Origin of the sequence: Myxococcus sp. AB025B (assembly GCF_006518215.1) — a bacterium.
In the GTDB taxonomy this organism is placed as follows: Bacteria; Myxococcota; Myxococcia; order Myxococcales; family Myxococcaceae; genus Myxococcus; species Myxococcus fulvus.
Map to the genome: position 1 here is coordinate 1 of NZ_SRLW01000046.1, position 43,510 is coordinate 43,510.

Genomic DNA, 43,510 nt, shown 5'->3' on the forward strand with positions numbered 1-43,510 from the left:
GGCCGGGGCACTCCATCCGCTGCGAGCTGACGCGCCGTCCGTACACGCGCGGCACGCTCGGCATGGCCCTGTCCGGCAAGGACACGGGCGGCAGCCAGTTCTTCTTCACGCACGCGCCCCAGCCGCACCTGGATGGCCGCTACACGGCCTTCGGCGAGGTGGCCTCGGGGATGGACGTGGTGGACGCGCTGCTGGAGGGCGACGTCATCCGCGAGGTCACCGCGGTGACGCTGTCGCCCTGACGGCCGTCGCTCAGGCGCCGCTCGCGCGGGCGAGCGGTGCGGGGACACCGAGCGGGTGGCTGCGCCAGCGCTGGTTCTCCTCCTCCTCGAGCTGCTCCACCTGGTGGCGGATGCGCTGCCACTCCGTCTCCGGGATGCGCAGGAACGCATCCGCCAGGTTCGGGTCGAACTGGGTGCCCGCGCAGCGGCGGATCTCATCCCGCGCCACGCTCATGGGCCGCCCCTTGCGGTAGGGCCGGTCGGAGGTGATGGCGTCCACCGTGTCGGCGATGCAGAAGATGCGCGCGCCGATGCTGATGTCCTCGCGGGACAGCCCCTGGGGATAGCCCTTGCCGTCCCAGCGCTCCTGGTGCTGCAGGACGATGAGCGCCGCCTCGTGCAGGTAGGGCATCTTCGCCATCATCCGGTAGCCGAACTCCGGGTGCTTGCGCATCTCCACCCATTCGTCCGGCGTCAGCGGCCCGGGCTTGAGCAGGATGGAGTCGCGCACGCCAATCTTGCCGATGTCGTGCAGCAGCGCGCCCTGCTCCACCACGTCCAGCGCGGCGCCCACCAGCCCCACCTCCTCCGCCAGCCGGCGCGAGTACAGCGCCACCCGACGCGAGTGCCACTGCGTCTCCGTGTCGCGGTAGTCCAGCGCGCTGATGAGCCCGTCCAACAGGCCCGTGGTGCGCTCCACCACCCGACGCTCCAGGTCCTGGTTGATGGCCACCAGCTCCGCGTTCTTCTCCGCCACCTCGCGCGTCAGCCGCTCGTTGGCCTCCACCAGCCGGTAGTGCTCCACGGCCTGGCGCACGCTGCTCGTCAGCTCGCTGAGCGACCACGGCTTGCCGAGCAGCCGGAACACCTCGCCCCGGTTGACCGCCTCGGACGCGACGCGGAAGTCCGCCGCCGCCGTGAGCATCAGCCGCACCGCCTTCGGGTTCTTCTCCCTCAGGGCGCCCAACAGCTCGATGCCGTTGAGGTACGGCATCATGAAGTCCGTCAGCACCACGCAGAAGCCCACCTCGCGCGCGGCGAGCGCGGGGTCGCTGTGCGTGACGACGTCATAGCCTTCCGTCTGGAGGATCCGGGAGAGCGCGGCGAGGATGAGCACGTCGTCATCCACCACGAGGATGCGGTCCATGTTGGAGGGTCTCCGGGGGATTTTGGGCCTGTCTTTCTTTATACAGCCTTGTCGCGCACCCAAACAGGGCCCCCCCGACGGTTTTGCGCGCGCAAGCCCCGGAAATCCTTGAAGGTTCTCGCATTGCGCAAGATGCGCGGAACCAAGTGATGCTTGCCTGCCCGCCAAGGTGTGATTTATGGTGCGCGGCAAGGCTGCGTTTCAACGCTAACCCCTTGGAATCCTGGAGCAATCTCCGATGGCTAGAGCCCCAGCAGGGCCGGTGCCGGTGGTCGTGATGGGGCTGGGATTCATCGGGCAGGAGATTGCCAAGGCATCCCTGTCCAGCCCGGAAGTGGAATTGATTGGGGCCGTGGATACCCATCCCTCCCTGGTCGGTCGCCCCCTGGGTGACGTGCTGGGAGGTCCCGCCCCCCGGGTGAAGGTGGTGGACTCGCTGGAGAAGGCGGTGGGCCGGCGCAAGGGCGTGGTGCTGCTGCACGCCACGGGTTCACGGCTGCCGCAGGTGATGGAGCAACTGCTCGCGGCCATCAAGCTCGGCCTGCCGGTGGTCAGCACGTGCGAGGAGCTGGCCTTCCCCTATCTCAACCACCCGGAGCTGGCGGACAGGCTGGACCAGGCCGCGCAGCGCGCCGAGGTGGCGGTGCTGGGCGCGGGCGTCAACCCGGGCTTCGTCCTGGACCGGCTGGTGGCCACGGCCGGTCAGGTGTGTGGGCCCGTCAGGCGCGCCACCGTCACGCGGGTGGTGGACGCACGCACCCGGCGTGAGGCCCTGCAGCGCAAGGTGGGCGCGGGGCTGACCGAGGAGGAGTTCTTCGAGTTGGTGGATGGTGAGCAACTCGGCCACGTGGGGCTGGTGGAGTCGGCGGCACTCGCGGCATTGGGGCTGGGGTTGGATTGTGATGACTACGAGGAAGAGGTAGCCCCCGTCTTCGCCGAGGAGGACATCTCGGGCGGAGCGTTCGCGGTGAAGAAGGGACGGGTGGCGGGCATGTTCCAGTCGGTGGTCGGGTTGGAGGACGGGCAGGAGCGGGTGCGGCTGGAGCTGACCATCGCCGTGGGGGCAGAGGACCCGAAGGACCGCATCGAAATCGATGCGGACCCTCGATTGGTGCTGGAAATCCCGGGGGGAGTGGCGGGCGACCGGGCCACCGCGAACGCGCTGGTGAATGCCGCGCCACGCTTGACGGCCGCCGAAGCTGGGCTCCTCACGGTGCTCGAGCTTCCGGCCGGACGCTAGTCAGGAGAGGGATAATGCTGGACAAGAATGCGATCGGCCGTGCCTCGCCGCCGACGCTCAACGAAGTGGAGAAGGGTGCCATCCGCCGCTTCGCGGAGGCCATCGGCGACTACAACCCCATCTACTACGACGAGGAGTACTCTCGGGCCTCCGGTTACCCCACCATCATCGCGCCGCCCACCTTCCCCGCGTCCTTCCATTCGGCCGCGGACCTGCGGGAGCTGTTGGGGGTGGGCATCAAGAGCCTGCTCCACGCGGAGCAGGGCTTCGAGTACGAGCGCCCCATCTTCGCCGGAGACCGCATCTACGTCTCCACGCGCGTGGCGGACGTCTCCGAGCGCCAGGGCCCGTCGGGGAAGATGGACATCGCGGTCATCGAGGACGAAGGCCGCGACGAGGAAGGCAACCTGGTGTTCCGAGCCCGCCGGACGCTCGTGGTCCGCGCCACCAAGGAGACCCCGTGATGCCCGCGCGCAAGCTCTACTTCGAGTCCATCCGCGTCGGGGACGAGCTGCCCGCCCTGGCCAAGGCCCCCGTCGACCGCGTCCAGCTGTCCCGGTACGCGGGCGCCTCGGGGGACTACAACCCGGTCCACGTCGATGAGATCTACGCCAAGAGCGTGGGCATGCCGAGCGTCTACGCCCCCGGCATGCTGGTCATGGGCATGCTCGGCCAGCTCATCAGCGACTGGGCCCGCGGCGGCCAGATGCGCCGCTACAACGTGCGCTTCAACAAGATGGTCTGGCCGGGCGACACCGTCGTCTGCAAGGGCCGGGTGAGCAACCGCCACGGCACCGGCGGCCGCTACTACGTCGAAATCGACCTGTGGGCGGAGAACCAGCGCGGTGAGCTGGTGATGAAGGGCGGCGCGCACATCCAGCTCTTCTATTCGCTCGAGGACGAGAACCGTCAGCGCTCGGGTCAGAGCCCCATCGTCATCGAGGTGCCCCGCGAGAGCCTCGCGGCCCCCGTGCCCCCCCCCAGCAGCACCGGCGGGGTGAGCGAGGCGTCGGGCGCCTCCGACAACGACGAAGGGGACGACGAGGACTCGGACGAGCGTCCGGCCGGCGCCTCCTCCAAGAAGACGGCGCCCCGGGAGAAGCCCGCCGCCAAGACGGCGACGCTTCCCTCGGCCAAGAAGGTCAAGAAGTAGCGCTTTGCAGTCCTGCGGTGGGGGGCAGACGGGTTGCCCCTCAACGCAGGGTGTCATTCAGGGTTGACTCAAAAATCAGTCGCCGCCACACTTCCTGTGTCTCAATTTCGCGCCGCTGACCCGAGGCCCTCCCTGGAGGGTGGGCAGCGAGCCGTCACGCAGGAGTGGCCATGTCCGCCGGCATCAACACCTACAAGACCGACCTCCGAGAGATCTTCTTCACGTTGTTCGAGCAGTTCGGCTTCGGCCAGGTGGCCGGTCAGGCGCCGTACGACGCCTGGGGCCCGGACGAGGCGAAGGCGGTGCTGACGGAGACGTACCGCTTCGCGCGCGAGGTGCTCGGGCCCCTCAACTCCGTGGGAGACCGCGAGGGCTGTCGGGTGGAGAACGGCTCGGTCTACACGCCCACGGGCTTCAAGGACGCGTGGAAGAAGCTCTACGAGCAGGGCTTCAAGACCGTGGCCGTCAGCCCCGAGCACGGCGGCCAGGGCGCGCCGATGATGCTGCAGGTGACGGTGGAGGAGCTGCTGTCGGGCGCCAACACGGCCTTCAACATGTACCCGGGCCTGTCCTTCGGCGCGGCCGAGGTCATCGCGGAGTGCGGCACGAAGGAGCAGCAGCACCTGTTCGTGGAGCGCATGCTCAACGGCACGTGGGGCGGCACCATGTGCCTCACCGAGCCGCACGCCGGCTCCGACGTGGGCGCGGCCAAGTCCACCGCGCGCCGAAACGGTGACGGCACGTACAGCATCAAGGGGACGAAGATCTTCATCTCCGGCGGCGACCACGACATGGCGGAGAACGTCATCCACCTGGTCCTCGCGCGCATCGACGGCGCGGCGCCCGGCACCAAGGGCCTGTCGCTGTTCATCGTCCCCAAGCTGCGCATCGGCAAGGACGGCAGCTCGGGTGCGTCCAACGACGTGTCGGTGGGCTCCATCGAGCACAAGATGGGCATCAACGGCTCGGCGACCTGTGTGCTGAACTTCGGTGAGAACGACGGCTGTCTGGGCGAGCTGGTCGGCACCGTCGAGCACGTCGGCATGAGCCAGATGTTCAAGATGATGAACGGCGCGCGCATCGCCGTGGGCATCCAGGGCGTCGCGCTGGCGAGCGCCGCCTACTACAACGCGGTGGACTACGCGAAGGACCGCAAGCAGGGCTCGCACTTCACCAAGTGGAAGGACCCCACCGCGGCGCGCGCGGCCATCATCGAGCACCCGGACGTCCGCCGCATGCTGCTGGACATCAAGGCCCACGTGGAGGGCATCCGCGCGCTCATCATCAAGCTGGCGCACCACCTGGACAAGGCGCGGCAGCTGGCGGGCAAGGACGACGAGGCGGCCACCTACCACAAGGGCCAGGTGGAGCTGCTCACCCCGCTGGTGAAGTCCTACGGCTCCGACCAGTCCTTCCGCCTGTGCTCGCAGGCCATCCAGGTGTACGGCGGCGCTGGCTACATCCAGGACTACCCGGTGGAGCAGTACACGCGCGACTCGAAGATCTTCTCCATCTACGAGGGCACCAACCACATCCAGGCCATGGACCTGGTGGGCCGCAAGCTGGGGCAGGCCGGCGGCGCGCACTTCCAGCAGTTCATGGGTGACGTGGGCGCCTTCGTCGAGGCCAACCGCGAGCACGCCGTGTACGGCGAGGCCGTGAAGCTCCTGGCGAGCGCCCAGGAGGCGCTGATGTCCAGCGCGATGATGGTGTTCGGCTGGTCGCAGGACGGCGGCAAGTTCCCGCTGATTCCGCTGTCCGCCAACCGCTTCCTCAACATGATGTCCGAGGTGGCCGTGGGCTGGCTGCTCCTGGACGCGGCGCTCATCGCGGAGAAGGCCAAGGCGGAGCTGTCCGCGGACCACCCGGACCGCGCCTTCTACGACGGCAAGAAGTACAGCGCGCTGTTCTACGCGCGCAACGTGCTGCCCAACGTGGAGCAGGCCGCGCGCCTCATCGCCCTCGAGGACACGTCCCCGATGGAGATCACCGACGCCGCGTTCGCGTCCGTCTGAGCGGAGGGCCTTCGTTCCCGAAGTCGAGGCGCCCCGGGTGACTGGGGCGCCCGCCTGAAACACCCGAGGCCACCCTGGGGAGCCCAAGCTTCCCCGCGGTGGCCGCGAGGCTTTTCCGAGGCGGTGTCCCGCCGGACGGAGCGTCAGTCTCCCTCGCGCACGCCGATGGCGAGCTGACCCAGGCCGGCCTTCTTCGCCAGCTCCATCACCTGGACGACGGTGCCGTGGGGCACGCCCTCGTCGGCCTGGACGATGACGACGGTGTCCGGGTCCTTCACCTTGGCCTCGTCGAAGGACTTCTGCAGCTCCTCCTGGGTGACGACGTTGCCGGCGAGCACGAAGCGGCCGTCGGCGAGCACCGCCACCGACAGGTCCGTCGTCTTCGCGGTGACGTCGGCCGCGCCGCCCTTGGGCAGGTTCACCTTGAGGCCCGCCTTGGCGCCGCCTCCCGGGCCCTGCTGGACGATGACCGAGCTGGTCACCATGAAGATGATGAGCAGCACGAGGAAGATGTCGGTGAGCGGGGTGATGTTGATCTCCGCGAAGACGCCTTCCTCGCCGTCGTCGGACCCCGGTGTCTTGCCCATGGCCATGGTGCGTTCCTTCCGGGCGTCAGGCCGGCTGCGAGTCGGCGCGGGAAGCGGCCGGGGTGTCGGGGCGGGGCGCGGGCTCCGGAGGAGGCCCCCCCGCGGCGCGCTCCTTGAGCAGCTCCGCGAACTCGTCGCCCATCAGCCGCAGCTCCACCAGCACGCGCGACAGCCGGGCCTGGAAGTAGTTGTAGAAGACCATGGCCTGCACGGCGACGAGGATGCCGACGGCGGTGGCCACGAGCGCCTCCGAGATGCCCGTCATCACCGCGGCGCTGCCTCCGGTGCCGCCCGCCTCCACGTCCAGGCCCAGGTCCTTGAACGAGCGCATGATGCCCGCCACGGTGCCGAACAGGCCCACGAAGGGCGTGATGGAACCGATGGTGGCGAGGATCCACAGGTTGCGCCGCAGCTTGAGGCCCACCTGCGCGCGCTCGCGCTCCACGGCGGCCTCCACGCCCGCGCCGCCCGAGCCCCGGCTGCGCTCCCAGCGGTCGAAGCCCGCGAGGAAGATGTCGGCGGCCACGGAGTCGGAGCGCTCGGCGGCGGTGCGGGCCGCGGCCACGTCGCCGCGAAGCAGGTGCTTGCTGACCGCCTCGCCCAGCAGGCGCGAGCGCTCGCTCACCCCCCAGAGGGCGATGATGCGCTCCACGGCCACGACGAGCGCGGCGACGGAGGCCAACAGCAGCAGGGCCAGGGTGACTCCGCCCAGGCGGAGGTAATGCAGGATGTCGTTCAGGCTCATTGGTGGGTGACCCGGCAGGGCGCCATGGCCCAGACTAGGACATATGAACCGCGCAGCCGTCGCAATCTTCCTGGGAGTGCTCTGTTCGGGTTGCCCCAAGCGCATCGAGTTCGGTCCCGAGGGCCAGCTCACCGACGCCGAGGTCGTCTACGAGCGCGTCCGGGCGAACCAGGAGAACGTCGTGACGCTCGAGGGGGACGCGAAGCTGCGCGTCGAGTCCCCGCAGCAGAGCGGCACCATCGGCATGTTCCTCGCCGTCACCCGGCCGGCCTTCCTGCACCTGGAGACGTTCGACTTCTTCAACCGGCCCCTCGCCTCCCTGGTGGGGGACGGCTCGCGCTTCGGCCTGTACCAGGCCCAGACGCATACCTGGTACCAGGGGCCGGCGAGCCCGGAGAACGTCTCGCGCTTCCTCCCCGTCGTCCTGCCGGGCGAGGAGCTGGTGGCCATCCTCCTGGGCCAGGTGCCCCTCATCCCACCCGAGCGCAAGACGCTGGAGCTGGACACGAAGGAGGGCGTCTACGTCCTCACGCTCCACCGGGGGGCGGCCACCCAGGTGCTACAGGTTCACCCCAAGTACTTGCGCGTGGTGCGCAGCCAGGTGCGGGGCGTGCCGGGGTACGACCTGGCGTTCGACGACTTCCTGGAGCGTGGCGGGCTCATCTTCCCGGGCAAGGTGGCGCTCGACGCAAGGCAGGCGCAGACGAAGCTGGAGGTGCGCTACCAGCAGATCAAGCTCAACGCCCGCCCGGACCTGACGCTCTACGAGCTGACCCCGCCGGAGGGGGCCAAGGTCGTCGAGGTGGATGACTCCGGGCGTGAGCAGCCCGTCGGTCCCCCCGAGTCGCCGGCACCCCCGGCGCCGGGTTCCTGACCGGCCAGGCACGGAAGAAGAAGCGCGACGGCTGGACTCGGGTAGAGTGGCCCCCACGACATGGCACAGATCAAGCTTGGAGAATTGCTGATCAAGGCGAATGTGCTCCAGGAGAGCCAGCTCAAGGCCGCGCTCGCCGAACAGGCGAAGTGGGGCGGCAAGCTCGGTGAAATCCTGGTGCGGATGAGCCTCGTCTCCGAGGACATCCTGGTGCGGGCGCTGTCCAAGCAGCTCGGCATGCCGGCGGTCAACCTGGACGCGGTGCAGGTGGTCGCGCCGCACGTGAAGGCGAAGATTCCGGCGCAGACGGCGCGCGACTTCTCCGTGCTGCCGCTGCAGCTTCGCGACGAGGGCAAGACGCTGGTGGTGGCGATGTCGGATCCGCTCAACGTGCGGATGCTCGACGAGCTGCGCGCCGTGACGAAGTGCCGCATCATCCCCAACGTCGCCGGCCGCACCTCCATCGCCCGGGCGTTTGCTCGCATGTACGAGCAGAACATGGAGCTGGAGGACGCGGACACCAACTTCAAGGTGGTGGACGCCCAGGGCCGCACGGTGGTGAAGAACCTCAAGGACCTGGACCCGGCGGCGGCCGCTGTCGCCTCCGCTCCGGCGCCCAAGCCCGCTCCCGCCGCGCGCCCGGCACCGCCGGTCGCGGAGGCCCCTCGCGCGTCCTCGGGAGGCGGCAGTCCGGCGGACCTCCTGCGCAGCGTGGAGGAGGTGCAGCGCAAGGAGGTGGCGGCCCTGAAGGCCATGGTGGAGCTGCTCATCGAGAAGAACGTCTTCTCCCGCGATGAGTACCTCGCGAAGGTCAAGCGGTAGCTCTGCCTTATGCGCAAGAAGATTGGCGAGCTGCTCGTCGAGTCGGGCGTGGTGACGGCGGAGCAGGTGAGGGTGGCGCTCGGGCAGAAGGGCGCTCCGGGGAGCATGCGGCTGGGCGAGGTGCTGGTGGCGCAGGGGGCGTGCGCGCCCATCCATGTGGCCCGGGCGCTGGCCGTGCAGCACGGGCTGCCCTTCATCGAGCTGCCGGATGAGATCGCGCCAGCGGTGTCGTCACTGGTGTCGTTGGACTTCCAGGCCGAGCACCGGGTGCTCCTCTTCCGGATGGAGGTGGAGGGCCGCAGCGAGCGCGTCCACGTCGCCGTGGAGGACCCGGGGGATTTGACGTTGGTGGATGAGCTGCGCTTCCAGCTCCGCAAGCAGGTGCGGGTCTTCGTCGTCGCGTCGGACGACCTGGACACCGCGCTGGCCCGGGCGCGGGGAGAGCCGCTGGACATCGTCGAGGCGGAGCCGCTGTACGAGGAGGAGGGCGCAGGTCCTCTCCCCGTGGCCGCGGGAACGCCACTGGAGTGGGAGATGCCGGAGACGCCGAAGCCCCCCGCAGCGAGACCGCCCCCCGCCGCCGCTCCCGCGGCCCGTCGTCCCGGGACGCCGCCGCCTCCGCCCGCCGAGGCCCTGGGCGGCGCCGGGGGCGACTCGCTGGATGACCTGCTCGGCGTGAAGCCTCCGCCGCCCCGGCCTCCGCCGCCTCCCGTGCTCGAGGCCGACGACGGCAAGCCGCGCGTCCCGGTGGTGATGTTCGGTGGCGCGGCGAAGGGCTCGCAGCCCGCGCTGGCGCTCACGCCCACGCCGGACTTCTCCGACGACGACCTGGCCATCCTGGATGACCTGGAGCGCATGTCGCGGGGCGACGAGGCGGTGCTGGACACGGAGAAGGTGAAGCCCGCGCGCATGGTGGCCAGCCTCATCCGCCTGCTCATCCGCAAGGGGCTCATCCAGGAGGTGGAGTTCCTGGAGGAGCTGGCGAAGAAGTGACCTCCGTCGCGTCGCCCTCGGCGGAGGGGCCCCTGCTGGACGTCCGGGGCCTCACCGTGGAGCTGTCGCGGGAGGAAGGTCCGGTGCGCGCGGTGGACGGTGTGTCCTTCGCGCTGCCTCCCGGCGGCACGCTGGGCGTGGTGGGGGAGAGCGGCTGCGGCAAGAGCCTCACCGCGCTGTCCGTGCTGCGACTCGCGCCCCAGCCGCCCGTGCGGGTGGCGGGCGGCGAGGTGCTCTTCGAGGGGCGCGACCTGCTGACGCTCCCGGAGGAGGAGCTGCGGCGCGTGCGGGGACGCCACGTGGCCATGGTGTTCCAGGAGCCGATGACGTCGCTCAACCCCGTCTTCACGGTGGGCGAGCAGATTTCGGAGGGCGTGAGGCTGCACCTGGGCGCCTCGCGCTCCCAGGCCCGCGAGCGCGCGGTGGAGATGTTGCGACAGGTGGGCATCCCCGCGCCCGGCGAGCGCGTGGATGCGTGGCCCCATCAGCTCTCCGGCGGCATGCGGCAGCGGGTGATGATTGCGATGGCGCTGGCGTGCGACCCGTCGCTGCTCATCGCGGACGAGCCCACCACCGCGCTGGACGTCACCATCCAGGCCCAGATTCTCGACCTGCTCAAGCGCCTGCAGGCCGAGCGCGGCATGGCGGTGATGCTCATCACCCACGACCTGGGCGTCGTCGCGGAGAGCTGCGACACGGTGGTGGTGATGTACGCGGGGAAGGTGGTGGAGCACGCGCCGGTGCGCGAGCTGTTCGCCCATCCGGCCCATCCGTACACGGCGGGGTTGTTGCGCTCGCTGCCCGCGCTGGGCGGCGACATCGACGCGAATGCTCGCGCTCCCAGGCGGAGACTGAGGGCCATCCCCGGCATGGTGCCCGCGCTGGGGCGACTGCCCTCCGGCTGCGCCTTCCGCGAGCGGTGTGAGCGGGCCACCGAGGAGTGCGCGCGCGTGATGCCGGTGCTCGAGCTCAAGCGCGGCTCGCAGCGCGCGGCGTGCCATCATCCGGTGCCCGCGCCATGAGTTCCGTCGAGCCACTCCTCCAGGCGAGGGATGTCCAGGTGCACTTCCCCGTGCGCGCGGGCGTGTTCCAGCGCGTGCGCGGCGCGGTGAAGGCGGTGGATGGCATCAGCCTGGACGTCTTCAGGGGCGAGACGCTGGGCCTGGTGGGGGAGAGCGGCTGTGGGAAGAGCACGCTGGGGCGCGCGCTGTTGCGACTGGTGGAGCCCACCGCGGGCTCCATCCGCTTCGACGGGCAGGAGCTCACCGGACTGTCCCAGCGGCGGTTGAGGCCGCTGCGTCGCCGGATGCAGCTCGTCTTCCAGGACCCGTATGCCTCGCTCAATCCGCGCATGACGGTGCGCGAGCTGTTGGGTGAGCCCTTCGACATCCACGGCCTGGCGCGTGGTCCGGGAGAGAAGGAGCGCGAGGTGCTCGCGCTGCTCGACGCGATGGGCCTGCCCCGCGAGGCGCTGGGGCGGCTGCCCCACGAGTTCTCCGGTGGGCAGCGACAGCGGCTGGGCATCGCCCGGGCCATCGCGCTGCGCCCGGACCTGGTGGTGGCCGACGAGCCCATCAGCGCGCTGGATGTCTCCATCCAGGCGCAAATCGTGAATCTGCTGGTGGACCTGCAGCGCGAGCGCGGGCTCACCTATGTGTTCATCGCGCACGACCTGAACATCGTCGAGCACGTGTCCACGCGCGTGGCGGTGATGTACCTGGGGCGCGTCGTCGAGCTGGCCCCTTCGGACCTGCTGTATCGCCGACCGCGCCACCCCTACACGCAGGCGCTGCTCGCGGCGGTGCCGGTGCCGGACCCGTCGCGGACCCGGACGCGGCTGTTGGTACCGGGCGAGCCGCCCTCTCCGCTCGCGCCGCCTCCCGGCTGCACGTTCCATCCGAGATGTCCCCACGCCATCGAGCGCTGTCGACGCGAGTCGCCTCCGCTGTATCCCCTGGACTCGGGGCACTTCGCCGCGTGTTTCCTGGCGGAGGACGCGTCCCAGCGGGCTGTCCCCACTCCACCTCCCGGAGGAACCGACGGTGTTCTGGCTCAGTCACCATCACCCGGATGAGTACAACCGCACGTACCTCTTCGGCGGGTTGAGGCTCTGCGCCCGCTGCCTGGGGACCTACCCGGTGATGCTGGCCGGGCTGGTGGCGCTGTTCGTGGCGCGCGCGCCGCTGAGCTGGTCCTGGGATGTGCCCGCCGTGCTGCTGCTCACGCTGCCCGCGCTGGTGGACTGGGCGGTGGGCCGCTTCCGGCCCGCGGCGGGCTCCAACGCGGTGCGCACCGCGACGGGGGTCCTGCTGGGCCTGGCGCTCGCACGCTCGCTGCACGTCCACCTCCAGCGTCCCCTGCCTGGCGTGCTCCTGGCCCAGGCGGCGCTGGTGACAGGGGTCGCGCTGCCTGTCATTCTGGCCACTTACCGGAGACCACGACCGGATTAGACCCTCGCGCGCCGTCGTCCGTTATGACGGCACGGGTTGAGGGTGGGCCGGAAGTGAGCGTGGCTCCACGAGCGATGGGGGAGAGTTGGGACCGGAGACCTCAGACGAGCGCCTGATGCTCGCCTTCCAGGCGGGGGACGCTCGTGCGTTCGAGGCGTTGGTGCGAAGGCATCGGACACCGGTGTTCAACTTCATCCTGCGCTTCGTCGGGCAACGCGCGCGGGCGGAGGACGTGCTGCAGGAGACGTGGCTGAAGGTCGTACGCAGCGCCGGCGAGTATCAGGCGAAGGCCCGATTCACCACCTGGGTCTACACCATCGCGAGGAACCTCTGTGTGGACAGCGCGCGCAAAGAAAGCTACCGCCAGGCCGCGTCCCTGGAGTCGCCGGTGAATGGTGCGGACGGCGACGACGGCCGGGCGCTCGCGGACGCGCTGCCGGACGGTGGCGCCAGCCCCGAGCGCGGCGCGCACAACGCGCGGCTGCGGCCCCTGTTGGAGCGCGCCCTGGCGGCGCTGCCGGAAGAACAGCGCGAGGTGTTCATCCTGCGTGAGTACAGCGGCATCCCGTTCAAGGACATCGCCGACGTGACGGGCGTCTCGGAGAACACGGTGAAGAGCCGGATGCGCTACGCGCTGGACGGCCTGCGTCGCCGGTTGGCCGAGCTGGGCGTGGATGGCGACCTCGTCGAGGATGGAAGGACGGTGGTGGGATGAAGCCGCAGAACCTCCATGCTCATGAGGACCGGCTGCTCGACTTCGCCTACGGCGAGCTCTCCACGACGGAGGCCCAGGCGGTGGAGTCCCATCTGCAGGGCTGCGTGCGCTGCACCCAGGCCCTGGACGACATCCGTGGCGTGCGCGTCACCATGTCGCAGCTCTCCGAGGAGCCCGCGCCGGACGCGGGCCTGGAGTCGCTGCTGGCGTACGCGCAGCAGTCCGCGCGCCGGGCCGCGGCGGGCCCCGAGCCCAAGCCGTCCCGGTGGCGTCGCTGGTTCTTGCCCGTCGTGGGGCTCGCGTCGGTGGGCACGCTGGGCATCGTCTCGTTCATGGCCGTCTCGCCCGACTTGACCCGCCCCGACCTGAGGCAGGTGGAGACCCAGGCGATGAAGAAGGCGGAGCCCACCTCCGTGGACGCCCCGCCGCCGCCCACCGCGGGCATGGCCCCGGCTCCGGCCGCCGCCGCCGCCGCCGCGTACGCGGACTCGGCGCCGGTCGTCGACGGCGAGCTGGCGGAGGACCGGCTCATGCAGGAGACCCGGCCGCGCGACGAGTTCGGCGAGCGGAAGAACCAGGTGGCCCACCGCGCCGAGGACTGGGACCAGAACGGCAGCGGGGGTGGAATCGGCTCGGTGAGCCCTCGCGAGGCTTCCAGGTCCAAGTCGAAGGGCGCCCCTTCGTTGCCCACGGCCTCGCTCCCCGTCACATCGAAGCCCGCGCCGAAGGCCTTGGAGAAGCGCGCCCCCTTGCGCGACGAGTTGGAGGCGCCGCAGGGGAAGGTGGCGCGCCGGGAGCCGCTCCGGCTCGGGGGGGCGAGCACGGCGAAGAAGGAGTCCCGCGCGGACATGGACGACACGTCGTCAGCGGGCGTCGCTTGGGAAGAGGCCGAGGGCGCCCCGGCGATGGAGTCCGCCGCGGAGCCGCTTCCCCAGGCCATCGTCGCCCCGCCGCCGCCCGCGCCGCCCCAGGATGATTCCGCCATCGAACGTTCGCTCGCCTCCAGGGCGGCTCCAGCGCCGACGAAGCCGCGGGAGGAGGCCCCGGTGATGCGGCCCACGAGCCCCAAGGCCACCTCGGCGGCCCCCGAGGCCGCGAAGGAGGACAAGGCCCGGGGCCCCTCCGTCCGTGAGCTGTCCCTCAAGGCCGAAGCCGCGTTCCGGGAAGGGGACCGGGCCCGGGAGGCGGGTCTCTTGAACCTCGCCCTGAACGCCGGGGCCTCCGGGACGGAGCGCATGGGGCTGCTCAACCGGCTGTGCGATGCCGAGCTCGCCCTGGGACGCCGACGTGAGGGGTTGGCCGCGTGTCGTCAGGTGATCCAGGAATCTCCGGGTTCCAGCGCCGCGCAGGCGGCCCGGCGACGCCTGAGCCGCGAGGCCGACTCGGCCGAAACCCCGGCCGGGCCAGCCCAACCCGCGCCGTAAGCCCGCGCGATTTTTCAATAAATGGGAGGCCGAAACCGTCCGGCGGTGTCCATTTGACCGATGCGTCCCGGAGGCGCTGATCGAGATAATGGCGCCATGGGAATGGAACAGGAAGAGCGGCCGCGAAAGGCGTCGGGCCGTCAATCCGGGCAGGCGGCGGTCGAAGCGGCGATGATCATGCCGCTCGCGGTCTTCATGACGTTGGGCATCATCCAGCTGACGCTGATTCAGCACGCGAAGCTGATGACCGAGTACGCCGCCTACCAGGCCGCGCGCGCCGGCGTCGTGTGGAACGGCAACAACGAGCGCATGCATGACGCGGCCATCGTCGCGCTGCTGCCGACGTTGGGGCGCACCGACGACATCGGCAACCTGGCGAAGACCTTCGCCATCCATCAAATCTACGACTCCGCGATGCGCACGCTGAACTTCGGCGGCGGCGTGGTGCCTCGCACGGTGAACGGCTCGAACCTGTTCGGCCTCATCCGCGTGGACACCATCAACCCGGCGTACTTCACGCCCATCGACACCATCTGGAAGCTGCGCAGCGGCTACAACTGGCAGGAGCTGGACTTCGACGGCGCGGACAGCTTCCCGGAGGTCCCCTCGCTGGAGAGCAACATCCGCAAGTTCTTCAACCTGCCGGAGCCGGACAGCTCCGAGCTCGTCTACCGGAAGGCCACGCGGCTCACCATCCGCCTGCGCTACTTCTACGAGATGAAGGTCCCGTTCGCGAACTGGATCATCTTCACGTCCTGGTACGCGTCCAACGCCCAGGTGGCCCTGCGCGGCGCCATCGACCGCGCGACGCTCGCGCCCCGGGCCAACATGATGTCCGACGGCGGCAACCTCACGCCGCTGGCCGCGATGGCCAAGGGCATCGACCACGAGCAGGGCTACAACTCGCTGTACCCCGCCGAGATGTGGGTGCTCTGGGGGCTCGCCACCGGCAGCATCCCGTTCGTCTCCAGTCTCGTCGGCAAGCGCTACTTCATGCCGCTGACGGCCACCTACACCATGCGCATGCAGTCCAACTTCCACCGGAAGTGGATCATGCACCTCAACCCCGACTGGGGCCTGTAAGAGGACGCACGCACCATGTTCACTCGAATCCTCCGACAGAGCTTCCAGCGCCAGGAGGGCCAGGCCCTCATCCTGGCCGCCTTGATGGTGCTGGTGATGTCCATCGCCGTGCTGACCACGGTGAACATCGGCCACACCGTGCACGAGCGCGTGCGCCTGCAGAACACCGCGGACGCCGCCGCCTACTCGATGGCCGCCATGGAGGCGCGCGCGTTCAACTTCTACGCGTACGCCAACCGCACGCAGGTGTCGCACTACGTGTCGGCCATGATGTGGCACTCGCTCATCTCGGTCATCTACTCGGCCGAGGCGTTCTTCACGGACCTGTTCGGGTTCATGAAGACGCTCAACCCGTGCGCCGGCAAACGCAAGAAGCTGTGGATCGTCTTGTGTCCCATCATCGAAGTGATTCCGTACGTGGGACAGGTCATCAAGGCCGTGAACAAGATCATGACCTTGTACAAGACGGTCTTCCTGCAGCCGTTCCAGCGCATCCTCAAGGCCGCCAACCCCGACAAGTGGTTGGGCAAGTTCCTGATTCCAGCGCATCGGGTGCTCAACGGCGCCATGTATTTCATGTCCCAGGCGGTGATGATGTCCGCGTCGACACACGTGACGCAGACGACGCAGGGCGTGCTGGACGCGAACGACACCAAGCTCAACTCGCTGGCCAGCCAGCTGGCGACGGGCATCTACAGCCAGTGTCTCTTCAGCCAGGCGCACAACTCGCACGCGGGCGGCAAGCCCCTGAACCCGGGCACGTGGAAGAACCCGTTCGGCGCGCTGGACGTGACGAAGTACAAGGCCAACGACGACATCGCCCGCGCCAAGCGCTCCATGGGCGGCATCACCAACGCCACGCGCTACGCGTGTGACCACGAGGGTGGCATCTGCCCCGAGCGCTTCACCACCTCGCGCGAGCTGGGTGACATCCTCCCGCTGCCGGACGCGCTCGGCTTCCTGCGCGACATGCTCAACAACGGCGTGAACGCTCCGGGCCTGATGGAGTTCAAGAAGATGGGGCAGACGCGCATGCTGTCCGCGACGTTCCCCACCGCGAAGAGCATCATGGATTCGCGCAACTACATCCGCGACTGGAACGACAACCTGAGCCCGTGGGGCATGACGGCGCAGGGTGACAACATGGGCGCGGACGACCTGTACTGGCTCAAGCTGGGCCCCGCCGAGGTCGACGTGGGCGTGGGCAAGGCGGACAACCCGCTGTCCTGCAACAACAAGGACCCGTACACGCGCTGCTTCGGTGACAACCGCAAGGGCCTCAACGACAAGGGCGGCATCAAGCTGCCGTACCGTCACACCATGAAGCCCAGCGTGTGGGCGCTCAACGACAAGGACACCGGCAGCGTCAAGGGCGGCGTCCACTGGCGCATCCACTACCCCCAGAACAGCGAGGGGTGGCGCAACCACCGCGCGCCCCGCGGCGCCGAGCGCGAGGTGGGCATCCACCGCGAGAAGGTCTGCGTCCTCCAGCTCGTCGTCTGCTGGTTCAAGGTGGACGTGTACACGGCCAACGTGCGTCCGGCCCAGGACGGCAACCACCCCTGGGGTGGCGTGACGCCGTTCATGCACTTCGAGCCCGGTCAGTACTCGGGAAGCACCTGCAACCCGATGGCGAACGCGGCGAACAACGCCATCGCCGAGCGCAAGTTCGACTTCAACCAGCCGTCGGCCTGGGTGGCGCTGAACAAGTCGCCCGAGGACGTGGTGAACAAGGAGAACGCGGACGGCACGGGCTCCAACGCGCCCGCGCTCCTCAACGACGACGGCAAGGTGAAGTTCTCCTTCACCGCGGACTCGGAGGGGCTGGAGATGCTCAACAACCGCAAGAAGTTCCTCAGCCTCACCGAGGGCCTCAACGTCATCTCGCGCGGTCAGAGCTACTACCACCGCCCGGGCAACTGGACCGAGCAGCCCAACTTCTTCAACCCGTACTGGCGTCCGCGCCTGGCGTCGGTGTACCAGGGGCGCAACCAGCTCCCGGTCGTCGGCAGCATGCTGGACGCGCTGCCCGGCGCGCTCCAGGGCTTCGCCCCGAAGGTCATGACGCACTGAGGACCGCGATGAGAGCCCCCATGTCCCGCAAGAGTTTCCGGCGCGGTGCCGCCACGGTCGAGTTCGCGCTCTCCGTGCCGCTCCTCGTCATGATTCTGATGTTCAGCATGTACCTGACGGAGTTGGTCCGGGCGAAGCTGAAGCTCCAGGAGATGGCGCGCTACGCCGTCTGGGAGATGACCAGCTACTCCCTCTCCGACTTCGCCAAGGGCAACCACGACAACGCCTTCGAGGACGCACGTCAGGAGGCGCACACCGAGCTGGTCGAGCGCTACAAGGACATGGACTCGGTGGAGCCCAACGGCACGGTGGGCACGTTCATCGCTCGCTACGGCAACGTGCAGGGCACCATCACCAACAAGGAGATTCCCTTCCTCGAGTCCGGGATGCTGGGCGGTCCCGGCAGCACGGGGGAGGGTGGCGGGCTGGGCGCCGGGGTGATTGGCATGCTCAACTCGGGCGCCGGCTCCATCCTCAACATGTGGGGCTTCAACAACAAGGGATGGGTCGAGTCCGAAGTCACGATGAACTTCGACAACGTCATCATCCCGCGCAGCTACCTGGACGAGTCGGGGCAGGGCGGCTTCTTCAAGTCGGACACCTTCGGCGGGCAGGACCTGGCGAGCATCCCCATGCGCTCGCGCTACTCGATGTATGCCAACGGCTGGAACATGCCGGACGGCGGCGACGCGGTGGTGCGAGACAGGCGAGCGGGCAACCACCGCTCGGGCAGCGACCCGCACGGCATGCACGTGCAGGTGGGGCGGATGAAGTTCCTGGGCCTGACGCAGGCGCTGGATGGCAGCGTTGGCAGCGTGCTCAGCTTCCTGGGGAGCTTCCTGCCGAACTTCTTCGGCACCTATGTCGTCGCCCGCAACTACGGTATCGATCCCCAGCAGAAGGGGAACTGCAACGGCCTGACGGGGTACGACAGCTCGGCGAGCAGCGGTCTGCACGCGATGCGCGACCTGCTGGACAACGACCGGCCGGACTGCTTCGACACGGCGCCGTTCCGCGATGAGATGACGTACGGGGACAGCAACTACATCAAGCTGTTCATGGCCCGCGGTCCGCACTTCATGGGCTGCAAGAAGGCCATGGCCGACGACCCGTCGGACCCGGACGCCAACCAAGAGGCGACGAAGAAGGATGAGCAGGACAACAAGATTCGCTGCGAGTAGGGCCGCGGCCCTCGGGCTGGTGCTCGGCTGTGCGTTGGGGGCCTTCGGGCCGGCGCGCGCGGCCGAGCAGCAGGTGCCCGTGTATCCGGGCACCGTCCACACCCGCATCGGCAACGACCTGGTCATCGGCGGGGAGTACTACCGCCTGGCCTACTTCACCACGACCGACCCCATGAAGAAGGTGGTGGCCTACTTCGCGCAGAAGTGGCGCGACGAGGGCTACCCCACCGTGGTGGAGGGCGACATGGAGGAGGAGGCCGTCGTCTCCGCGCTCTTCACGCGCGAGGGCCTGCAGCGCGGGGTGGTGCTGCGCATGCACGCGGGCAAGACGGTGGGCTTCACGGCGCTGCGCGATTTGTGGTCGCGTCCGCCGAAGACGCCGCCGCAGGGCCTGGTCAAGCTGGAGGGCACGCTCTACAGCCAGGACCTGGCGACGCGCGACGACCCGGGTGGCTCGCAGAACCGCACGTCCCTGGTGACCGGGGACCTCAACGACGTGCAGCGCCGCGTGGACGCGGAGCTGGAGCGCCAGGGGTTCTCGCCGGTGCGCAGCACGGTGACGAAGCTGGGCGGTGGCACGCAGGTGACGATGGAGCACGCGCGCAAGGGCGAGCAGGTGATGACGACCATCTCCGAGGTGGACGAGGGCATGTCGACCGTCCTCCAGACCTGGGTGGGCTCGGACCGTCCGGACGCGGTGCCCAACGACGACGCGGTCCGCAAGAGCCGCGAGGCCTACGAGCAGGAGCAGAAGGCCAAGACGAAGGGGACGGGCAAATGAGGGCGACGTGGGCCGTCCTGGCGGTGGTGTTGATGGCGGCGTCGGCGCGCGCGGAGGAGAGCCCCGCGGCGCGCGAGGTGATGAACCACCTGACGCGCGGCGCGCGCAACACGCGCGTGGGGGATTGGGTGACGTACCGCTTCGACGGCGGCGCGGGCGGCCAGCGCATCTACTACTGGCGCATGGCGGTGGTGGGGGAGGAGAAGGACAAGCAGGGCCGGGACGCGGTGTGGGTGGAGATGGAGGCGGGCACGCACCCGGCCATGAAGTCGCCCCTGATGCAGATGCGCATGCTGGTGGCGCGCGAGGGCGAGCAGATCCAGTACGACGCCATCTCCCGGCTCTATGTGGGCGGCCCCACGGACCGCCCGCAGGAGTACTCGCAGGAGGCCCTGGACCACGTCATGAAGAAGATGGGGCAGGAGGCCAAGGACGACAAGCTGCCGCACCCGGACGAGGACAAGGAGCCGCTGCCCGCGGGGCTCAAGCCCGTGCTACGCTCCAGCAAGGAGATGCGGGTGATGACGCTGGCGGGGACGGTGTCGGCCGTGCAGATCGAACTGGTCGTGAAGAAGACCGTCGTCAAGCGGATGTGGATTTCCCGCGAGATTCCGTTGATGCAACTGGCGAAGATGGAGATTCCAGGCATCGCCCATTCGATGGAGGTGGCGGAGTACGGTATCGACGCCAAGCCGCGAATGGTGCTGCCGCCTCCGTCCGCCCCCAAGGTCCGCCTGGAGTACGCGGACCGTGTGTTCCCCAACCTGCCCGACATGGACGCGCCGCAGGACGCGGCCCCGGAGGAAGCCTCCCCATGAGCATCCCCAAGACGCAGCGCCGGCGCGCCTCCCAGCGCGGCCAGGCCATGGTCGAATACTCCATCCTCAACTGGGTCCTCGTCGTCGCGCTCATCATCGGCGGGTCGGTCAAGGTCCGGTGGACGGATGACGTGCAGTCGAACGTCATCGACCTGTTCATGCGCTCGTACCAGATCTACTACGACTCGTTTTACTTCGTGCTGAACCTGCCGTTCCCGTGACGGACCGGAGCACGGTGGGGGCGCCGTCCCCCTTGGGACTGAGGCTGGTGCACGCCGCCGCCTTCCTCGCGATGGCGGGGGGCGTGCTGTACGTCTCCGTCCCCGAATGGCGGCACGTCGTCGGCGTCCTCGGACACGCGTTCCATGTCGGCCCGCTGCCGCGCTGGACGCTGCTCGGGGGCTCCGTGGTGGCGGTGCTCGCGGTGCTGCGGCTGGTCTGGGCGCTGGTGCGCGGGCACTCCGCGCCGCTCTGGGCGTCGGGCGCGGTGCTGGTGGCCGTGGTGGGCGCGGTGGCGGCGGGCGACGGGCGGCCCCTGCGCGAGGCTCGCGCCGAGGAGACCGCCAACCTGTCCATCCTCCGCGTGGGGCGCCGGGTCCATCTGACGATGGTGCAGGAGCTCCAGGCGCACGGAGAGGTCCCCACGGAGCGTGGGGACTGGAGCGCGGCCCTCGAGGTGGCGGGGCCCGTGAACGACCGCGTGCGCACGCGCGAGCTGAGCGCCGTGCCCATGCGGCTGGAGTGGCTGGAGTCGGATGACGACCGTCCCGCCACGCTCGTGCCGGGCGCGCTGTGGGTCCACGTCACGCCGGACGGAGTGGGCTTCAGCGTGCGCATGGTCGGCCTGCGGGAGGGCGAGCCCGCGATGCTGCTGGATGAGCGGGGGCGGGAATTGATTCTGCGCGGCCTCTACAATCCGGACCTTCCGCCCATGCAGCAGCCCTCGGCGTCGCCCCTCGAATCGCCGCATCCTTCGCACACTGCTGGACACTGACGCGTTCCTTGCGCGTCGGTGTTGCCGAGGACCCGGGACTCGGCGAGTCTCGGGATACCTCATGACGCAGTGGCTCGTGGCCGGAGGAGTCGCCTGCGCACAACGACGAGGACAAGGAGCGCGACATGGCGCATGCGGCCTGGAAGTGGATGGTCGTCGCGGTGGGGGTCGGGGCAGGGGTGCTGGCGTGCAGTGATGACGACGACGGGGGCGATGGTGGCGGCAGGGATGGCGGCTTCACCTTCGACGCGGGCGTGAACCTGGTGCGGCCCGGCTTCGGCGAGGACCCGGGCCGGCCGGTGGGCAAGCCGTTCGTCTTCCCTCCGGGCGTGGAGCTCGCGGGGGTGCCGTATGGCGCCAGCGACGCCACGAAGGACTGCGGCAACGGCGTGGCGCCCATTGGAACGGGGCCCGCGGTGCTGGTCTGCGTGCCGCTGCGCAACACCACGGGTAGCCCCGTCGAGCTGACGTTCGAGCCGGGACTGGTGGTGCTCAACACGGCGCCCAGTCGCATCCAGAACGGCATGCTCATCGGCCGTGAGCCCATCACGGTTCCCCCCACGGGCATGGGCCCCGGCGGCGTCGACGCGGGCACGGATGGCGGCAGCGAGGAAGAGGTCTTCCTGGTCCCGCTCCACATGTACTGCCTCAACGAGGCGCGTGGCCCCTCCGAGGAGGGGGGCACCTTCGAGCTGGGCCCCGTGTCCACGGACCCCGACATCGTGAGGCTGCTGCAGCTGCTGGAGAACAAGGTCATCGCCAACGAGGATGACGCCGACGTGGTCCAGGATGCGATCTACAGCATCACCGAATACAACGGGTTGACCGCCGAGGACCTCGACGCCATCAACGGCCTCAGGAACCGCTGACGCAACCCAGCGATTCGACAGGGTTGGCGCGGGATTCTGTGCTGTCGCGGGAGGTGGTTTTGACACCTGCTGTATCGCACGGCTAACATCCCGCGCCGTCGGCGCCGATGTGCGCCTTTCTGGAATTCAACACCCCTCGAACGCCTTCGCCGCCGAACGGCGCCCCCCCGTTTTGGAGGTTCCTGAACCATGCTGAAGGGCAAGACTCCGCTCGTCGTCGCGCTCGTGCTCGGCCTTCTGGCCGGCGTCATCGCGTACTCCGCCATCAAGAAGAAGGAGGCGGATGTCCGCCGCGGTTGGAACCTGGTCCCCGTCGTCGTGGCGGCTCAGGATGTCCCCGAGGGTACGGTCATCACCTTCGAGATGATCTCCCAGCGCTCGGTCCCCGAGCAGTTCGTCACCTCGTCGGTGGTCCGCCCGGACTCGGCGTCGTACGTGGTGAACCAGAAGGTGCTGGTGGCCCTGCAGGCGGGTGATCCGCTGCTGTGGAGCCAGTTCGAGACGACCAAGGCCGCCGAGCGGCTGTCCTCGAAGGTCCAGAAGAAGATGCGCGCGATGACCATCGAGGCGAAGAACACCACCTCCGTCGGTGGCTGGATCCGCCCGAACGACCACGTGGACATCATCGGCACGTTCCGCGACCCGCAGACGGACGAGAACGTCGGCGTGACGCTGCTGCAGAACATCATCGTGGTGGCCACCGGCAAGATCACCGGCACCACCAACGTGAACCTCATCCCGGAAGGCCAGCGCGACTACAACAACGTGTCGCTGATGGTGCTGCCGGAAGAGGCGGAGATCCTCGTGCTGGCGGCGGAGCTCGGCGCGCTGACGCTGTCCCTGCGCAACGAGGACGACGTGGACCTCATCGAGGAGCGCGGCCGCGCGACCATCAGCACGCTCCTGTCGGGTGAGCGCACCCGCGTGCTGGAGGCCAAGCGCCGGGAGATCATCCAGATCATCAAGGGCAGTGGCGACAAGGCCGCGGCCGCGGGCGCCCAGTAGTCGGCGCCACGGCGCCCTCGTCCTCAGGGAAGCACGCCCATGCTCGCAGGAATCGTCCTCCTCCTCGTCACCGGCTCGGTCTTCTTCTTCAGCCTGGTGATCTTCAGCGTCCTCTCGAAGGCGTACGAGCAGTACCAGGAGCGCTACGTCGCCAAGTCGATGAACGACTTGAGCGACATGTTCCTGTTCATCGACGCGCGGCAGATGTTGGTCCTCAACATCGCCAGCATGTGCTTGCTGGGCATCCTCACCTACATCATCTTCAACCCCATCCTGGCGGTCATCGCCACGGTCTTCGGCTTCTTCCTGCCGATGATCATGGTCAAGCACTACCGCAAGCGGCGCATCAAGAAGTTCAACGTCCAGCTGGTGGACGCGCTGCAGGCGATGGCGAACGCGTTCAAGGCCGGCCTCACCTTCCCGCAGGCCATCGAGCACGTGGCGCGCGAGGCGATGCCTCCGCTGTCGCAGGAGTTCGGCCTGTTCGTGAAGGAAGTGAAGCTGGGCGTGCCGCTGGAAGAGGCGCTCATCAACATGGGCCGCCGGGTGGGCAGCGACGACCTGGAGCTGGTGGTGGTGTCCACCAACATCGCGCGCCAGCTGGGCGGCAACATGGCGGAGATGTTCGAGACCATCTCCACGGTGATTCGCGAGCGCTTCCGCCTGGAAGGCAAGATCGACGCGCTCACCTCGCAGGGCAAGCTGCAGGGGTGGATCGTCGCCGCCATGCCGGGCGTGCTCGGCATGGTGCTCAACTACATGCGGCCGGACCTGATGGAGCCCATGATGAACCACTACTTCGGGTGGATCCTCGTGGTGCTGATCGCCATCATGGAAGTGATGGGCATCCTCATCATCCGGCGCATCGTCAACATCGACATTTGAGGGGTGCCCGGTGGATATCCTGACGCAAGTGTTGGTCGGAAGCTCGGCGCTGCTCTTCGCAGGCGCGGTGGGCTTCCTCGGAATCGGTCTGTACCAGGTGCTCCTGGAGCGCTTCCTGTCGGAGGTGCGCGACGAGTCCCAGGGCGGCATGAAGGGCTTCGGCTCGGTGGCCATCCGCCGGCTGGGCGCCATGAACCGCCGGTTCATCTGGCCCAGCTACGAGGCGAAGTCGCGCCGCAACCTCATCAAGGCCGGTGAGCCCCAGGGCTACAAGCCCGAGGACATGATGGCGCTGCAGGAAGTCAGCGCCGTCGTCGGCCTGTTGATGGGCCTGTTCATGCTCAACGGCCTGGGCCAGAACCTGGTCTGGTCGCTGCTGTTCCTGCTGTTCGGCATGTACTACCCGCTCCTGTGGCTGAACGACCAGGTGAAGAAGCGCCACCTGCTCATCAGCCGCGCGCTGCCCTACAACCTGGACCTGCTGACGCTGTCCGTGGAGGCCGGTCTGGACTTCACCGCGGCGCTGGCGAAGGTGGTGGAGAAGGGCAAGGCGGGCCCGCTGCGCGAGGAGCTGCAGCTGGTGCTCAAGCAGCTGAAGATGGGCAAGACGCGTGAAGAGGCCCTCAAGAGCATGATTGTGCGCGTGGACCTGCCGTCGCTGACGACGTTCGTCACGGCGCTCATCCAGGCGGACAAGATGGGTACGAGCCTGGGCAAGGTGCTGCGCATCCAGTCCACGCAGATGCGCATCGACCGCACGCAGCGCGCGGAGAAGCTGGCCGGCGAGGCGCCGGTGAAGATGCTCTTCCCGCTCATCGCCTGCATCTTCCCGACCGTGTTCATGGTCCTCTTCGGACCCATCGTGTTCCAGTTCTTCTTCGGTGAGCTCGCGTAGGGGGAAGTCCTCTGCCGATTCTCCTCTCCATCACGAAGGGGCTCCAGGAAGGACGCGAGCTCGTCTTCGAGCAGGCCGAGGTCAAGATCGGCCGCACCTCGGAGAACGACGTGGTGTTGCATGACCACGGCGTCTCCCGGCAGCACGCTCGCATCGTCCTGCGTGACGGGCAGTACTACGCCGAGGACAACGGCAGCTCCAACGGCACGGCGCTCAACGGCAACCTGCTGAAGGGCGAGCAGCTGCTGCGCGACGGGGACCGCATCGGCGTGGGGCCGGTGGAGTTCACGTTCCTGTGGGTGCCGCCGGATGGGGACGTGGACGCCACGCGGCCCATCCGCCGCGCGCCCCCGCAGCCCTCGGTGGTGCTGGAGCAGCCGGACCAGGAGTACCTGCCCACCGGGGAGCTCCCCGCCGTCGCTCCCGTGGCGCCGTCCGCGTCGAACCCGCCCAGCGGCAAGCGCCCGCTCGTGGCCCCCGCGGCGCCGCTCCCCATCCTGCCGTCGCTCGCGTCCCTGTCCGAGCCGGCGCCGACCGCCACGAAGCGTCCGTCCGTGCCGCCGGTGCCCCCGGTGTTGGTGCCCCCTCCCGCGCCACCGCAGGAGGACCGCACCGAGCTGAACCTGGCGCCGGTGGTGATGGTGCCGGTCCTCACCTCGCGGCCCCTGCCGCCCCCCGTGCTCCCACGCGAGGAGCACACCGAGGTCCTCCCTCCCGCTGGCGCCGGTCTCGCCGCGGCCATGGCCCCGGAGCTCCCCATGGAGGAGCGGACCGAGGTGCAGCTCACCCTCTCGCCCGCCCTGCTGGGCGTGCCCCTGGCGCCGCCGGTGGAGGAGCGCACCGACGTGCTCCTGGCCTCGGTGCCATCGCCCATCGCCACCGCCATGCCTCCGGGGTTGCTGGAGGAGTCCATCCCGGAGGAGCGCACGGAGCTGGCGCTGCCCACGCTCGCGGCGGTGGGGCTCCTGGAGGGCCCCGCGGACGAGGACTCCACCCGGCCCATCGTCCGGCCCGCGAAGCCCGTCGCCGCGCTCGCCCCTGGCGTGGAGGACGCGCCGACGCTCGCGCCCCCTCCCGTCGTCGCCAGGAGCGCGCCCGCTCCCGGGGCCACCGCCGCGGACCGTGCGCGCGAGCGACGGGAGCTGTCGCGGAGCCGGGGAGGGCAGCTGGTGCTCGGGTGGCGCGGGCTGTCCCTGCCCCGCAAGCTGCTGACAGGCGCGGTGCTGCTCCTGGTGCTGGGGGGCGTGTCGGTGGGGCTCGCCGCCGTGTTCCTTCCCGGAGGGGTGGGCCTGGGCGGCGCTCGCGTGGAGCCCTCGAGCCTGGGCCTGGAGGCCGTGACGGACTCGTTCGGGCTGGGGGAGGGTGTGCGCTGGGAGCACCCGGACCAGAAGTCCTTCGAGTTCCAGTTCGTCGCGCCCACCCGCGCGGTGGCCCTGCTGCACTACCAGGCCAGCGGCGTGTCCAAGGAGGAGGTCGCCCTGGTGCTCAACGGGGTGAACCTGGGCTGGGTGCCACCGGATACCACCACCACCGCCGAGCGGGAGCTGGAGCACATCCTCCCCGCCAGCGCCCTCAAGCGCGGCGTCGTCAACACCTTCGCCTTCGATAACGTCCGCAATCCCCCGGGCAACGAGACGTGGCGGGTGTGGAACCTGCGGCTGGAAATCATCCCCGTGCCGGAATTGCCGCCCGAGCAGCTTTTGGAGCAGGCGCGCGAATATGCCTCCACGGGCCGGCGTTTCTTCGACTCGAAGGGGGTGGGGGCGGAGAACCTGTTCCGGGCCTGGCAGCAGTTCCGCTTCGCCTGGATTACCCTGGAGGCCCTGGACACGCGGCCGGAGCTGTACGAGGACGTCCGGTATCAGCTGTCCCAGGTCTCCTCCGAGCTGGACCACCAATGTGCCCAGCTCATGCTCGAATTCCAACGCAGTGTGCAGTTCCGCAGCGCGAAGAAGGCCCGGGCGGCTTTGCAGGAAGTCAGCAGGCGCTTCCCTACGACAGAGCATCGCTGCCACAATCTGGCCAAGGAAAAGGCGTTCGAGCACGAGCTGTAGCTCTCGTGCTCTTTTCAGGAAGTCGGTGATTGGTCATGTCGAACGGTTCCCCTCCTGCTCGTCGCAGGCCTCCTTCCGGGACGCCCTCGGGCGGGACCGGAGCTCGCCCCGCCACCCGCAGGTCGTCTCCGGCCGCTGCTCGGCCCGCGCCCGTGGCGGCGTCGCCCCGGCTCGTCTGCATCGCGGGACCCAAGGCGGGTGAGGAGTTCTCCCTGGAGGACGGCGAGTACGTCATCGGCCGCGCCACGGACAACCCCATCTGCATCCCGGACACCTCCGTGTCGCGCAAGCACGTCATGGTGCGCAAGGCGGGCGGTGGCTGGACGGTGAGTGATCTGGGGTCCGGCAACGGCACGCTCGTCAACGGCGAGGCCATTGGCGACGAGACGCCCCTGGCCACCGGGGACATCATCACCCTGGGCGACACGGAGCTGCGCTTCGAGGACGTCGCCAACTCCACCATGATGGTGGCCGCGCCGCCGTCGCGCAGCCGTCCCTCGAGCGCCGCGGCGGGCCGAGGCGGAGTCCCCCCGCGTCCGCCTCCGCGCGTGGAGGGTGGCCGGGTGCGCAGCGCGCGCTCGTCGGCCATGGCGCCTCCGGACCCGGAGGTCCTGGCGAAGAAGAAGAAGATGATGCTCATCGGCGGCGGCGTGGTGGTGCTGCTGCTCGGTGGCCTCGTGGTCGCGCGCGTGCAGGTGGCGAAGCAGAACGAGCAGCTGCTCCTGGAGAAGGGCCAGCAGGAGGCCGTCCGCAAGGAGCTGAGCACCGTCTTCCAGGACGCGAAGAACCTGGTGCGCGAGGGCAAGTGGGTGGAGGCCAAGGCCAAGCTCGAGGAGCTGGCCGCCGCGGCGCCCGACTACCCCGGCGTGAAGGACTACCTCGACCACGCCCAGCGCGAGATTCCCATCCAGGAGCGGCTGACGGAGGCGCGCGCCGCCATCATCAAGAACGAGCTGGGCAACGCCGCCGCCGCGCTCGCGAAGGCCGGCGAGAGCCAGTTCCTCTACGAGCAGGTGAACGCCACCAAGCGCGAGCTGAAGGACCTGGCCGACAAGCGCTCCGTGGAGGCGCGCAAGGCGCTGGACACCAACCAGCTGGACCAGGCCAAGTTCATCACCGACGACGTGCTCAAGGCGTACCCGGACCACCGCGACGCCAAGCTCATCAACGAGCAGGCGGTGCAGGCCATCGCCGTGCGTGACGCGCCCAGGCCCGTCATCGTCGGACCCGCGCCCAAGCCGTGGGAGCCCGCGGTGCAGCGCTTCGTCGACGGCGACATGTCCGGCGCGGTGGCCATCCTCAACGCCTGCATGTCGAAGGCACCGCAGTGCAAGAAGCTGCTCGGGCAGATGTCGGAGTTCAGCAACCTGTACAAGCGGCTGGAGGACCTGGACGCCAAGGGCCTGACGAAGCTGATGGCGCTGGACAAGGACATCACCGACGGGCGCACGAGCAAGATGGCGCGCAACGCGGGCACCCGCGCGGCGACCATCTTCTACAAGAGCGCCACGGGCGCGAAGGCCGCCGGCCAGTGGGCGCGCGCCATGGAGTACGCGCGCCGCGCGCTGCAGGCGGACCCGGGCCACGCGGGCGCGTCCAACATCATCAGCGAGCTGAAGGCGAAGGCGAAGGAGCTGTACTTCCTGGCCTACGCGATGAAGGACGGCAACCCCGAGGACGCGCTGCCGAAGTTCAAGGACGTGGTGGCGATGACGCCCCCGGACGACGAGTACCACGACAAGGCGAAGACCTGGGTCGAGAAGCTCTCGCGATGAAGAAGCGCAAGGGCGCGGGCGGCGAGCTTCCGCCGTCCGCCGCGTCGGGATTCCAGGGGGACTTGTTCGGGACGCTGACGCCAGTGGAGCCCACTGGCGCCGCCGTACCCAAGGTAGGGGCGCTGCCGCGCAAGGCGCCGCCGCCTCCTCCTGTGGACGCGGATGGCACCGGGCTGTTGGGGCCGCTGGAGGGCGCTCCCTCGGCGCCTCCGAAGCCCGAGCGCTCGGTGCTCTCCGTGGGGGAGCTCACGCGGCAGCTCAAGCAGACGATTGAGTCCCGCTTCGCGCGCGTCATCGTGCGCGGTGAGGTGACGGGCTTTCGCGGGGCGAACGCGCGGGGCCACTGGTACTTCTCGCTGAAGGACACCGTCGCCTCCATCGACGCGAAGGTCTGGGCGTCGATGGCGGGGAGGATGCGCTTCGCGCTGCGCGACGGCATGGAGGTGCTGGCCGAGGGCAGCGTCGACCTGTACGAGCCGCAGGGCCGCTACAGCCTCATCGTCACGCGGCTGGAGCCGGTGGGCGAGGGCGCGCTGGCGCTGGCCTTCGAGCAGCTCAAGGCGCGGCTCGCGGCGGAGGGCCTCATCGGCGACCGCCGCGTGCGGGCGCCCCGGCCGTTGCCCTTCCTTCCCCGGCGCATCGGCGTGGTGACGAGCCGCACGGGCGCCGCGCTCCAGGACTTCCTGCGCGTGCTCCACTCGCGCAACCCCCGGCTGAGCGTGCTGCTCGCGGACGCGCGCGTGCAGGGCGAGGGCTCCGCGGCCGAGGTGGCGCGGGCGATTGCTCGGCTCTCCCGCTCCGACGTGGACGTCATCGTGGTGACGCGCGGCGGAGGTTCGGTGGAGGACCTCTGGACGTTCAACGAGGAGGAGGTGGCGCGCGCCATCTTCGCCTCGCCCGTGCCGGTGGTGTCCGCCATCGGTCACGAAATCGACTTCACCATCGCCGACTTCGTGGCGGACTGGCGCGCGGCCACGCCCAGCGCGGCGGCGGAGCGGCTGGCGCCGGTGCTGGCGGACCTGGAGCTGTCGCTCGCGACGCAGGCCGGGCGGCTGCGGCGGGCCACGGAGCGCCGGGTGCTGGAGCTGCGCGAGCGTCAGGGACAGCTCGCCTCGCGCCTGGAGGACCCGCGGCGGGCCCTCAACCACCAGCGGCTGCACCTGTCCGAGCAGGTGGAGGCGATGATGCGGGTGCTGCGGCCCGCGGTGCGCGAGCGGCGGGACTTGCTGCGCGCGCTGACGGAGCGGCTGCAGCGCGCGCGCCCGCAGGCCCGGCTGGGCGAGCAGCGCGCGCACCTGTTGAAGCTGGCCATGCGGCTGGCGGAGGCGGCGCGCGCGGGCGTGGCGACGCGGCAGGCCTCGCTGTCCGCGGCGCGGCTGGGGCTGGAGCGGGCCTCGCCGGTGGCGCTCGTGGCGAAGGAGCGCGCCCGTCTGGCCGCGCACCAGGCACGGCTGCGAGCGCTGCAGCAGGGGACGCTGGCGGACGCGCAGCGGCGTTTCCAGCGTCTGGAGGGACGACTGGACGCGATGAGCCCGTTGAAGGTGATGTCGCGCGGCTATTCGGTGGTGTTCCGTCAGCGCGACGGGGGTGTGGTGCGCTCCGTCGCGGATGTCGAGGTGGGAGAGAAGCTGGGCATCAAGCTCGCGGCGAATGGGGCGAGGACACTCGGCGGGTGTGAAGAAGTCGAAGCCACCGTGACATCGGTAAAAGGGCCGGTGGACTGCTAACGGGCCACCCTCTAGAGTCCCGCGCCCCGAACGGGGAGGTGGAAGGCTGTGGCGAAGGCGGACAAGGCGTCCAAGGCGGACAAGGCAGGTGAGGCCGAGGTTCCCGGTCAGTACGGGGACGTCGTGAGCCGTCTCGAGGAGACGGTGGGCCGGCTGGAGAGCGGCAACCTGTCGCTGGAGGATTCGCTCAAGGCGTTCGAGGAGGGCATCCGGCTGGTACGTCGGGGTGAGAAGCTGCTCACCGAGGCGGAGCAGCGAATCGAGCAGCTCCTCCAGGACGAGGACGGCAACGACGTGGTGGCTCCGCTGTCGGTCGCGGCCCGACCTCCGGCGCAGGCGGCGGCCCCCCGGGCGCCCGCACCGCGACCTCCACCCGAGGATGACGTCCCGTTCTAGGTCGTGCGGGACGCGCGCTCGGGCATGTCGAAGCCGAAGATCACCATCGTCGACGATGACCGCGACACGCGGGAGCTGCTCGCGGCGGCCCTGGAGGACGAGGGCTTCGAGGTGACGCTGGCGGCCAACGGGCTGCGGCTCATCGCGTCGCTGCAGCTGCACCGGCCGCAGGCCATCCTCCTGGACGTGAACATGTCCTGGATCGACGGCTTCGAGCTGTGCAAGGCGGTGAAGAAGAACGAGCACTTCCGGGACATCCCCATCATCTTCATCAGCGGGCGTGGGGACTCGGAGGACAAGAAGCGCGGTCGCGAGGTCGGCGCCGCGGACTATTTCGTCAAGCCGCTGGATACGGACAAACTCGTCCGACGCATCCGTGAGCTGGTGACCCCGGCCGCGCCCTAGCGCTCATCCAGCAGAGGAGTACCGATTCATGGCTCAGTTCGACCTGGATGCCTTCCTGCGGACCCAGCAGGCGCGGGTGGAGTCGCTGTTGCTCGAGCGCGCGGACCGGCTCGCCTCCTCGGGGGCTCCCCCCCGGTTGGTGGAGTCCATGCGCTACTCGCTGCTCGCGGGCGGCAAGCGGCTGCGGCCCGTGCTCTGCCTCACCTTCGCGGACACCGTGGCGCAAGCCTCGCTCGTGTCTGCGCTGGCGGCGGACGCGGCGTGCTCGCTGGAGTTCGTGCACACGTACTCGCTGGTGCATGACGACCTGCCGGCCATGGACGACGACGACTTCCGTCGCGGCCGGCCGACGAACCACAAGGTCTACGGCGAGGCGATGGCCATCCTCGCGGGCGACAGCCTGCTGACGGATGCCTTCGGACTGCTCGCCGACGGGCCGGAGCCCGTGCGGGGCGCGCTGTGCCGCGAGCTGGCGGTGGCGTCGGGCGCCGCGGGCATGGTGGGCGGCCAGGTGCTGGACACCGCCGAGGACCGACCCGCGAACCTGGACTACCTGGTGCGCATGCACCGGCTCAAGACGGGCGCGCTCATCCGCGCGGCGTGCCGCATGGGCGTGCTCGCGGGTGGAGGCGACGCGGAGGCGCTCGTGCGCGCGCAGATGTACGGCGACGCGGTGGGCCTGGCGTTCCAGATCGCCGACGACGTGCTGGACGTGACGTCGACGCGGGAGCAACTGGGCAAGCCCGTGGGCGCGGACGCCGATGCGGGACGCTTCACCTTCCCGGCCGTGGTGGGCCTGGAGGAGTCGCGCCGTCTGGCCGACGAGCAGGTGCGGCTGGCGGTGGAGGCAGTGCGTCCGCTCGAGGGTGAGGATGGCCCCCTGGCGGCGCTCGCGCGGTATGTGGTGGAGCGGAAGTTTTGACGGCGGAGGTCCTGAGCCGCATCGCCTCGCCGACGGACCTGCGGGCGCTTCCCGAAGCGGAGCTGCCCCAGCTGTGCACGGAGCTCCGGGAGGAGATCATCTCCATCTGCGGCCGCGTGGGCGGCCACCTGGGCGCCTCGCTGGGCGCGGTGGAGCTCATCGTCGCGCTGCACCGGGTCTTCCACTCGCCCACGGACGCGATCCTCTTCGACGTGGGGCACCAGACGTACGCGCACAAGCTGCTCACGGGCCGGCGCGAGCAGATGCACACGCTGCGGCAGGCCGGCGGCGTGGCGCCCTTCCTGGACCCGCGCGAGAGCCCGCATGACGCGCTGCTCGCGGGACACTCCTGCACCGCGGTGTCGGCGGCGCTGGGGGTGCTCGAGGGGCGGAGGATGCTGGGGCACCGGGGCCATGTGGTGGCGGTGCTCGGGGATGGCGGGCTCACCGGCGGCTTGACGTTCGAGGGGCTCAACAACGCGGGAGGCAGCCACCTGCCGCTCGTGGTGGTGCTCAACGACAACCAGATGTCCATCAGCGCGAACGTGGGCGCCGTTCCCTCGCTCTTGCGCACGCGCGGCGCGCGGGACTTCTTCCAGGGACTGGGCTTCACGTACCTGGGCCCCGTGGATGGGCACGACCTGAGTGCGCTGACCCACGCGCTGCGCGAGGCGCGCGCGTCCATGCGCCCCGTGGTGGTGCACGCGCTGACGCTCAAGGGGAAGGGATTTCCTCCGGCCGAGGCGGATGCCCAGACGCGTGGGCACGCGATGGGGCCCTACGAGTGGCGCGACGGCAAGCTGGTGCGCTCGCGCGGAGGGCATCGCACGTACAGCGAGGCCTTGGCCTCGGCGCTGGAGGACGCGATGGCGCGTGACTCCCGCGTCGTCGCCGTGACGCCCGCGATGCTGGAAGGCTCGGCGCTCAACGCGCTCAAGGCCCGCTTCCCGGACCGCGTGCACGACGTGGGCATCGCCGAGCAGCACGCGGTGACGTTCTGCGCGGGGCTCGCCGCCGCAGGCGCGCGTCCCGTGTGCTGCATCTACTCCACGTTCCTCCAGCGCGCGTACGACCAGATCATCCACGATGTGTGTCTGCCGGGCCTGTCCGTCGTCTTCGCGGTGGACCGCGCGGGGCTCGTCGGCGCCGATGGGGCCACGCACCAGGGCACCTACGACGTGTCCTCACTGCGCCCGCTGCCCGGGCTCCGGCTGTGGTCCCCCGTGGTGGGCGAGGACTTCGCGCCCATGCTGCGGACCGCGCTCGCCTCGCCGCTGCCCTCCGTGCTCCGCTTCCCTCGCGGCACGCTGCCTGCGCTGCCTCCCGAGGTGCACGTGGGCGAGGCGCCGGTCCAGGGCGCCCGGTGGCTCGTGCGCGCGAAGCAGCCGGAGCTGACGCTGGTGACGCTGGGGCCGTTGGCGCTCCCCGCGCTCGAGGCGGCGCGACACGAGCCGCGATGGAACGTGCTCGACGCGCGGGAGCTGTCGCCGCTGGACGAGGACGCGCTCCTGGAGGCCGCGCGTCAGGGGCCGCTGGTGGTGGCGGAGGAGGGCACGGTGCGCGGTGGGCTGGGGAGCGCGGTGTTGGAGCTGCTCGCCGAGAAGGGCGTGTCCCAGCGCGTGCGGCTCGTGGGCATGCCGGACGTATTCGTCCCCCATGGCGATGCGCGGGTGCAGCGCGCGGAGCTGGGGCTGGACGCGGAGGGCTTGCGACGCGCGGGCCGGGCGCTCCTGGAGGGCACATGACGATGAAGCCTCGCAAGGAGCGGGTGGACGTGCTGGTGGTGGAGCGGGGGCTGGCGGAGTCGCGTACCAAGGCCCAGGCGCTCATCCTCGCGGGCCAGGTCGTCGTGGATGACCAGCGCGTGGACAAGCCCGGCTCCCTCATCCCCGTGGAGGCGGAGCTGCGCCTCAAGGGTGAGGTGCTCCCGTACGTCTCGCGCGGTGGGCTCAAGCTCAAGGGCGCCATCGACCACTTCGGCCTGGATGTTCGCGGCAAGGTGGGCGCGGACATCGGCGCGAGCACGGGCGGCTTCACCGACTGCCTGCTCCAGCATGGCGCGGTGCGGGTGCACGCCATCGACGTGGGCTATGGCCAGCTCCACGAGAAGCTCCGCAAGGACCCGCGCGTGCGCTCCCGTGAGCGCGTCAACGCGCGCTACCTGACGGAGGAGGACCTGCCGGAGAAGGTCGGCGTCGTCGTCATCGACGTGAGCTTCATCTCGCTCACCCAGGTGCTTCCCTCGGTGCTGCCCTTCCTGGAGCCGGGCGGTGTCCTGGCCGCGCTGGTGAAGCCCCAGTTCGAGGTGGGCCCGGACCGCGTCGGCAAGGGAGGCGTGGTGCGGGACGCCGCCGCGCGGCAGGACGCCATCGACACCGTGACGGCCTTCGTGCGCGAGCAGGGGCTGACCGTGCGCGGCGTCATGGATTCGCCGGTGCCAGGGCCGGCGGGCAACGTGGAGGCGCTGCTCGTCGCCGAGCGGCCCTGACGCGGCACGGAGGGAAGGGCGGCGGAGGGCTCGCCCTTCCCGGTGGCCTTCGGCTACGGCCGGGCGCTGCGGTACTGCGACGACGTCTGCAACTCGAGCAGCTTCTGGTTGGTGCGCATCCAGAGCCGGCCGCTGTCGTCGAAGGCCGCGCCCATGGACACGGAGACCTGGTAGCGGAAGAGCTCACGGCCCTCGGCCGAGCTCCCCAGCGTCTGGTCCACACCCACCAGCTCCACGGGAAGCGTGGCCGTCGAACCCTGGGCCGCGGGGGCGTTCAGGAAGAACAGGTCCGAGGTCGGGTTCGCCGGCAGCAGGTACTTCACGTGGAGCGCGCCGTTGGCGTCCACCGAGCGCAGCTCCCGGTTGCGGATGGTGCCGGTGTTCGAGTCCAGGAGCCATACGCGCTGCGTGGTCGCCGCGGCCACCCGGCTGCCGTTGGCGTAGGTGGCAATCTGCTGCACCTTTCCGGTGAGCACACCCGTGGCCCACTTCGACGCGTTGCCCTCGCAGCCCGGCAGGTTCGCGACACAGGCGAGGACCTGCGACTTGTCCTCGGGCAGCGCGAAGCCCAGGTAGAGGATGCTGCCGTCGCTGCTGAACTGCCCCACCGGGCGCGGCGTGGCGGTGTTGGACGTGAAGAGCTGCCGGATGATGTGCGTGGCCTGCAGCGTCCCGCCGGCCGAGTCCGTGCCTCCGTCCAGCTCCTCGACGATGATGTCCGCGCGGTTCTCGCTGTACTCGATGTGGCTGGCGAAGAGCACGCGGCCATCCCCGCGGATCAGCAACTGGCCGACAGGAGTACCCACGGAGATCTCCCGCTGGTACTCCCAGCGCGTGACGCCGATCTTCAGGCCGTCCTGGGTGTCGTGGGTGATGCGGTAGATGAGGCCCTGGACGGAGCGGATCAACGCGTCGCCGTTGGGGAAGACGACCAGGTCGTTGACCTCCAGGTCCACCGGCGTGCGCGCCGTCATCTTGAAGTCGCGGTCGATGGCGAACGCGCCGTACCCGGGCGTGTAGACCCAGCGCTTGCCGCTCTGCGCGTTGCGGGGCGTGATGACGGTGGACGCGTTGCAGAGCGTCGGGGCCTGCAGCGTCCCGGCGGCGCCACCCGAGGCGTTGTGCCGGTACATGGTCTCGATGCCGCCCGTGGTCGTCTTGGCGCAGCTCAGGAACGTCGCCGTGGAGCCCGAGCCGTCGATGGCCAGCGGCATGGCGTAGACCTGCAGGCCCTGCGGATCGTCGTTGGCGCGGGAGACCGGGAAGAACGTGGCCGGCTGGGGCAGTGACGTGTTCTTGCGGCCGTCGTCGCACACCACCTCGGCGGTGAGCGACAGGCTCGCGGCGAGCCCCACCAGCGGGTTGGCGTACGGGATGTCCGACGCCAGCAGCTCGAAGTTGGTGGTGCCACCGCCCGACGGGAACGCCTTGAGGAAGGTGGTCCGGTCGTAGAGGTTGAGCGTGTTGACCTTCTCGCAGCCGGCGATGGTCGCGATGAGCTTGAGGCTGGTGCCCGCGACGTTCCCCTGGGGAACCGTCAGGGCCACCTGCGGCGGATCCGGCGTGGGCGGTGGCGGGTCGTCGCCACAGGCGATGGCCAGACTGGAGACGAGTACGAGGGCGGTGCGCCATGCACGCCGAGTCACGGGAGGGTGGAGCATGGCACCGCACTCTACCTCGCTCGCACCATTCCCGGCATCCTCCCCCATCCGCAAAACGGCCCGGCCCCCAGGCCCCGAAGATTGCGGCCCTGCCGAGCCCCATGACGTGATAGCCCGGCGATTCCCGTGGGTGGGACCTCGTGTCCTCCACCCCTCCAGGGCACACGGGAACGGGTGGGAGCTTGCGATGACGGGTGGTTGGCTGCTCGAAGGGACGGAGTCCGGCCGGACGAGTGGCGCCAGGTCATGGTGGGCGTGGGAAGGATTCCCACCGCGCGGTGTTGGCGCGCGCCCGTTCCGCCCCCGGAGTGGGGGACATGGGGTGGAAGTGCTCCAGGGACCCGGGTGTGGGAAGCCACGATGGGCGTGGCACCGGGTCGTCTCCACTCACAGTCCCGGTCGCCGCCGGATGTGCGCCGCTCTGGCCCACGGACGTGAACGGCGGCAAGATTCGGAAACCGAACCATGAACCCTTCCGCATTCAACGGGTTTTTGCAGCCTCCCCAGTGGCGCCCGAGCAGGGCCGCCGCGGCGCGAGGTTCACTGTGAGAGTCGAGATGCAGGCGGATCAGCGGGGACGCGTGCTGGTGGTGGCCGGGAAGGAGTCCGGCGACGCCTTGATGGAGCGGCTGACCGCCAGCGGCTACCACTGCGCGGCGGCCGAGAAGGACACCGGGCTGGCGGAGCTGGCGGACTCGCTGCAACCCGAGGTCGTGCTGCTGTCGGTGACGGCCAAGCGCGCCGCGGAGCTGCTCGAGTCCCTGCGTCGGGTGGAGCGGCTGCAGCGGTTGCCCGTGGTGGTGGACCTGGGCAAGTCCCGGTCGGCGGAGGCCTTCAAGCGCCTGGCGGTGGATGACTGGATTCGCGGCGCGGACGAGGTGGTGCCCCGGCTGGAGGCCGCGCTCAGGGCGGGACGGCTGAAGGACCGCGAGGAGCGCGTCCGGCTGCGCATGGGGATGCTGCTGGAGATCACCCAGGCGGCGACCAGCTCGCTGGAGCTGGAGGAGATCCTCCGCATCGCGGTGGACAAGGTGGGGCGCGTCACCGGGACGGACCGCTGCTCGGTGGTGCTGGTGGAGGGCAGCCACGCGCGCACGGGCAAGGTGGTGGCGACGCAGGAGGACCCCAGCCTCGTGCAGCTCGACATCGAGGTGGCGCGCTATCCGGAGCTGCGCCGCGCGCTGGAGACGCGCGAGCCGGTGCTCATCGAGGAGGCGCAGCGGGATCCGCTCATGGCGGAGGTGCGCACGTCCATCGTGCCCCTGGGCGTGAAGTCCATCCTGGTGCAGCCGCTCATCTGCCAGGACGACCTGCTGGGCGCGCTGTTCCTGCGCGTGTCGCGCATGGACGCGTCCTTCGGCCGCGACGAGCAGGAGTTCACCCAGGCCGTGGCCGGCGTGCTGGCCAACTCCATCCGCAACGCGCGGCTGCACACCGCGGTGAAGAAGAAGCGCGAGGACCTGGAGCTGGCGTACGTCGAGCGCTACCACGAGCTGCTCGAGGCGAACCGCCGGCTCAAGGAGCTCAACCGCCTCAAGGATGAGATCATCGCGGTGGTGAGCCACGACCTGCGCGCGCCGCTCCAGGTGCTGCTGGGCCATGGCCGCCTGCTGCTGGAAGGGCCGCTGGAGTCGCAGCAGAAGCAGTCCGCGGAGGCGATGATCCGCCAGGGCAAGAAGATCCTCGGCCTGGTCGAGTCGCTGCTGGAGAAGGGCAAGGGCGAGGCGGCGCGGCTGTCCATCGAGCCCCGTGTGCTGGACGTCGCGCAGCTGTGCCGTGACGCGGTCAACGAGCTGGAGATATTGGCGGCCGAGCGGGGCGTGTCCCTGCGCGCGGACTGCCCCGACAGCCTGATGCTCATCGGCGACGAGGTGAAGCTGCACGAGGTGCTGCAGAACCTCATCACCAACGCCATCCACCACGCGCGCGACGCGGGCGAGGTCGTCGTGTCCACGCGGCGGCTGGGCCGTCCGGACGGTGACGCGGCGAAGGTGTGCGTGCAGGACGACGGCGTGGGCATCCCCCAGGACGAGCTGCACCTGGTGTTCGACCGGTACCGTCACGGCGGCAAGGGGACGGGGCTGGGGCTCGCCATCTGCAAGGAGTTCGTGGAGCTGCACGGCGGCGAGATCTGGGCGGAGAGCCCGCCGGAGCACGGGTGCCTCTTCGTCTTCACGCTGCCGCTCGCGCAGGAGGCGCCGCGCAACCCCCGCCCCGTGGTCGCCACGTCGTCGGTGACGGAGCAGCCGCGCGTGCTGGTGGTGGAGGACGAGCCCGAGATCGCCGCGGTGCTGTCGGAGGTGCTGCGCTCGAAGTACCGCGTGGAGGTGGCGCGCGACGGCGCGGAGGGCCTGGCCCGGGCACGCGCGCAGCGGCCGGACCTGGTGGTCATGGACGTGTTCCTGCCCAAGCTGGACGGCCTGGACGCGGCCATGGCGCTCAAGTCGTCGTCCGACACGGCGCACATCCCCGTCATCCTGCTGTCCGCGCACCAGGGCGTCGCGGAGAAGGTCCGCTCGCTCAACCTGGGCGCGGTGGACTACATGAGCAAGCCGTTCAACGCGGTGGAGCTGCTCAACCGCACGGACCGCGCGCTCAAGCTGCGCCAGGGCGAGCGCGAGCAGCAGGAGCGGGAGCGCTCCCAGCCCTCGCTCCAGCGCCGCACCGGGAGCGACCCCGCCACGGGGCTGCATGACCGGCGCGGGCTGCTGCTCCGGCTGGAGCAGGAGCTGGCCCGCAGCCGGCGCTACCACCGGGCCCTGAGCCTGGCGGTGCTGCGGCCCGACCGGCCCGTGGAGCCCGTCCCGAACAACATCGCGGACGTGATGCGCAAGCGGGTGCGCCACCCGGATGCCATCTCCCACCTGGGCGCGGGTGTCTTCGTCGTCGTCCTGCCCGAGTGCAACGCGGAGGCCGCTCGCGCCGTCATCAGCCGCCTGATGCCCGACGTGGAGAAGGCGACGGACACCGAGTACCGCTCGGCGGTGGCGGACGTGAGTCAGGACAGCGACCCGGTGGAGAAGCTGCTCGAGAAGCTGGGCGCGCCGCCTCCCGAGGAGGCCTGAGACCCTGCAAGGCGGCTGGGGCCGCGCTAGACTTCCACCTCGCGTGAGCCCCTCCCGCCTCCTCGTTGCCGTCCTGCTCGTCGCCTTGTCCGGGCCCCAGGCCCTGGCGGCGGCGCCCGCGTCGCGGCGTCCCCGCGTCGACCGGGAGGCCATGCGGGAGGCGATGGACGCGGCGGCCACGGACGACGGGGCCTTCTCCTCGTCCGCCAGCTACACCCAGTACCTGCGGGCCCGGTTGCTCCACCACGCCGGAGACCACCGGGGCGCGGTGGATGCGCTGCGGCTGGCGCTGGCCACGGATGACGGCCACCCGCTGCTGCTCACCCGGCTGGCGGAGGAGTACGCCCGGCTGGGAGACCTGGACAAGGCGGAGCGGGAGCTGCGCCGCGCGGTGGAGCGCTCCTCGGCGTACTACCCGGCGCATGTGCTCCTGGGCCGCGTGCTCATGGAGTCGGGCCGCTTCACCCGCGCGCGCCTGCACCTGCGCCGCGCCGTGGCCCTCAAGCCGCGCGAGCCCGAGGCGTACCTGGTCCTCGCCCAGCTCTACCTGGAGTCCGGCTCCCCGGCGGAGGCCGTGAAGGTGGTGGAGTCCCTGTCCCGCGCGCTGCCGGGAGAGGCCTCCGGTTACCGGCGGCTGGGGCTGGCCCTGGCCGAGCGCGGCGACACGGCCCGCGCCGAGCGGCTGCTCGCCGAGGCGGCCACGAGGGACCCCGGGGACGTGGAGGTGCTGGGCACGCTGGCGAAGCTGTACGAGGAGACGGGGCGTCCTGGCAAGGCCGAGGAGACGCTGGCGAAGGCGCTGGAGCGCGAGCCGGACAGCCAGGAGGTGCTCCTGGCCGCGGGACGCTCGGCGCTCAAGGCGGGCTCTCCGGTGCGGGCACGGGCGTACTTCGACCGGCTCCTGTCGCTGTCGGGTGAGCCGGAGACGGCGGTGCGGGTGGCCTTCAGCTACCTGTCCGAGCGCGAGCCGGACGCCGCCGTGCAGGTGCTGGAGGCCGCTCGGAGCGCCAGCGAGGGCGAGCCCCGGCTGGCCTACTACGTCGGCCTGGTGCACGAGCGCCTGCGGCGCTTCCCCGAGGCGGCCAAGGCCTTCGCCTCCGTGCCGGAGGGCTCGGACATCTACCCCGACGCGCGGGTGCGCCTGGCGAAGTGCCTGTCGCTGTCGGGCCAGCACCCGCGTGCCCTGGCGCTCCTGCGGGCCGCGCTCCAGGACTCGCCCGATGACCTGGAGGTCCGCGCGCAGTACGCCCGGGCGCTGGAGCGGGGCGGCACCCCCGCGCGCGCCGAGTCCGTGCTGAAGGAAGGGCTGTCCCGGCAGCAGTCCGCGGCGCTCTACGACGCGCTGGCCGCCACGCTGCAGCGACAGGGGCGGGGGGCGGAGGCGCTGGTGCTGCTGCGCGAGGCGCTGGCGCGGATGCCGAAGGACCCGGCCCTCCAGTACGTGATGGGCGCGGCCTTCGAGCGGCAGGGGGACATGGCGGGCGCGCAGGCGCGCATGCGCGCGGTGCTGGAGGTGGAGCCGGACCACGCGCCCGCGCTCAACTTCCTGGGCTACCTGCTGGCGCAGAGCGGACGTCACCTGGACGAGGCCGAGCGGCTGGTGCTGCGCGCGCTGGAGCTGCGTCCCGACAACGGCGCGTTCCTGGACTCGCTGGGGTGGGTCTACTTCCGCCGCGGGGACTACCCTCGCGCGGTGGAGGTGCTGGAGCGGGCCTCCACGCTGGCGCCGGACGAGCCCGTCATCCTCGAGCACCTGGGGGATGCCTATCAGCGCGCCGCCCGGGGACCGGAGGCGGCGGGGGCGTGGCGCCGGGCGCTGGAGGTGTTGTCGCTGGACCCCGAGTCCGCCGAGCCCCCGGGCCAGCGCGAGGCCCTGGAGCGCAAGCTCAAGGCGCTATCCACGGGTGCGGCGGGCCGCTAAGTTGCTGGGCCTATGGCTCGCCATGACGAGGGCTACTTCACCGGCCGGGATGGGACGCGGCTCTTCTGGAGGACGCACCTGCCGGACGCGGAGCCGCGAGCGCACGTCGCGGTGGTGCACGGCTACGGAGACCACTTCGGCCGCTACCAGTACGTGACGGACGCGCTGGTGGCGGACGGCTTCGCGGTGCACGGCTTCGACTACCGCGGCCACGGGCGCGCGGAGGGACGCCGCGCCTACGCGGAGAAGTGGCCGCACTACGTGGACGACCTGGAGGTGTTCTGGGAGCGCGTGCGCGCGGCGGCCGGCGGCGCGAAGACGTTCGCCCTGGCCCACAGCCACGGCGGGCTGATGGCCGCGCACTGGGTGGGCGCCCGCAAGGTGGAGGGCCTCTCCGGGCTGGTGCTGTCGGGCCCGTACTTCAAGCTGGCGATCACCCCGCCCGCCGTGAAGGTGATGGCCGCGAAGGCGGCGGGAGCGCTGGTGCCCTGGCTGGGCATCGCCTCCGGGCTCAAGGTGGAGGACCTGACCCGGGACACGGAGGTCCAGCGCGCCACCCGGGAGGATCCGCTCTACCTGTCCATCGCCACGCCGCGCTGGTTCATCGAATCCACCAAGGCGCAGGCGGAGGCGATGTTGCTCGCCCCGAAGATTCAAGTCCCGCTGTTCGTGCTGTGCGGCGCGGAGGACGGGGTGGCGGCGCCCGCGGCGGCGCGGGTGTTCTTCGAGACGGCGGGCTCGGCGGACAAGAAGTTCAAGGAGTACCCCGGCATGAAGCACGAGCCGCTCAACGAGGTGGGGCGCGCCGAGGTGTTCCGGGATATCTCCGGCTGGATCTCCGCGCATCTCTGACATAATCAAGGCGCTCGGCTCCTCGGGAGGAGCGGGCTCTGGGTGAGGTCACCGCATGGCAACGGGTGAAACGGGCATCATCGGCAAGGGCATCGTCATCAAGGGGAACCTCACGGGTGGTGGGGACCTTGTCATCGAGGGGCGGGTGGAGGGGCAGATTGCCCTGAAGAACCACCTCACCATCGAGAGCACCGGGAAGGTGCAGGCGGACATCCGGGCCGAGGAGTTGACCATCAACGGCGAGGCGAGCGGCAACATCGACGCCTCGACCCGCGTGGCCATCAACGCCTCGGCGAAGGTGGCTGGCGACATCAAGGCGCCGCGCGTCGTCATCGAGGATGGCGCCGTGTTCAACGGCTCCATCGAGATGGACGTCCGGCTGCCGGACGACATCTGAAGCTCACGCCGCGGGCGGACGCGGCACACACCTTTCGAGAGGGCGGACAACACTCATGGCGAATACGGTCATTGGTTCGAGCATCGTCATCGACGGAGAGATTTCCGGAGACGAGGACCTGGTCATCCAGGGCACCGTGAAGGGGAAGATCTCCCTCAAGGAGAGCCTCTACGTGGAGGGCAGCGGCGTCGTCGAGGCGGACATCGAGACGCAGAACGTGGAGATCGCCGGCCGGGTGACGGGCAACATCGTCGCCAGCGACAAGGTCGAGCTGAAGACGGACTGCCGCGTGGTGGGCGACATCAAGGCGCCGCGCATCCTCATCGCCGATGGTGCCTCCTTCAAGGGCAACGTCGACATGGACATGAAGGAGCGCTGATTCGTGGCCACCCCGAAGGAGTTGAGCGGTAGCACCGCCGTCAACAACACCGTGGTGGGGCCTTCCATCCTCATCAGCGGCCGGTTGACGGGCGACGAGGACCTCACCGTCCGGGGCCGCGTGGAGGGAGAGCTGACGCTCAGCCGCACCCTCATCGTGGAGCCTTCGGGTGTGGTGAAGGCGAACGTGGCGGTGAAGAACGCCATCGTCAGCGGCGTGGTGGTGGGCAACATCAACGCCACGGAGAGCGTGGAGCTGACCCGCGAGGGCCGCATGGTGGGCGACATCCACGCCCCGCGCGTCATCATCGTGGACGGCGCCAGCTTCCGCGGCCGCGTGGACATGGGTGACGTGGAGCCCGGCCGCCTGCCTTCGGAGCGCCCCGTGGTGGCCCGTCCCACGGCCGTGACGCGGCCGACGACGGCGACCCCCGTGCGCACCACGACGACGCCCGCCCGCCCGCCGACGCCTCCCGCGCGTCCGCCGGCGCCCCCGGCC

General features: G+C 70.0%; 42 protein-coding genes. 38 read left to right on the plus strand and 4 right to left on the minus strand.

Features of this window, described 5'->3' with window-relative positions:
- Positions 1–242 (plus strand): peptidylprolyl isomerase (locus tag FL311_RS10180; RefSeq protein ID WP_194869144.1); only part of this gene is annotated, 242 nt, incomplete at its 5' end.
- Positions 243–252: 10 nt separating this feature from the next.
- Here the strand turns inward: FL311_RS10180 and FL311_RS10185 are convergent.
- Positions 253–1,368 (minus strand): HD domain-containing phosphohydrolase, encoded by a 1,116-nt coding sequence (locus tag FL311_RS10185; protein ID WP_141324741.1) that lies wholly within the window; start codon positions 1,366–1,368, stop codon positions 253–255.
- A 238-nt stretch (positions 1,369–1,606) separates the two neighbouring features.
- On the opposite strand from FL311_RS10185, the gene FL311_RS10190 reads away from it, so the two are divergent.
- From FL311_RS10190 to FL311_RS10205, 4 genes are all read left to right on the plus strand, one after another.
- Positions 1,607–2,608 carry a dihydrodipicolinate reductase gene (locus FL311_RS10190; protein WP_141324742.1) on the plus strand — a complete coding sequence of 334 codons (1,002 nt, stop codon included), beginning with the start codon at positions 1,607–1,609 and terminating at the stop codon, positions 2,606–2,608.
- Positions 2,609–2,622: 14 nt separating this feature from the next.
- The gene (locus tag FL311_RS10195) at positions 2,623–3,072 is read left to right on the plus strand and encodes a MaoC family dehydratase N-terminal domain-containing protein (protein WP_046714763.1); all 450 of its coding nucleotides are present in this window, start codon (positions 2,623–2,625) and stop codon (positions 3,070–3,072) included.
- Entirely contained in the window at positions 3,072–3,761 is a 690-nt protein-coding gene (locus tag FL311_RS10200; RefSeq protein ID WP_141324743.1) for a MaoC family dehydratase, read from the plus strand. Before FL311_RS10195 ends, FL311_RS10200 begins: the two co-directional genes overlap by 1 nt.
- Before the next feature lie 170 nt (positions 3,762–3,931).
- A complete protein-coding gene (locus FL311_RS10205) occupies positions 3,932–5,776 on the plus strand; it encodes an acyl-CoA dehydrogenase (RefSeq protein WP_141324744.1) in 1,845 nt (614 codons plus the stop codon).
- Between the two features lie 143 nt (positions 5,777–5,919).
- Here the strand turns inward: FL311_RS10205 and FL311_RS10210 are convergent, their stop codons facing one another.
- Positions 5,920–6,369: a biopolymer transporter ExbD gene (locus FL311_RS10210; RefSeq protein WP_141324745.1), complete on the minus strand. Its 450-nt coding sequence runs from the start codon at positions 6,367–6,369 to the stop codon at positions 5,920–5,922.
- A gap of 19 nt (positions 6,370–6,388) precedes the next feature.
- Positions 6,389–7,108 carry a MotA/TolQ/ExbB proton channel family protein gene (locus FL311_RS10215; RefSeq protein WP_141324746.1) on the minus strand — a complete coding sequence of 240 codons (720 nt, stop codon included), beginning with the start codon at positions 7,106–7,108 and terminating at the stop codon, positions 6,389–6,391.
- Positions 7,109–7,151: 43 nt separating this feature from the next.
- Here FL311_RS10215 and FL311_RS10220 point away from each other — a divergent pair, with 43 nt between their 5' ends.
- The 27 genes from FL311_RS10220 to FL311_RS10350 all read left to right on the plus strand — a co-directional run bounded on the left by FL311_RS10220 (position 7,152) and on the right by FL311_RS10350 (position 34,737).
- A complete protein-coding gene (locus FL311_RS10220) occupies positions 7,152–7,982 on the plus strand; it encodes a DUF4292 domain-containing protein (RefSeq protein WP_141324747.1) in 831 nt (276 codons plus the stop codon).
- Between the two features lie 60 nt (positions 7,983–8,042).
- Complete coding sequence (locus tag FL311_RS10225) at positions 8,043–8,804, plus strand: general secretion pathway protein GspE (RefSeq protein WP_141324748.1); 762 nt, start codon at positions 8,043–8,045, stop codon at positions 8,802–8,804.
- A 9-nt stretch (positions 8,805–8,813) separates the two neighbouring features.
- Positions 8,814–9,797: a general secretion pathway protein GspE gene (locus FL311_RS10230; protein ID WP_141324749.1), complete on the plus strand. Its 984-nt coding sequence runs from the start codon at positions 8,814–8,816 to the stop codon at positions 9,795–9,797.
- The gene (locus FL311_RS10235) at positions 9,794–10,819 is read left to right on the plus strand and encodes an ABC transporter ATP-binding protein (protein ID WP_141324750.1); all 1,026 of its coding nucleotides are present in this window, start codon (positions 9,794–9,796) and stop codon (positions 10,817–10,819) included. The genes FL311_RS10230 and FL311_RS10235 overlap by 4 nt, the downstream gene beginning before the upstream one ends.
- On the plus strand, positions 10,816–11,871 hold the full coding sequence (locus FL311_RS10240; protein ID WP_141324751.1) for an ABC transporter ATP-binding protein: 1,056 nt from the start codon (positions 10,816–10,818) through the stop codon (positions 11,869–11,871). Before FL311_RS10235 ends, FL311_RS10240 begins: the two co-directional genes overlap by 4 nt.
- Complete coding sequence (locus FL311_RS10245; RefSeq protein WP_141324752.1) at positions 11,840–12,247, plus strand: DUF2085 domain-containing protein; 408 nt, start codon at positions 11,840–11,842, stop codon at positions 12,245–12,247. Before FL311_RS10240 ends, FL311_RS10245 begins: the two co-directional genes overlap by 32 nt.
- Before the next feature lie 85 nt (positions 12,248–12,332).
- On the plus strand, positions 12,333–12,962 hold the full coding sequence (locus tag FL311_RS10250) for an RNA polymerase sigma factor (RefSeq protein ID WP_141324753.1): 630 nt from the start codon (positions 12,333–12,335) through the stop codon (positions 12,960–12,962).
- Complete coding sequence (locus tag FL311_RS10255) at positions 12,959–14,386, plus strand: zf-HC2 domain-containing protein (RefSeq protein WP_141324754.1); 1,428 nt, start codon at positions 12,959–12,961, stop codon at positions 14,384–14,386. The genes FL311_RS10250 and FL311_RS10255 overlap by 4 nt, the downstream gene beginning before the upstream one ends.
- Before the next feature lie 96 nt (positions 14,387–14,482).
- The gene (locus tag FL311_RS10260; protein ID WP_141324755.1) at positions 14,483–15,469 is read left to right on the plus strand and encodes a TadE/TadG family type IV pilus assembly protein; all 987 of its coding nucleotides are present in this window, start codon (positions 14,483–14,485) and stop codon (positions 15,467–15,469) included.
- Between the two features lie 15 nt (positions 15,470–15,484).
- Positions 15,485–17,542 carry a TadE/TadG family type IV pilus assembly protein gene (locus FL311_RS10265; protein WP_141324756.1) on the plus strand — a complete coding sequence of 686 codons (2,058 nt, stop codon included), beginning with the start codon at positions 15,485–15,487 and terminating at the stop codon, positions 17,540–17,542.
- A gap of 20 nt (positions 17,543–17,562) precedes the next feature.
- Entirely contained in the window at positions 17,563–18,723 is a 1,161-nt protein-coding gene (locus FL311_RS10270) for a TadE/TadG family type IV pilus assembly protein (protein ID WP_228556792.1), read from the plus strand.
- 34 nt (positions 18,724–18,757) lie between these two features.
- Positions 18,758–19,504, plus strand: a complete 747-nt coding sequence (locus FL311_RS10275; RefSeq protein WP_228556793.1) for a hypothetical protein — start codon at positions 18,758–18,760, stop codon at positions 19,502–19,504.
- Positions 19,501–20,322, plus strand: coding sequence for a hypothetical protein (locus FL311_RS10280; RefSeq protein ID WP_141324758.1), 822 nt, complete (start codon positions 19,501–19,503; stop codon positions 20,320–20,322). Before FL311_RS10275 ends, FL311_RS10280 begins: the two co-directional genes overlap by 4 nt.
- Positions 20,319–20,543, plus strand: coding sequence for a hypothetical protein (locus tag FL311_RS10285; RefSeq protein WP_046714745.1), 225 nt, complete (start codon positions 20,319–20,321; stop codon positions 20,541–20,543). Before FL311_RS10280 ends, FL311_RS10285 begins: the two co-directional genes overlap by 4 nt.
- Positions 20,544–20,575: 32 nt before the next feature.
- Positions 20,576–21,316: a hypothetical protein gene (locus FL311_RS10290; RefSeq protein ID WP_228556794.1), complete on the plus strand. Its 741-nt coding sequence runs from the start codon at positions 20,576–20,578 to the stop codon at positions 21,314–21,316.
- Between the two features lie 125 nt (positions 21,317–21,441).
- Positions 21,442–22,185: a hypothetical protein gene (locus tag FL311_RS10295; protein WP_141324760.1), complete on the plus strand. Its 744-nt coding sequence runs from the start codon at positions 21,442–21,444 to the stop codon at positions 22,183–22,185.
- 189 nt (positions 22,186–22,374) lie between these two features.
- Positions 22,375–23,190 (plus strand): Flp pilus assembly protein CpaB, encoded by an 816-nt coding sequence (gene cpaB / locus FL311_RS10300; RefSeq protein ID WP_046714742.1) that lies wholly within the window; start codon positions 22,375–22,377, stop codon positions 23,188–23,190.
- 39 nt (positions 23,191–23,229) lie between these two features.
- Positions 23,230–24,075: a type II secretion system F family protein gene (locus FL311_RS10305; protein ID WP_141324761.1), complete on the plus strand. Its 846-nt coding sequence runs from the start codon at positions 23,230–23,232 to the stop codon at positions 24,073–24,075.
- A gap of 28 nt (positions 24,076–24,103) precedes the next feature.
- Positions 24,104–24,970, plus strand: coding sequence for a type II secretion system F family protein (locus FL311_RS10310; RefSeq protein ID WP_223751674.1), 867 nt, complete (start codon positions 24,104–24,106; stop codon positions 24,968–24,970).
- 86 nt (positions 24,971–25,056) lie between these two features.
- A complete protein-coding gene (locus tag FL311_RS44990) occupies positions 25,057–27,024 on the plus strand; it encodes an FHA domain-containing protein (RefSeq protein WP_255510328.1) in 1,968 nt (655 codons plus the stop codon).
- A 35-nt stretch (positions 27,025–27,059) separates the two neighbouring features.
- Complete coding sequence (locus FL311_RS10320; protein WP_141324763.1) at positions 27,060–28,799, plus strand: FHA domain-containing protein; 1,740 nt, start codon at positions 27,060–27,062, stop codon at positions 28,797–28,799.
- Positions 28,796–30,526, plus strand: coding sequence for an exodeoxyribonuclease VII large subunit (xseA, locus tag FL311_RS10325; RefSeq protein ID WP_141324764.1), 1,731 nt, complete (start codon positions 28,796–28,798; stop codon positions 30,524–30,526). The genes FL311_RS10320 and xseA overlap by 4 nt, the downstream gene beginning before the upstream one ends.
- A gap of 48 nt (positions 30,527–30,574) precedes the next feature.
- Positions 30,575–30,922, plus strand: coding sequence for an exodeoxyribonuclease VII small subunit (xseB, locus tag FL311_RS10330; RefSeq protein WP_046714739.1), 348 nt, complete (start codon positions 30,575–30,577; stop codon positions 30,920–30,922).
- Between the two features lie 24 nt (positions 30,923–30,946).
- Complete coding sequence (locus FL311_RS10335) at positions 30,947–31,327, plus strand: PleD family two-component system response regulator (RefSeq protein ID WP_141324765.1); 381 nt, start codon at positions 30,947–30,949, stop codon at positions 31,325–31,327.
- 28 nt (positions 31,328–31,355) lie between these two features.
- A complete protein-coding gene (locus FL311_RS10340; protein ID WP_141324766.1) occupies positions 31,356–32,249 on the plus strand; it encodes a polyprenyl synthetase family protein in 894 nt (297 codons plus the stop codon).
- Positions 32,246–33,994 carry a 1-deoxy-D-xylulose-5-phosphate synthase gene (locus tag FL311_RS10345; protein ID WP_141324767.1) on the plus strand — a complete coding sequence of 583 codons (1,749 nt, stop codon included), beginning with the start codon at positions 32,246–32,248 and terminating at the stop codon, positions 33,992–33,994. The genes FL311_RS10340 and FL311_RS10345 overlap by 4 nt, the downstream gene beginning before the upstream one ends.
- 2 nt (positions 33,995–33,996) lie before the next feature.
- Complete coding sequence (locus FL311_RS10350; protein ID WP_141324772.1) at positions 33,997–34,737, plus strand: TlyA family RNA methyltransferase; 741 nt, start codon at positions 33,997–33,999, stop codon at positions 34,735–34,737.
- A 53-nt stretch (positions 34,738–34,790) separates the two neighbouring features.
- Here FL311_RS10350 and FL311_RS10355 read toward each other — a convergent pair whose 3' ends face one another.
- Complete coding sequence (locus tag FL311_RS10355; RefSeq protein ID WP_141324768.1) at positions 34,791–36,398, minus strand: hypothetical protein; 1,608 nt, start codon at positions 36,396–36,398, stop codon at positions 34,791–34,793.
- Positions 36,399–36,955: 557 nt separating this feature from the next.
- On the opposite strand from FL311_RS10355, the gene FL311_RS10360 reads away from it, so the two are divergent.
- From FL311_RS10360 to bacP, 6 genes are all read left to right on the plus strand, one after another.
- Positions 36,956–39,463, plus strand: a complete 2,508-nt coding sequence (locus FL311_RS10360) for an ATP-binding protein (protein WP_141324769.1) — start codon at positions 36,956–36,958, stop codon at positions 39,461–39,463.
- A 43-nt stretch (positions 39,464–39,506) separates the two neighbouring features.
- A complete protein-coding gene (locus FL311_RS10365; RefSeq protein WP_141324770.1) occupies positions 39,507–41,384 on the plus strand; it encodes a tetratricopeptide repeat protein in 1,878 nt (625 codons plus the stop codon).
- Positions 41,385–41,396: 12 nt separating this feature from the next.
- Positions 41,397–42,236, plus strand: a complete 840-nt coding sequence (locus FL311_RS10370) for an alpha/beta hydrolase (RefSeq protein WP_046714732.1) — start codon at positions 41,397–41,399, stop codon at positions 42,234–42,236.
- Positions 42,237–42,291: 55 nt separating this feature from the next.
- Positions 42,292–42,633: a bactofilin BacN gene (bacN, locus tag FL311_RS10375; protein ID WP_046714731.1), complete on the plus strand. Its 342-nt coding sequence runs from the start codon at positions 42,292–42,294 to the stop codon at positions 42,631–42,633.
- Positions 42,634–42,688: 55 nt separating this feature from the next.
- On the plus strand, positions 42,689–43,012 hold the full coding sequence (locus tag FL311_RS10380) for a polymer-forming cytoskeletal protein (protein WP_002636698.1): 324 nt from the start codon (positions 42,689–42,691) through the stop codon (positions 43,010–43,012).
- A 3-nt stretch (positions 43,013–43,015) separates the two neighbouring features.
- Positions 43,016–43,510: bactofilin BacP (gene bacP, locus FL311_RS10385; protein WP_228556795.1), on the plus strand; the 495-nt coding region annotated here is incomplete at its 3' end.

Bases quoted from the DNA above. Each gene is read 5' to 3' on its own strand.
- cpaB (WP_046714742.1), top strand. From the start codon at position 22,375: ATGCTGAAGGGCAAGACTCCGCTCGTCGTCGCGCTCGTGCTCGGCCTT.
- FL311_RS10380 (WP_002636698.1), top strand. From the start codon at position 42,689: ATGGCGAATACGGTCATTGGTTCGAGCATCGTCATCGACGGAGAGATT.
- FL311_RS10285 (WP_046714745.1), top strand. From the start codon at position 20,319: ATGAGCATCCCCAAGACGCAGCGCCGGCGCGCCTCCCAGCGCGGCCAG.
- FL311_RS10255 (WP_141324754.1), top strand. From the start codon at position 12,959: ATGAAGCCGCAGAACCTCCATGCTCATGAGGACCGGCTGCTCGACTTC.
- FL311_RS10360 (WP_141324769.1), top strand. From the start codon at position 36,956: ATGCAGGCGGATCAGCGGGGACGCGTGCTGGTGGTGGCCGGGAAGGAG.
- FL311_RS10355 (WP_141324768.1), bottom strand. From the start codon at position 36,398: ATGCTCCACCCTCCCGTGACTCGGCGTGCATGGCGCACCGCCCTCGTA.
- FL311_RS10335 (WP_141324765.1), top strand. From the start codon at position 30,947: ATGTCGAAGCCGAAGATCACCATCGTCGACGATGACCGCGACACGCGG.
- FL311_RS10200 (WP_141324743.1), top strand. From the start codon at position 3,072: ATGCCCGCGCGCAAGCTCTACTTCGAGTCCATCCGCGTCGGGGACGAG.
- FL311_RS10225 (WP_141324748.1), top strand. From the start codon at position 8,043: ATGGCACAGATCAAGCTTGGAGAATTGCTGATCAAGGCGAATGTGCTC.
- FL311_RS10320 (WP_141324763.1), top strand. From the start codon at position 27,060: ATGTCGAACGGTTCCCCTCCTGCTCGTCGCAGGCCTCCTTCCGGGACG.
- FL311_RS10215 (WP_141324746.1), bottom strand. From the start codon at position 7,108: ATGAGCCTGAACGACATCCTGCATTACCTCCGCCTGGGCGGAGTCACC.
- FL311_RS10195 (WP_046714763.1), top strand. From the start codon at position 2,623: ATGCTGGACAAGAATGCGATCGGCCGTGCCTCGCCGCCGACGCTCAAC.
- FL311_RS10340 (WP_141324766.1), top strand. From the start codon at position 31,356: ATGGCTCAGTTCGACCTGGATGCCTTCCTGCGGACCCAGCAGGCGCGG.
- xseA (WP_141324764.1), top strand. From the start codon at position 28,796: ATGAAGAAGCGCAAGGGCGCGGGCGGCGAGCTTCCGCCGTCCGCCGCG.
- FL311_RS10220 (WP_141324747.1), top strand. From the start codon at position 7,152: ATGAACCGCGCAGCCGTCGCAATCTTCCTGGGAGTGCTCTGTTCGGGT.
- FL311_RS10265 (WP_141324756.1), top strand. From the start codon at position 15,485: ATGTTCACTCGAATCCTCCGACAGAGCTTCCAGCGCCAGGAGGGCCAG.
- FL311_RS10230 (WP_141324749.1), top strand. From the start codon at position 8,814: ATGCGCAAGAAGATTGGCGAGCTGCTCGTCGAGTCGGGCGTGGTGACG.
- FL311_RS10190 (WP_141324742.1), top strand. From the start codon at position 1,607: ATGGCTAGAGCCCCAGCAGGGCCGGTGCCGGTGGTCGTGATGGGGCTG.
- FL311_RS10270 (WP_228556792.1), top strand. From the start codon at position 17,563: ATGTCCCGCAAGAGTTTCCGGCGCGGTGCCGCCACGGTCGAGTTCGCG.
- FL311_RS10280 (WP_141324758.1), top strand. From the start codon at position 19,501: ATGAGGGCGACGTGGGCCGTCCTGGCGGTGGTGTTGATGGCGGCGTCG.
- FL311_RS10305 (WP_141324761.1), top strand. From the start codon at position 23,230: ATGCTCGCAGGAATCGTCCTCCTCCTCGTCACCGGCTCGGTCTTCTTC.
- FL311_RS10295 (WP_141324760.1), top strand. From the start codon at position 21,442: ATGGCGCATGCGGCCTGGAAGTGGATGGTCGTCGCGGTGGGGGTCGGG.
- FL311_RS10210 (WP_141324745.1), bottom strand. From the start codon at position 6,369: ATGGCCATGGGCAAGACACCGGGGTCCGACGACGGCGAGGAAGGCGTC.
- FL311_RS10240 (WP_141324751.1), top strand. From the start codon at position 10,816: ATGAGTTCCGTCGAGCCACTCCTCCAGGCGAGGGATGTCCAGGTGCAC.
- FL311_RS10205 (WP_141324744.1), top strand. From the start codon at position 3,932: ATGTCCGCCGGCATCAACACCTACAAGACCGACCTCCGAGAGATCTTC.
- FL311_RS10185 (WP_141324741.1), bottom strand. From the start codon at position 1,368: ATGGACCGCATCCTCGTGGTGGATGACGACGTGCTCATCCTCGCCGCG.
- FL311_RS10370 (WP_046714732.1), top strand. From the start codon at position 41,397: ATGGCTCGCCATGACGAGGGCTACTTCACCGGCCGGGATGGGACGCGG.
- FL311_RS10350 (WP_141324772.1), top strand. From the start codon at position 33,997: ATGAAGCCTCGCAAGGAGCGGGTGGACGTGCTGGTGGTGGAGCGGGGG.
- bacN (WP_046714731.1), top strand. From the start codon at position 42,292: ATGGCAACGGGTGAAACGGGCATCATCGGCAAGGGCATCGTCATCAAG.
- FL311_RS10260 (WP_141324755.1), top strand. From the start codon at position 14,483: ATGGGAATGGAACAGGAAGAGCGGCCGCGAAAGGCGTCGGGCCGTCAA.